At 56.6% G+C, this 54172-nt stretch carries 60 protein-coding genes and 2 pseudogenes (1 of these 62 cut by a window edge); 41 read left to right on the forward strand and 21 right to left on the reverse strand.

Translation table 11 applies throughout. The features are described 5' to 3' along the window. Positions 1-104: 104 nt before the first annotated feature. The 6 genes from SynA1544_RS15060 (at position 105) to SynA1544_RS08300 (ending at position 2686) form a co-directional block, all read left to right on the forward strand. Positions 105-215: a DUF2811 domain-containing protein gene (locus SynA1544_RS15060; protein ID WP_370594110.1), complete on the forward strand. Its 111-nt coding sequence runs from the start codon at positions 105-107 to the stop codon at positions 213-215. Further along, entirely contained in the window at positions 199-843 is a 645-nt protein-coding gene (locus tag SynA1544_RS14760) for a hypothetical protein (RefSeq protein WP_255477525.1), read from the forward strand. The genes SynA1544_RS15060 and SynA1544_RS14760 overlap by 17 nt, the downstream gene beginning before the upstream one ends. Before the next feature lie 240 nt (positions 844-1083). Then, complete coding sequence (locus SynA1544_RS08285) at positions 1084-1398, forward strand: Arc family DNA-binding protein (RefSeq protein WP_255477526.1); 315 nt, start codon at positions 1084-1086, stop codon at positions 1396-1398. An 18-nt stretch (positions 1399-1416) separates the two neighbouring features. After that, a complete protein-coding gene (locus tag SynA1544_RS08290) occupies positions 1417-1725 on the forward strand; it encodes a nucleotidyltransferase family protein (RefSeq protein ID WP_186512937.1) in 309 nt (102 codons plus the stop codon). Continuing rightward, entirely contained in the window at positions 1722-2021 is a 300-nt protein-coding gene (locus SynA1544_RS08295) for a DUF86 domain-containing protein (protein WP_186512939.1), read from the forward strand. The genes SynA1544_RS08290 and SynA1544_RS08295 overlap by 4 nt, the downstream gene beginning before the upstream one ends. Next, positions 2012-2686 (forward strand): DUF429 domain-containing protein, encoded by a 675-nt coding sequence (locus SynA1544_RS08300; protein WP_255477527.1) that lies wholly within the window; start codon positions 2012-2014, stop codon positions 2684-2686. The genes SynA1544_RS08295 and SynA1544_RS08300 overlap by 10 nt, the downstream gene beginning before the upstream one ends. Positions 2687-2763: 77 nt before the next feature. Here the strand turns inward: SynA1544_RS08300 and SynA1544_RS08305 are convergent, their stop codons facing one another. Next, a complete protein-coding gene (locus SynA1544_RS08305) occupies positions 2764-3522 on the reverse strand; it encodes a bifunctional 2-polyprenyl-6-hydroxyphenol methylase/3-demethylubiquinol 3-O-methyltransferase UbiG (protein ID WP_186512941.1) in 759 nt (252 codons plus the stop codon). A gap of 103 nt (positions 3523-3625) precedes the next feature. Here SynA1544_RS08305 and SynA1544_RS08310 point away from each other — a divergent pair, with 103 nt between their 5' ends. Continuing rightward, positions 3626-4420 (forward strand): SDR family oxidoreductase, encoded by a 795-nt coding sequence (locus SynA1544_RS08310; protein WP_186512943.1) that lies wholly within the window; start codon positions 3626-3628, stop codon positions 4418-4420. 220 nt (positions 4421-4640) lie between these two features. Here SynA1544_RS08310 and SynA1544_RS08315 read toward each other — a convergent pair whose 3' ends face one another. Together SynA1544_RS08315 and SynA1544_RS08320 are read right to left on the reverse strand one after the other, a co-directional pair. Continuing rightward, positions 4641-5714, reverse strand: a complete 1074-nt coding sequence (locus SynA1544_RS08315) for a phosphotransferase (protein ID WP_186512944.1) — start codon at positions 5712-5714, stop codon at positions 4641-4643. 488 nt (positions 5715-6202) lie between these two features. Next, positions 6203-8383: a mechanosensitive ion channel family protein gene (locus tag SynA1544_RS08320; protein ID WP_255477528.1), complete on the reverse strand. Its 2181-nt coding sequence runs from the start codon at positions 8381-8383 to the stop codon at positions 6203-6205. A gap of 135 nt (positions 8384-8518) precedes the next feature. On the opposite strand from SynA1544_RS08320, the gene SynA1544_RS08325 reads away from it, so the two are divergent. The 3 genes from SynA1544_RS08325 to SynA1544_RS08335 all read left to right on the forward strand — a co-directional run bounded on the left by SynA1544_RS08325 (position 8519) and on the right by SynA1544_RS08335 (position 12299). Beyond that, the gene (locus SynA1544_RS08325) at positions 8519-9886 is read left to right on the forward strand and encodes a cytochrome P450 (RefSeq protein ID WP_186512945.1); all 1368 of its coding nucleotides are present in this window, start codon (positions 8519-8521) and stop codon (positions 9884-9886) included. 272 nt (positions 9887-10158) lie between these two features. Further along, entirely contained in the window at positions 10159-11412 is a 1254-nt protein-coding gene (locus tag SynA1544_RS08330; RefSeq protein ID WP_255477529.1) for an iron-containing alcohol dehydrogenase, read from the forward strand. Then, the gene (locus SynA1544_RS08335) at positions 11412-12299 is read left to right on the forward strand and encodes an alpha/beta fold hydrolase (protein ID WP_186512947.1); all 888 of its coding nucleotides are present in this window, start codon (positions 11412-11414) and stop codon (positions 12297-12299) included. The genes SynA1544_RS08330 and SynA1544_RS08335 overlap by 1 nt, the downstream gene beginning before the upstream one ends. A gap of 509 nt (positions 12300-12808) precedes the next feature. Here SynA1544_RS08335 and SynA1544_RS15065 read toward each other — a convergent pair. Further along, entirely contained in the window at positions 12809-13120 is a 312-nt protein-coding gene (locus SynA1544_RS15065; RefSeq protein ID WP_186515511.1) for a cytochrome P450, read from the reverse strand. A gap of 31 nt (positions 13121-13151) precedes the next feature. Further along, positions 13152-13868: a cytochrome P450 gene (locus tag SynA1544_RS08345; protein ID WP_255477531.1), complete on the reverse strand. Its 717-nt coding sequence runs from the start codon at positions 13866-13868 to the stop codon at positions 13152-13154. Between the two features lie 36 nt (positions 13869-13904). Here SynA1544_RS08345 and SynA1544_RS14770 point away from each other — a divergent pair, with 36 nt between their 5' ends. From SynA1544_RS14770 to SynA1544_RS08365, 5 genes and pseudogenes are all read left to right on the forward strand, one after another. Further along, positions 13905-14015 (forward strand): hypothetical protein, encoded by a 111-nt coding sequence (locus SynA1544_RS14770; RefSeq protein ID WP_255477532.1) that lies wholly within the window; start codon positions 13905-13907, stop codon positions 14013-14015. Between the two features lie 176 nt (positions 14016-14191). Then, positions 14192-14530, forward strand: coding sequence for a hypothetical protein (locus SynA1544_RS08350; RefSeq protein ID WP_186512948.1), 339 nt, complete (start codon positions 14192-14194; stop codon positions 14528-14530). A gap of 148 nt (positions 14531-14678) precedes the next feature. After that, a complete protein-coding gene (locus SynA1544_RS08355; protein WP_186512949.1) occupies positions 14679-15230 on the forward strand; it encodes a hypothetical protein in 552 nt (183 codons plus the stop codon). Between the two features lie 212 nt (positions 15231-15442). After that, positions 15443-16654: pseudogene (locus SynA1544_RS08360) on the forward strand (transposase). A 436-nt stretch (positions 16655-17090) separates the two neighbouring features. Further along, positions 17091-17318: a hypothetical protein gene (locus SynA1544_RS08365; protein WP_186512950.1), complete on the forward strand. Its 228-nt coding sequence runs from the start codon at positions 17091-17093 to the stop codon at positions 17316-17318. 297 nt (positions 17319-17615) lie between these two features. Here the strand turns inward: SynA1544_RS08365 and SynA1544_RS08370 are convergent, their stop codons facing one another. Further along, positions 17616-17786 (reverse strand): hypothetical protein, encoded by a 171-nt coding sequence (locus SynA1544_RS08370; protein WP_186512951.1) that lies wholly within the window; start codon positions 17784-17786, stop codon positions 17616-17618. A gap of 197 nt (positions 17787-17983) precedes the next feature. On the opposite strand from SynA1544_RS08370, the gene SynA1544_RS08375 reads away from it, so the two are divergent. From SynA1544_RS08375 to SynA1544_RS08400, 6 genes are all read left to right on the forward strand, one after another. Further along, the gene (locus tag SynA1544_RS08375; protein WP_186512952.1) at positions 17984-18163 is read left to right on the forward strand and encodes a hypothetical protein; all 180 of its coding nucleotides are present in this window, start codon (positions 17984-17986) and stop codon (positions 18161-18163) included. A 2-nt stretch (positions 18164-18165) separates the two neighbouring features. Further along, positions 18166-18357 (forward strand): hypothetical protein, encoded by a 192-nt coding sequence (locus SynA1544_RS08380; RefSeq protein ID WP_186512954.1) that lies wholly within the window; start codon positions 18166-18168, stop codon positions 18355-18357. A gap of 100 nt (positions 18358-18457) precedes the next feature. Further along, entirely contained in the window at positions 18458-18613 is a 156-nt protein-coding gene (locus tag SynA1544_RS08385) for a hypothetical protein (RefSeq protein ID WP_186512955.1), read from the forward strand. A gap of 176 nt (positions 18614-18789) precedes the next feature. Next, entirely contained in the window at positions 18790-19746 is a 957-nt protein-coding gene (locus SynA1544_RS08390) for an orange carotenoid-binding protein (protein ID WP_186512956.1), read from the forward strand. Beyond that, positions 19736-20479 (forward strand): fatty acid desaturase, encoded by a 744-nt coding sequence (locus SynA1544_RS08395; protein WP_186512957.1) that lies wholly within the window; start codon positions 19736-19738, stop codon positions 20477-20479. Before SynA1544_RS08390 ends, SynA1544_RS08395 begins: the two co-directional genes overlap by 11 nt. Before the next feature lie 48 nt (positions 20480-20527). Further along, positions 20528-20848: a hypothetical protein gene (locus tag SynA1544_RS08400; protein WP_186512958.1), complete on the forward strand. Its 321-nt coding sequence runs from the start codon at positions 20528-20530 to the stop codon at positions 20846-20848. Here SynA1544_RS08400 and SynA1544_RS08405 read toward each other — a convergent pair whose 3' ends face one another. Both SynA1544_RS08405 and SynA1544_RS08410 read right to left on the reverse strand, forming a co-directional pair. Next, positions 20849-21733 (reverse strand): LOG family protein, encoded by an 885-nt coding sequence (locus SynA1544_RS08405; RefSeq protein WP_255477534.1) that lies wholly within the window; start codon positions 21731-21733, stop codon positions 20849-20851. A 57-nt stretch (positions 21734-21790) separates the two neighbouring features. Beyond that, entirely contained in the window at positions 21791-23179 is a 1389-nt protein-coding gene (locus SynA1544_RS08410) for a PhoH family protein (protein ID WP_186512960.1), read from the reverse strand. 927 nt (positions 23180-24106) lie between these two features. Here SynA1544_RS08410 and SynA1544_RS08415 point away from each other — a divergent pair. The 4 genes from SynA1544_RS08415 (at position 24107) to SynA1544_RS08430 (ending at position 27094) form a co-directional block, all read left to right on the forward strand. Beyond that, entirely contained in the window at positions 24107-24418 is a 312-nt protein-coding gene (locus SynA1544_RS08415) for a hypothetical protein (protein ID WP_186512961.1), read from the forward strand. 460 nt (positions 24419-24878) lie between these two features. Next, positions 24879-25055 (forward strand): hypothetical protein, encoded by a 177-nt coding sequence (locus tag SynA1544_RS08420; RefSeq protein WP_186512962.1) that lies wholly within the window; start codon positions 24879-24881, stop codon positions 25053-25055. 659 nt (positions 25056-25714) lie between these two features. Beyond that, complete coding sequence (locus SynA1544_RS08425; RefSeq protein WP_186512963.1) at positions 25715-25975, forward strand: hypothetical protein; 261 nt, start codon at positions 25715-25717, stop codon at positions 25973-25975. A gap of 654 nt (positions 25976-26629) precedes the next feature. Next, the gene (locus SynA1544_RS08430; RefSeq protein WP_186512965.1) at positions 26630-27094 is read left to right on the forward strand and encodes a hypothetical protein; all 465 of its coding nucleotides are present in this window, start codon (positions 26630-26632) and stop codon (positions 27092-27094) included. 2022 nt (positions 27095-29116) lie between these two features. Here the strand turns inward: SynA1544_RS08430 and SynA1544_RS08435 are convergent. Next, positions 29117-29353: pseudogene (locus SynA1544_RS08435) on the reverse strand (DUF3104 domain-containing protein); the annotation flags it as partial. Positions 29354-29855: 502 nt separating this feature from the next. On the opposite strand from SynA1544_RS08435, the gene SynA1544_RS08440 reads away from it, so the two are divergent. From SynA1544_RS08440 to SynA1544_RS08450, 3 genes are all read left to right on the forward strand, one after another. Then, positions 29856-30092 (forward strand): hypothetical protein, encoded by a 237-nt coding sequence (locus SynA1544_RS08440; RefSeq protein ID WP_186512969.1) that lies wholly within the window; start codon positions 29856-29858, stop codon positions 30090-30092. 1022 nt (positions 30093-31114) lie between these two features. Next, the gene (locus tag SynA1544_RS08445; protein WP_186512971.1) at positions 31115-31294 is read left to right on the forward strand and encodes a DUF4278 domain-containing protein; all 180 of its coding nucleotides are present in this window, start codon (positions 31115-31117) and stop codon (positions 31292-31294) included. A gap of 1040 nt (positions 31295-32334) precedes the next feature. Further along, positions 32335-32637: a hypothetical protein gene (locus tag SynA1544_RS08450; protein WP_186512972.1), complete on the forward strand. Its 303-nt coding sequence runs from the start codon at positions 32335-32337 to the stop codon at positions 32635-32637. Between the two features lie 215 nt (positions 32638-32852). Here SynA1544_RS08450 and SynA1544_RS08455 read toward each other — a convergent pair whose 3' ends face one another. From SynA1544_RS08455 to SynA1544_RS08470, 4 genes are all read right to left on the reverse strand, one after another. Further along, positions 32853-33332: a nucleoside deaminase gene (locus SynA1544_RS08455; protein ID WP_186512974.1), complete on the reverse strand. Its 480-nt coding sequence runs from the start codon at positions 33330-33332 to the stop codon at positions 32853-32855. A 1068-nt stretch (positions 33333-34400) separates the two neighbouring features. Then, entirely contained in the window at positions 34401-34652 is a 252-nt protein-coding gene (locus SynA1544_RS08460) for a hypothetical protein (RefSeq protein WP_186512976.1), read from the reverse strand. 323 nt (positions 34653-34975) lie between these two features. After that, on the reverse strand, positions 34976-35230 hold the full coding sequence (locus SynA1544_RS08465; protein WP_255477535.1) for a hypothetical protein: 255 nt from the start codon (positions 35228-35230) through the stop codon (positions 34976-34978). 931 nt (positions 35231-36161) lie between these two features. Beyond that, positions 36162-37094 (reverse strand): IS481 family transposase, encoded by a 933-nt coding sequence (locus SynA1544_RS08470; RefSeq protein WP_186512980.1) that lies wholly within the window; start codon positions 37092-37094, stop codon positions 36162-36164. 284 nt (positions 37095-37378) lie between these two features. On the opposite strand from SynA1544_RS08470, the gene SynA1544_RS14775 reads away from it, so the two are divergent. The 3 genes from SynA1544_RS14775 to SynA1544_RS08480 all read left to right on the forward strand — a co-directional run bounded on the left by SynA1544_RS14775 (position 37379) and on the right by SynA1544_RS08480 (position 38495). Beyond that, entirely contained in the window at positions 37379-37510 is a 132-nt protein-coding gene (locus SynA1544_RS14775) for a hypothetical protein (protein ID WP_255477536.1), read from the forward strand. 609 nt (positions 37511-38119) lie between these two features. Next, positions 38120-38272 carry a hypothetical protein gene (locus SynA1544_RS08475; protein WP_186512982.1) on the forward strand — a complete coding sequence of 51 codons (153 nt, stop codon included), beginning with the start codon at positions 38120-38122 and terminating at the stop codon, positions 38270-38272. A gap of 61 nt (positions 38273-38333) precedes the next feature. Further along, a complete protein-coding gene (locus SynA1544_RS08480; RefSeq protein WP_186512984.1) occupies positions 38334-38495 on the forward strand; it encodes a hypothetical protein in 162 nt (53 codons plus the stop codon). Between the two features lie 2169 nt (positions 38496-40664). On the opposite strand, the gene SynA1544_RS08485 is transcribed toward SynA1544_RS08480, so the two are convergent. Continuing rightward, positions 40665-41159, reverse strand: coding sequence for a hypothetical protein (locus SynA1544_RS08485; RefSeq protein ID WP_186512986.1), 495 nt, complete (start codon positions 41157-41159; stop codon positions 40665-40667). Between the two features lie 190 nt (positions 41160-41349). Between SynA1544_RS08485 and SynA1544_RS08490 the strand changes: the two genes are divergently transcribed. From SynA1544_RS08490 to SynA1544_RS08505, 4 genes are all read left to right on the forward strand, one after another. Next, positions 41350-41550 carry a hypothetical protein gene (locus SynA1544_RS08490; RefSeq protein WP_115009201.1) on the forward strand — a complete coding sequence of 67 codons (201 nt, stop codon included), beginning with the start codon at positions 41350-41352 and terminating at the stop codon, positions 41548-41550. 718 nt (positions 41551-42268) lie between these two features. Then, entirely contained in the window at positions 42269-42514 is a 246-nt protein-coding gene (locus tag SynA1544_RS08495; RefSeq protein ID WP_255477537.1) for a hypothetical protein, read from the forward strand. A 256-nt stretch (positions 42515-42770) separates the two neighbouring features. Then, positions 42771-43040, forward strand: a complete 270-nt coding sequence (locus SynA1544_RS08500) for a DUF1651 domain-containing protein (protein WP_186512988.1) — start codon at positions 42771-42773, stop codon at positions 43038-43040. Between the two features lie 347 nt (positions 43041-43387). Then, positions 43388-45199: a gamma-glutamyltransferase family protein gene (locus tag SynA1544_RS08505; protein WP_370594060.1), complete on the forward strand. Its 1812-nt coding sequence runs from the start codon at positions 43388-43390 to the stop codon at positions 45197-45199. Between the two features lie 1185 nt (positions 45200-46384). Here the strand turns inward: SynA1544_RS08505 and SynA1544_RS08510 are convergent. From SynA1544_RS08510 to SynA1544_RS08525, 4 genes are all read right to left on the reverse strand, one after another. Continuing rightward, complete coding sequence (locus tag SynA1544_RS08510) at positions 46385-47206, reverse strand: hypothetical protein (protein ID WP_186512991.1); 822 nt, start codon at positions 47204-47206, stop codon at positions 46385-46387. Positions 47207-47653: 447 nt separating this feature from the next. Further along, on the reverse strand, positions 47654-47863 hold the full coding sequence (locus SynA1544_RS08515) for a hypothetical protein (protein WP_186512993.1): 210 nt from the start codon (positions 47861-47863) through the stop codon (positions 47654-47656). Between the two features lie 186 nt (positions 47864-48049). Next, on the reverse strand, positions 48050-48400 hold the full coding sequence (locus SynA1544_RS08520; RefSeq protein ID WP_186512995.1) for a hypothetical protein: 351 nt from the start codon (positions 48398-48400) through the stop codon (positions 48050-48052). Positions 48401-49044: 644 nt separating this feature from the next. Continuing rightward, positions 49045-49449 (reverse strand): DoxX family protein, encoded by a 405-nt coding sequence (locus SynA1544_RS08525; protein ID WP_186512997.1) that lies wholly within the window; start codon positions 49447-49449, stop codon positions 49045-49047. A 423-nt stretch (positions 49450-49872) separates the two neighbouring features. Here SynA1544_RS08525 and SynA1544_RS08530 point away from each other — a divergent pair, with 423 nt between their 5' ends. Both SynA1544_RS08530 and SynA1544_RS08535 read left to right on the forward strand, forming a co-directional pair. Further along, positions 49873-50046 carry a hypothetical protein gene (locus SynA1544_RS08530; protein ID WP_006043228.1) on the forward strand — a complete coding sequence of 58 codons (174 nt, stop codon included), beginning with the start codon at positions 49873-49875 and terminating at the stop codon, positions 50044-50046. Positions 50047-50101: 55 nt separating this feature from the next. Further along, the gene (locus SynA1544_RS08535) at positions 50102-50983 is read left to right on the forward strand and encodes a GNAT family N-acetyltransferase (protein WP_186512999.1); all 882 of its coding nucleotides are present in this window, start codon (positions 50102-50104) and stop codon (positions 50981-50983) included. Between the two features lie 152 nt (positions 50984-51135). Here the strand turns inward: SynA1544_RS08535 and SynA1544_RS08540 are convergent, their stop codons facing one another. Then, positions 51136-51363: a DUF3136 domain-containing protein gene (locus SynA1544_RS08540; RefSeq protein ID WP_186513001.1), complete on the reverse strand. Its 228-nt coding sequence runs from the start codon at positions 51361-51363 to the stop codon at positions 51136-51138. Positions 51364-51507: 144 nt separating this feature from the next. Between SynA1544_RS08540 and SynA1544_RS08545 the strand changes: the two genes are divergently transcribed. The 4 genes from SynA1544_RS08545 (at position 51508) to SynA1544_RS08560 (ending at position 53086) form a co-directional block, all read left to right on the forward strand. After that, positions 51508-51726 (forward strand): CP12 domain-containing protein, encoded by a 219-nt coding sequence (locus tag SynA1544_RS08545; RefSeq protein ID WP_186513002.1) that lies wholly within the window; start codon positions 51508-51510, stop codon positions 51724-51726. A gap of 63 nt (positions 51727-51789) precedes the next feature. After that, the gene (locus tag SynA1544_RS08550; RefSeq protein WP_186513003.1) at positions 51790-52476 is read left to right on the forward strand and encodes a response regulator transcription factor; all 687 of its coding nucleotides are present in this window, start codon (positions 51790-51792) and stop codon (positions 52474-52476) included. A gap of 83 nt (positions 52477-52559) precedes the next feature. Continuing rightward, a complete protein-coding gene (locus SynA1544_RS08555; protein WP_186513004.1) occupies positions 52560-52799 on the forward strand; it encodes a DUF3136 domain-containing protein in 240 nt (79 codons plus the stop codon). Positions 52800-52822: 23 nt separating this feature from the next. After that, positions 52823-53086: a hypothetical protein gene (locus tag SynA1544_RS08560; protein ID WP_186513005.1), complete on the forward strand. Its 264-nt coding sequence runs from the start codon at positions 52823-52825 to the stop codon at positions 53084-53086. Between the two features lie 27 nt (positions 53087-53113). Here the strand turns inward: SynA1544_RS08560 and SynA1544_RS08565 are convergent, their stop codons facing one another. Together SynA1544_RS08565 and SynA1544_RS08570 are read right to left on the reverse strand one after the other, a co-directional pair. Beyond that, positions 53114-53278: a hypothetical protein gene (locus tag SynA1544_RS08565; RefSeq protein WP_186513006.1), complete on the reverse strand. Its 165-nt coding sequence runs from the start codon at positions 53276-53278 to the stop codon at positions 53114-53116. Between the two features lie 531 nt (positions 53279-53809). Further along, a protein-coding gene (locus SynA1544_RS08570) for a hypothetical protein (protein ID WP_115009208.1) crosses the window boundary here: on the reverse strand, positions 53810-54172 show its 3' portion. The gene runs 57 nt beyond the window's last position; 363 of the gene's 420 nt are visible here — the last part of the coding sequence; the start codon falls outside the window, past its right edge; its stop codon occupies positions 53810-53812.

Genomic DNA, 54172 nt, shown 5'->3' on the forward strand with positions numbered 1-54172 from the left:
CGTGAGTGTGGAAAACCAGTTGCCGGAGGATCTGTATCGCGCCATGGGGGGGGGTTATCGCTGAGCATCCGCAGTGGGACCAATACCGCGTCGTCCAGGCCGCCATTGCAGGTTTTCTCTTTCAGCAGGGCTGCAAGGAGCGTGCCGTTGTGCAGCACTACCTCGGAGGTCTGTTTCGCAAGCAGGCCTGCACCCCCGATGGTCTGCATTCGTAGGGCACTGCAGCACTTCCTTGGCAAACGGCTCACTCACCGTTTCTTTGGTGCTCTTGAGCAAGGCTTCGCGGGAGCCATCCAGCATCTGGCCGCTGAGGGAGCGGAACTGGGTGAGCAGATCTGTGCGGGCCTGCTCGAGGAACTGGGTCTGGCTTTCCTGGCTGCGCAGCTTCTCGGCCACCTCCGCCATCGTTGCCGTAAGCCTTTCTTTCTCGCGGCGCAGCTGATCCATCACGGCCAGTGCACTGTCATGACCGGCCTTGAGCGCATCGCGCTCCTGGCTCACGCCCTCCAGTTGCGTGCGGCTCACCGCCGCCTGCTCGCTCGCCTGTTGGGCTTGCTGCTGTGCCGCCCGGAGCTCCGAGCTTTGCGCCTCCAGTTGCTGGCTGAATTGCGCCAGGCCCTGATCGGCCTTCAGAAGGCGTTCCTCCAACAGCCGGACCTCAACAGAGCCATCACCGCTTCTGCTGCGGCCGAACACCCGGCTGAGGATGAAGCCAGCAATCAGCCCGGCCAGCACGCCGGTGATGAACAGAAGGGTGGGAGCCATCGCACGGAGGAGCCATTCCCTTCAGGTTGCATCGATGGGCAGGCTTTGGGATCCCTCATCCGGGGGAGACCTCAATGAGAAGTCCCGAAGAACTGCACAGGCCTTTTTCCATCTCCCTCGATTGAGGGATCCGCGTAATGAGCTTCATCCCTCACTTGAGGGAGAAAGAGATCATGCGAAGGCAATCCCACACCCGCTGTGGCGATGCTTTCCCATGGAACAGCCCGGGCATGAATCAAACAGACCCTCAGGCAAACCCCGCCCATGCCCATCGCTAGCGTTGACAGCAATGAATGCGCTGCTGGCAACTTCAGATCCATGGCCACCCTCACGATCCGCAACCTCGACGACGCCGTGCGCGATCGCCTGCGGCAGCGCGCTGCGGAACACGGCCACTCGATGGAAGAAGAGGTGCGCCAGATCCTTCGCCAGGTGGTGAAACCAGCTGATAAAGCAGCAACCAACGAGGGGCTGGGCTCTCAAATTCACAACCACTTCGCCCGGCTCGGTGGCGCCGAATTGGAGTTGCCATCACGGAGCGACACGCCTGCAGCGCCTGATCTCATGAACGCCCATCCACGCATCAGCCTTCAGCAGCCTGAACGACAAAACAGCCGATTCAACCGATACTGAGGTCAACGCCCTGGCGCAATGAACAGTGCTGCTGCCACGACAATTCGCCAGCGACTGGAAGCGCTGAAACCTCAGGTTCTTGAGGTGGCGAGACGTTATGGCGCCTCGAACTTGAGGATCTATGGCTCAATCGCCACAGGCAAAGAGCACCAGGCCAGCGATCTCGATCTGTTGATTGATCTCCCCAAAGGCCAGTCTTTATTGGGCTTGATCAGCCTTCGGCAGGAGCTTGAGGATCTCCTGGGCTGTCCAGTGGATGTGACGGAAGCGGAGAACCTTCACCCACTGATCCGCAGCCAGATCCTGGAGCAAGCTCTGGCCTTGTGACCAAGCGCATCGCTGAATACACCGCAGGAGTTGAGCAGGAATTCCTGGCTTCACGGCTGATCCAGGACGGTGTGGTCCGCAATCTTGAGGTGATCGGAGAAGCCACAAAAAACCTCAGCACTGAGTTGCGGGAGGCCAACCCTGCAATCCCCTGGAGGCAGATTGCAGGCATGCGTGATGTGCTCATTCACGACTACCTCAAAGTGAACCTTTCCCGTGTCTGGCTCACCGTCTCCATCGATCTTCCCGATCTGAGAACAACAGTCACACGGCTCCTTAATCAGGCTTGGGACTGATCAATTCCTGCGTCCTCGGCATCGACGCCGCCTGGACGGCCCATCAGCCCAGCGGCATTGCCCTGGTGCAGAACACAGCGACAGGGTGGAGCTGCATGGCCGTCGCCCCCAGCCACGAAGCGTTCATCGACCAGGCATCAGGACAAACCTGGGATCCAGAGCAGAAGGCCACCGGCAGCAGACCCGACCCAGCAGCACTGCTCGAGGCCTCCAAACAGCTCGCTGGTGCAGAGCTGAGCTGCGTGTCGGTCGACATGCCCCTGGCAACGACTCCCATCACCAGCCGTCGCGCCGCCGACACCGCCATCGCCAGCCTCTTCGGGCCGAAAGGCTGCGCCGTGCACAGCCCATCAGCTGAACGCCCAGGCACCATCGCCGACCAATTGCGGGAACGCTTCGCTGAACTCGGCGTTCTCCTGCAAACCACAACTCCAGCTCGCCAAGGGCCGGCCCTGATCGAGTGTTACCCCCATGTGGCCCTGCTGGCGCTGCTCAACCGCAACTACCGCGTGCCCTACAAGGTGAGCCGCTCGACTCAGTACCGGAAGGCGGAGCAGCCACCGTCCGCAACCAAGCCGATGAACGCAGGGCCGTTGTCGCTTCGGATGTTTCTCGGTGCCGGTCTTGCCGTGGGCGATCAACTGCTCAACGGTGTTGCACTTTGAATGATCTGCGCGGATGAGGGCTTTCTTATCAACCCGACGACTTCAATGCTGGCTTTGATTGAAATCAATGTGATCGGCTAATATGCAACGAAAGGCTTGCGGCAACAGCAATAATAAAAGTACGCCGCTTGGCCACTTCTTCGACTACTGACTTCTCTTTTCTTGTCAATTTTTATGTCGGCAAATCCAGTATCGAGCAATAGTTTCTTCAGCTCATCCTCTGAGAAATGATGGGTGGCATAAAGAGCCCTGCCCTGATCGTCTCGCGATAGATAGGTATACAACTCTTTGGTGATTTCCGTGTCGGATTTGTAGAGCTCTGCATACTGGGCATTGATATCATCAGATACACCCGAGGCCGAAAGATAGAGATAACCGCCGGGGCGAAGTGCTGTGTATAGGCTCGCAAGCAAAGCAGCTCGATCATGATCTGCTCCAATGATCGAAATAACAAGCTGGCAGACAACACCGCTGAATGCACCAGCTTGTATTCCCGAGGGAAACAGCGCAAGAATGTCGCCGTGAATAAAACGGAGACAACGTTCAGACAGACCCTCGGATAGCCCCTTCCGTGCTGAGATTGATTCGCGAGCAAAGTGCAATGCTGCCTCGTTAATATCGACCCCCACAACAGAAAAGCCCTTGGAGTAAATCAATCTGGTTACAACGCCAACTCCACAGCCAGCGTCGAGAATCAAGGGAGGATGCTCTTCCCCGAACGTCACCTTGATATCAGACAAGACGATCTCAAGAGGGCCAAAATTCGTTTTCGTTGGAATCGCCTCCGGCGCATAGGCTTTCCAATCAGATCGTGCATCTCTTGGGGACATGATCATGAAAGAACGACACGATGGGACATACCGCTGCAAGTCGAGACTGTGAAACCCTTAGAGCTCAGGCAACATCTTCAGAGTAGTTTCAGTCCCAACACCTTCCTTCATGGCTTTGGATCAGCTCAACCAGTTGCCCAACGGGGTTGTGGTGGTGAGCGGCGGTAGCCGTGGCATCGGTCGCGAGCTCGTGAATCTGTTGCTGGGATCCGGATTCCACGTCGTGACACTGTCACGACAAGTTTGCAACCCTGGCAACAATCTCATCACGCTGGACGTTGACCTCAGTGACGAGGCCGGGCTGGATAAGGCTGTCGAGATGCTTAAGGATGTTCTCGCTGGCCGACCGGTGGCTGCACTGGTGAATGGGGCTGGAACTGTTGAACCGCTGGGATCTCTGATCCACCAGTCCGCGCCTGGTTTGCTGCGGTCGTTGTGCCTGATGGCCGTGGCGCCGGCACAGCTGGCCGCCGCAATCGCGCCTTACATGCCCTCTGGCGGCAGGATCCTTAACCTGTCGACTCGATCAGCACACGAAACATTTCCAGGTCTTGGCGCTTATTGCATGAGCAAGCACGCTTTGCATGCAGTCACTGAAAGTCTGCGGCTGGAGCTCGGGCCAGTCGAAATCGGGGTCGCTGAATTGATTCCCGGTGAGGTTGATACAGACATGCAAGCCAACCTGCGAGATGCGGATCCGGCGGAGTTCCCCCTCGCATCGTTCTTCCGCGACAACCGCGCCAATCTGATTCCAGCGCATCTGGCGGCTCGGTTCTGCCACTGGGTGCTCACCCAGACCACAACAGAGGCGTTCAACCGTGCGGAACCCTGGTTCATCTATGACCGATCGCATCAGCCCTTCTGGATGGATCAGGGAGCCGACTTTCCCTACACAGCGCCGTGAAACGAGGATCGACCGATGCGGGATTGCGCTAGTGCATAAAAATGCTGGGGTTGGGGCTTGATCCTGAGCACGATCACGCCAAAACGCAGCGACGAACTGATCGCCAGGCAGCAAGTCAGGAGGTGGAGGCGCTCAGAGCCCGACAGGCCCAGCCCAAGGGCGACTGCAGCCTGGAGGAGGCTGCCTTGGCGAGTTGCCCTTAGCGAAGTTAAGGATGCACTCAGCCGAAGGTCTTCAGCACGTCGAGCGCATCCAGCTCCACAACCAGAGCGCAGCAGCGCTCAATCCATTCATCGTCGAGCAGCATGGCCCGGGAGGTGATGTTGGGATCCATCTGCCAGTTGTGCAGAAAAAGCACGGAACTTAGACAACGCAACGCGGCAAGTTGAACATCAGCCCAGGCATCGCTGAAGCTGTAGTCCTTCACGCCGTGAGTCTTCAGGCTCTGATGCCACTGCGAGCAGAGGTCGTGAAGCCGTCCTCGCCTGGCCGGCATCGGCACACTGCCGCCGATCAGGAAAGCGAGATCCATCGCGGCCATGGAGCGTGTGGGGGTGCCCCAGTCGAGGACAACAACGTCACGCTGCGTGGCGTTCCTGGCAAACAACACATTTTCAACCCGCAGATCCGCATGAACCAGGGTGAAGGGCCGTTGGGCGATGGCCGCATCAATGGCCTGGGAATGCTCGATCACCAAAGCGACCGCTTCAAGAGCCTCAGGTTCCACACGCAGCTCGTAATCCTCCAGGAAGCTGCGATGGAACGCCGATAACGTCTCGCTGCTGCCTTGAAACCAGAACTGGTGATCAGGCAACCAGTCGTGGTTCAGCAAGGCTGAGGACGTCCAGAATCGGGCATGCACACTGGCAATGGCCTCAAGAACCTGCCCGCAGGCCATGGCATTGATGCCGCGCACCTGGTTCCCCACCGCCATGGCCGAGAGGTCCTCCAGCAACAACCAACGCCCTGCATCGCTGGAGCCATTGCCCGTTGCGTAGGCATGAGGCACCAACGGCGCCAGCTGAGGAGCCAATGATTGATAGAAACCCACCTCCCTGCCAAAACAATTGAGATGGAGGGCGAGCTCCCGACCAACAGGATTTTCACTGTCGATCTTGAGAATCAATGAGTCCGGCAGAGCGCTGGAGGGTCCTTGCGGCTTAAGGCGCATCGTGTTGGATACAAATCCCTGAGGCACTCCCAGAGGTTCAATCTCCAGTGCCTCGACACCAAGATTCAATTGCGCGCTGAGCCACTCCGAATCAATCGCATCACCAGAAGGGAGAACCAGCATCGATGCTTCAGCTTGCGCAACACTGAACCATTCAACCCTCAAGGCCAGGGACACCCCGATGCAGCCCGACTGCCTTCCTTACAGTCTCTGCAAACGCCACACAGCCCATTCGTGATCCGCAAGCACAAAGAGATGCTCAATTGGATGATGCGAACGTTCGGGCTGGACACCTACGGGTGACCTGGGTGATCACCTGAGACGGCCAGCGATCGGGTCTGAAGCTCAGCATCGTGGATGAACAAGAACTGAACGCGGTTGAACGCTTTAGTTATCGGCTGAGTCAATACCCAATGGCAGAACCGTCATGTCAGATCAGCTGAGATCAGGTGAAGCTGATGGCTCCGAAAGATCGTGGCAAGAGAGAACTCCTCTGGATCCATGTCAGGCAGGTCGGCATCCATGCCGCAGGCATTGCGTGGTTGAGGATCTCCGCCTTGAGAGGCATCAGGGGCGCGATCTCGGCGGAATCATCTACGGCAACAACGGCGTCACCCCTTGATCTCGATTGCCGTGGGGAAGGGGATCACGATCTCCGCAACCGCCAGCTCCCGCAACAGCTCACGGTTGATCCAGTCGATCGAATCCTTGAACTGAATGAAGCTGAGCCCTTCAGAGAAGAGATGGCATTTGAAGTCGTAACTGAACTCTCCGATGACGAGCAGCCGGCAGGCCTTGAGCTCGAAACCCGGCGTGCGATCAATGATCCCCTGCACCAGAGCTGGGATCGCTGCCAGCTGCTGATCGGTGGTGTCGTACGACACCGAGAGCACGAAATGGGAGAGATCCACCCGATAGATCAGCTGATTCAACGCGAGCGTCAGCGACTCCTGCAGATCGATGTAGTCGCGCCAGTTCACGACGTGAATCAGGCCGATGCAGCGCAGCCGCTGCGGTGCACCCGGCTCCAGCTCAACGGTGAAGCATGGATTGATCAGGTCGGTCCGCTCATCGGCGTAGCGGCGGGCAAGCGCCAGCAGATCGGCGATCTGATCAGGGCTGAACGGCGACTCCGCATCCAGCTCCAGGTTCAGCTCCAGGCCCTGCAGCTGCGAAGCGCCGGGGACAGGTCCATGGCGCGAGAGGTTGTTGACGATGCAGTCCTCCGCCACTGCATTCGGGATCGTGATCCGGCCGGTGACCGTTTCGATCTCCACCGAACGCAGGCCGATCTTGGTGAGGAAGCCCCGCTTGTCGCCGATCTCGCAGAACTCCCCCACCCGCAGCGGCCGATCGGTCTGCAGCGACAGGCCGGCGAACAGGTTGCTGAGCAGCTTCGAGGCACCGAGGCCGATCGCCAGGCCGGGCACCGTGGAGAGGGCGAGCACCAGGGTGGGTGAGAGGCCCAGCTGCAGCAGCAGCTTGTAGATCAGGGCCACAGCCACCACTCCCGACACGATCCGGCAGGTGGGCATCACCCGGTTGCTGGTGCGCGAGAGACGCCAGACGTCCTCACTGCCCGAGAGCCGCACCAGACCTTCCGACACCGAACGCCCCAGAGCTTCAAAAAACAGAAACACCAGCAGCACGAACAGGCTGAAGTAGGCGACTTCGAACAGCACCGTGAGCACCACCAGGGGCATGCCGGTGTAGTTGAGGTAGTCGTCCACGAACAACTCAGCGGCCTTGATGGCGATCACCATCGGCAGCACCAGGCCGAACCGCGTCCAGGCCAGCGAATCACGCATCCAGACCAAAGCCGCATCCGTGGAGACATTGCGGAAGGAACGGATCAGCTGCCGGAACAGCAGCCCCAGCAACGCCAGCAGCAGGCCGATCGCCAGCACCGACAGCACCAGCCGGAACAGGGTCTGGCCGAACAGCACCTCCGTTTCCAGGCCGGCGCGAAGGCCAGCGGGAAGATTCAGGTACCACTTGGGCGGAAACAACCGGCCGGGAGTGTGGATGAAATCGGCGTAGAAAGTGCGGGTAAAAAAGGCCTGATCAGCGAGATCCTCCACCTGACGGCTCACCTGGGCGTACATGGCCGAGGCATTCGCCACCGTGGCCGCTGAAAAGTAGAAATTGCTGTTGCCCGGATCCTTCGCCAGCTGGCTGGTGAGCACGATCGAAGATCCCGGCAGCGTCCAGGCCTCGGTGTCTTTGGAGCGTTCATCATTCAGCTCCTTCATGGCACCGGCATCGGGGATGGTGATCACCTGCCGGCTGCTGTTGAAGATGAAGTCGAGAACGTGCTTGAGCTGAATCGCCGCTTCATCCTTGAGGTACGGGCGCACGCCGAGCGGGAAGAGCGATCCATCCAGCGACGCCACCGCCGCATCGAAGAGCACCTCCACCTCCGCCATCTCAGCTCGGGCCTGGCGGTTCCAGAACAGCCCGCGATCGTTGAGGTGCGACGCCTCCACATCCTCGATCAGCTGCCCCACATCGGCCATCACGGCGTAGAAGTTGAGCAGGGTGTTTTGCGGTGAGTCCCCCACCACCTGCCCCAGGGGGGTGTGGCGCCAGAGATCAGCGCGCCGCTCCAGCTCGGCATGGAACGGCTGCTGCGCCAGCGGAATCACCGGCTGGGCACTGGCATAGCGCTGATCCAGGAGTTGATGCTCCCGGTTTTGAGAACCGGCCCAGAGCGGCAACCCGGAGAGCAAACACACACTCAGCAGGCCGGCCAGAAAAGCAACGATCCGCTTGCCTCTGCGCACGCCCGCCATCGCCGTATCAATGGACTGACGCTAGCCAGAGCCTGCAGGACAAACCGCATCGACACCGCATCGACACCTCATCGACGCGGCCGCCGCACCGCTGCGAGCCACTCCATACAGTGATGACAAGCAGTGCCATGCGAGATGACGGCAGCTGACGGGCTCAGCCCACTCCCCGGCCGCACGGGACTGTTCATCGGCATCCGGGAATCCCTTGCCTACCTGAGGGACCCCGATCGCTTCATCGCCGAGCGCACCGAGCGCTATGGACCGGTGTTCGGAACCACGTTGTTCTTCAGGCCCACCGCCGTGGTCGGCGGCATTCAGGCCGTGGAGAACTTTCTCGAACAGGAGCGTTCCATCTCAGAGAGCTCCCTCCCGGCGGCCTTCACAGCCCTGCACACCCCCTACGGCGCCCTCAACCAGAACGGTTCGCGGCATCGCTCCACCCGCTCCGGCTATGCCCCGCTGTTCACCGGCAGCGCCTTCGCAGGCTTTCTGCCCCTGATCAATCAGCGGATCACCGCCTTCGTCGCCGCGACAGCACAACAGGGCAGCACCGCCATCGCCCGTGACTGCAAACGGCTCTGCCTGGATCTCTTCGCCGAGATCTTTGCCGGTGATTCACTCACCACCGAAGAGGCCGAGGCCTTCACCACCTACAACGACGCGCTTCTCAGTCTGAGCACTGCCCTTCCCTCGTTCAGACGCGGAGAAGCGGCCCTCGCCAGGTTGCAGAACGGAATGACCCAGCGGCTCGCGCGATTCCGCAGCGGAGCCCTGCAAGGCAGTGCCTTCGCCGTGTTCAGCAGGAATCGCGACGAAACCGGACAACGCTGGAGCGATGAGCGCATCGTCACCGCCACCGTGCTGCTGATCTGGGGTGCCTACATCGAGGTGGCCTCACTGATGAGCTGCAGCCTGATCCTCTGCCAGGAGCGCCCGGAGGTGCGGCAGCGGATCCTCACGGAGGCGGAGCGGCAGGGTCTAGATGGCCAAGACCTGCCTGGCGCCCTGGACGCCTGGGATCTGCCCTATGTGCAGGGCGTACTGCGGGAGTCCCTTCGCCTGATGCCTCCCGGCGGCGGCGGCTTCCGGCTGACCTCCACTGACATCGCGATTGCAGGATTCCGGATTCCCGCCGGCACCGTTGTCACCGCCGATCCCAGGATCGGCAACCGGCTGGCGTCGTTGTTCCCGGAGCCCGATCGCTTTGAACCCGAGCGCTGGGTTGCCCCCGCCGCCACGAGGCAAGAAAGCAGCCGTTGCCCCGTGGCGGGCACCGCCCTTCGTCTGCCCAGGGGCGCTTGGTTTCCGGGAGGCACCGGCAACCACGGCTGCCCTGGCCTACCCCTCGCAGAGCTATGCAGCAGGATCTTTCTGGTGCGCTGGATGCAGGCAATCAAGGGCTGGCATCCAGCGGACGGCACCCCTGCTGCGGTGCCCTATTCCCTGATCCCAATCCGGATTCCAACCGATGACTACCGGCTGAACGTCGAAGCGGTTGACTGATGACGACATGCGACCCCGGGAAGCAAGAACCCAACAGATTGATCCGCAGCCAACCGCTCCACGGCACAGCGGCATGCCGATGGATGCAGATCGGCGATCGGATCGAAGCAGAAAGATGTCTCAGCATCCGGTATCAGGTTCAGCTCCAGGCTCTGCAGCTGGGGTGAGCCGGCGGGTGGGCACGTCGGCCATTGCCCAATGGATGGGCTGGCGCTAGCCAGAGGTGGATGCCTCCCCAATGTGGCCACCGTGCACCGCACCCAAGCACTGCCGTGAGCATCCTCCCCCGGCTGCAACACCTGTGGATCCGAGGTCATCAGCGGCTGCTGCAGGGGCTGGCCCTGGTGCTGCCCTTTCCCCGATCCAAGCTGCTGGTCGGTGCCGGCAGCAGCCGGCAGCTGGCCACCGAGCTCCGCAGGCGGGGCTGGCGCCACCCGCTGCTGGTGACCGACCGAAACCTGATGCAGCTGGAGCTGCCTCGGCCCCTGCAGGACGCACTGGATGCAGCGGGGATGTCCTATGCCCTTTACGACCGGGTGCCCGAGAACCCATCCCTGACAAGCGTCGAGGCGGGTCTTCAGCACTTCCGCAGCCAGGGTTGCGACAGCCTGATCGCCGTCGGGGGCGGGTCCGTGATCGACTGCGCCAAGGGCATCGCCGCCCGGGCCGGCAATCCCTGGCTGCCCCTGCGTCGGATGGAGGGCCTGTTCCGGGTGCTGCTGCCGCCCCGCCCCCTGGCCTGCATTCCCACCACCGCCGGCTCCGGCTCCGAGGCCTCGATCGCTGCGGTGTTCACCGATCCGCACGCCAACCGCAAACTGGCGATCGCCGATCTCAAGCTGATCCCCCGGGTTGTTGCCATCGATCCGCTGCTGATGCTGGGGATGCCACCGGCCGTGACCGCCGCCGGCGGCATGGACGCCCTCACCCATGCGGTGGAGTCGTACATCGGCCGCGGCGGCACCCTCTTCAGCCGCCGCAAGGCCATTGCGGCTCTGCGGCGCATCGCCGTCTGGCTGCCCCATGCCTACCGCCGGGGAGACGATCAGGAAGCCCGGCTGCAGATGGCACTCGCCGCCCACGACGCCGGCCAGGCCTTCAGCCGCACCAACGTGGGCTACGCCCACGCCATCGCCCATGGGCTCGGCTGCCATTACGGCACCTCCCACGGTCTTGCCAATGCCATGGCTCTGCCCGTCGTGCTGCGCTGGTCGAAGCCGGCCTGCGAAGAGCAACTCGCCTCCCTCGCCAGGGCCCTTGAGCTGGGCGGCACTGCCGAGACCGCGCCATTGCTGGCGGAGCGGTTCATCGCCTGGATCGAGGCGCTCAACCGGCAGCTGGGCATCCCTGCCACCGTGGCATCGCTGCGCAGCGGCGACATCCCGGCGATCAGCCGTGGCGTGCTCCAGGAAGCCCATCCCGGCTATCCAGTGCCTCGCCTGCTGGATCAGGCCAGCTGCGAAGCCCTGCTGCGGCGCTTGCTGCCTGGAGCCGCCATCATCGAGGCCGCAACCGATCAGCACTGATGGCACCAGCCAGCGGCTCCAGGCCACCTCTGCTGCTGATTCACCCCATCGGCGTGGGGCTGTCTTCCCGCTTCTGGGACCGTTTCATCCGGCGCTGGCAGAACGATGACCCTGAAGCTGAACTGCTGGCACCGGATCTGATCGGCTGCGGTGAGGCCGCCTGCAGCCGCGATCCCCTCACCCCCCACGACTGGGCGAAGCCGCTTGCTGCCCTGCTGCAGAAGCGCAATGGCGGGCCCGCGGTGATCGTCACCCAGGGCACCTCCCTGCCGATCGCCCTGGCCCTGATCGAGCTGGTGCCCGATCTGGTGTGCGGCCTGGTGGCGGTCAGCCCACCGAGTTGGCGGGTGCTGCAGGAGGAGGTCCCGATCGAACGTTCACGCCGGCTCTGGCGCTGGCTGTTCCGCAGCCCGATCGGCAACCTCTTCTATCGCTATGCGCGGCGGCGCAGCTTCCTCCAGTCCTTTTCCCGCAAAAACCTGTTTGCCGAGGCCGAGGCCGTCGATGAGCAATGGCTGCAGACCCTGCGCGAGGGGTCGCGGTCCATGGACACCCGCTGGGCGGTGTACTCCTTCCTGGCAGGGTTCTGGCGGCGGGACTGGGAGCCCCGGCTCACCGGTCTGACCCTGCCGCTGCAGGTGGTGTTCGGGGGGTCAGCCACGGGGATCGGCCGCTCCCGCAGCTGGGATGATCTCGACGAGCGACTCGCCACCTACCGCCGCAAGCTGCCGGAAGCGGTGATCGACACCATCCCGGGACGAAATGTGCTCCCCTACGAGTCAACGGACGACTGCGTCAAATGCATCCGCCGCTGGCTCAACGACCAGCAACAAAAATGCACACAAATCTCAAACAAAGAGCCTTTAGGCCACAAGCAAACCTCCTAACCAGACAGCCTCAAAATTTCAGTTTTTGATCGTCGCACTACAAACCGCAATTCATGCAACAACACGACTATTGCTACAAATAACGACAACTCGAGATTAACAAATTAATCGACATTATTTTGACAATAAGAGACAGCAAAGAAAACGAAATTTCAAACGATCATCACCTTAATGAGGGTGAGTTCTTGAACGCAGCAAAGTCAGAACAATGGCAGCGATACTAAGCGGTAAATACCAACCCCCTGGTCCGAGCAGGCCACCAACCGGTCTCAGACCAAAATCAATCAAAACCGCACAGAGAACAGCCAGCGTGATAAACAATGACCACAATGCCAACGTTGGTTGATCACTCCGACAGGCAAGGTCCTGGAGACGAGGGAGAACGCTGCAGATCATCGGTAACGGCAAAAGCAACAGCGGCCACATCGAGTGATTCTCCGCAGCACCCACGAAAGGCGCCAACCACAGCACACAGAAAATGCCGCGGTGGAGGTTATTGATGATCCAGTTCATCGCTGTGCTGAGACAACCTGAAGACACACCGGAACGGTGGGCCCAAGGGTGAAGCCACGACGGCGTGGATGGTTTGGGCGATCACTCGCTGGGGTGAGCCTGAACTGGAATCCCCTCAACAGTCTGGCCAGGATCAACTTCATCTCATAAACAGCCAGAGCCGCGCCGATGCAACGCCTGGAACCGGCACCGAAACTCATGAATTCATGGGAGCCGTAGCTGCGCCCAAGGAAACGATCGGGGTTGAAGCGCAGCGGCTCGGGATAAAGGTCGGCCCGTTCGTGCAGGGCCTGGATGCAGACCAGCAGAACATCACCGGGTGAATGCGGAGCACTTCATTCACCACTGCCGGGAGATAGGGAAGCCTGGCGATCGCATCGGGATGGCCGGTTCAGGAAGGGTCTGGAGCTCCTCCAGCAGTCGGTCCCGAACCGCAGGAGTGCGGTGGAGCCAGTGGAAGGCCCAGGTGAGCGCGGTGGCCGTGGTCTCGTGGCCGGCGAACAGCAGGGTGAGCAGTTCATCGTGCAGCTCGTCATCGCTCAACCCCTGGCCCTGCTCATCGGTACAGGCCAGCAGCAGGCTGAGGATGTCGGCCGAGCCGTCGTGCTCGCCAGCCCGCTTCACCGCAGCACGGCACGCAACGATCTGAGCCAGCAGCTGCCGGCGGATGGAAGCTTCCGCGGCCCGGATCCGGCCACCCGGACTCCAGGGCCCCAGATCCTTTCGCAGGAAGGGGAAGAACAGCAGCAGCGACCCCAACCGGCTGGAGCGGATCCCCAGCCCCTCATGCAGCGTCCGCTCCAACCGGCGCATCGCCTCGCCCTCATGGAGGCCGAACACGGCGGTGAGAATCACCCGCATGGTGATCCGCTGCATCCGTGTGCGGGCGTCGAAGACATCCCCAGGCTGAAGATCGGCCATCGCCTCCGTCGCCAGGGATGTGATCAGGCTGCCGAACGCCTTGAGCCGTTCGCCGTGGAAAGGCGGCGTGAGCAACCTGCGGCGCTGCCGATGCTGGGCGGGCGCCAGCAGAATGATCGACTGCTGGCCAAGCATCTGCGACAGCGGATTGATCCGCTGATTCTCTTTAAGATGCTGATTCTTAAGCAGTTGTTCAATCTCAGCGATGACAATCTTGAAATTCTAATCAATGACAGGCGATCCTTTGAGAGGCAGGCGTCATCGAGGAGCTCTTCGAGATGATCGAGACTTCCCTGTGTTCGCAGGGCCTGCAAGCTGGCGGCGGTTAGAACATCGATCCAATTCTTGTTCCTGTTCCCAGGCAACGCAATACCCGCGAGGAGAACGCAGAGATCAAAGCAGGGAGACTGCCGAATGGTTGGGATAAATACCAGGATCGCTTGCTGCAGAGGGACTTGATGCGCGCTGGTTTAAAAAGAAGTGTGTTCATCATGTCTGATATAAGAACAGTCTCTGCATTGATGGTGGTCACGCTTTCATACGCAGAACCGCTTCAAGATCAACGTGCTGGCGGCAATGTCGTATCTGTAAAAATCACAATGGTGGTTACTTGCCGCAGGTTGAGATCTGGAATGGCGTATTTCAATGCCGCGATTCAGCCACAACAATCAGCCATTCATGGCTGCAAACCAGCTCAAAGAACCGTAAAACGTTCTCTGAATGGTTCATCGGGCCTAAAAGCGGCAATGCCAGTCTCGTCGTGCGATAAAATTACTGCTAACCTTGACATTCCTTAAGTAAATTCTTTATATCAACATCTGTGCACCTAGTGAATTCAATGTCAGAGATTCAACAAGACGGGATTAGAATAGTAATAGTCGTTACTTTTTGGTGTATCTATAAGGCATTAAGCTAGCGCTGGTTGGCTTTCGGTTCTATAATAAATTGGCTCCAAATCTTCATGAACTTACCAAATTTTTTTGCTTTTTTCCTGCTCAGCTCTTCACATTTTTTTTAGCACAACCAGTTGCTGTACGAGCTCAAACTGCTGAGGTTGAATTCCTTGGAACTTTTGACAGTGGCGTGACCGAATCTTGTCGCTTTTCTGGAGTAGCAGTTGGTGCTTTAGACTTTGAACCTACTTCAAAAAGGGTATCTTCAACTGAGGCAGCACAAATCAAAGCTGTTATACAACCAACGACCAAGTATCCTCTCAGTAAATTTTTCATCAAGGCTGGATCTCCTTCCCTTACTTATAAATCAGGAGATGATACATCAGGAGGTTATCGGAATGTTCAGACAAAAGACTTGGGTATTGGGCTTGGGCCTGATGATCAGAATGTAAATCCCAGCCTGGGAGTTAAGAGTGTTACCCTCAATCCTACATCCCAGACTTCAAATTTGTTAGTCGGTGTTATATTTGAAACTGAACTTGATGTGAGGGACGGTGATTATCGTGCTGCTTCAACATTGACATGTTTCATTGCGGCCAGCTGACCCAATTGGCTGTTGCGATGACTCCTGTAACGCCAATTTTTGAGATGCCCGCGTCCCAGGTGTTGGTGTAATTCCCTTGGGACATCAACCCCGGCGTCGCCGGGGTTGAGCGCACAGCTCAGGCACCCGGCTCACTGGCTGGCGTTGCAAGGGGTGGGCAGGCCCGTGACCCTGGTTCGAGTCCTACCTCAACCAGACGAACCATGCCCAAGATGGATTGTGGCGCCTCTGCACTGGCGCCGCTACTGGATGGCAGCAGCGCCGGGGAGCTGATCCCCGAACTGGTGCGTCACGGCCTGCAGCAGCTGATCGAGCTGGAGGTCGCCGCCGTGCTCGCTGCCGATCGCCATGAACGCAGCGAAGAGCGTCCTGGTTACCGCAACGGCTACCGCCCTCGCGTGCTCACCACCCAGGTGGGCGTCATCGATCTACGGATCCCCAAGCTGCGCAGCGGCAGCGTCCTGCCCTCGATCCTCGAGCCCCGCCGGCGTGTGGATCAGGCCCTCTACGCCGTGGTGATGGAGGCCTATGTCGCCGGCGTCTCCACCCGCAAGGTCGACGCCCTTGTGGCGGCTCTGGGCAGCCAAAGCGGGATCTCCAAATCCCAGGTCAGCCGCATCAGCGCCGACATCGACCTGCAGGTGCAGGCGTTCCTCAGCCGGCCGCTGCAGGTCTGCTCCAGAGCCGTCGTCGTCGCCATGGGCGTGAACGCCGATGGCCGGCGCGAGCTGCTCGGCCTCAAGGTGGGCGACAGCGCGAGCGAGCCCTTCTGGAGCCAGTTTCTTGGCTCCCTCTAGCCGAAGGCTTCTGCGAAGCAGTAGGAACGCGGTCTCAGCGGGGTCAAGCTCGTGATCAGCGATGCCCACCAGGGCCTCAGCAACGCCATTCGCCGGATGCTGCAGGGCAGCTGCTGGCGTCGCACCGCGAGGTGCGCTGCGTTGAGCAGCTTGTGCCGCGTGCACTTTGCCCGCAACCTGCTACAGACGGTGCCAAAAGCCCACCGGGAGATGGTCGCCGCCGCGTTGCGCTCGGTGTTCGCGCAGCAGAGCAAGGAGGCGGTGCTGGAGCAATGGGATCAGGTCAGCGCCATGCTCGCCGCCAAGTTCCCCCGGGCGGCTGAGCTGATGGCCAAGGCCAGCGAGGACGTGCTGGCATTCCGCCACTTCCCCTCCCAGCACTGGAAGAAGGTGTGGAGCACCAACCTGCTCGAGCGCGTCAATGAGGAAATTAAACGCCGCACCCGTGTGATGGGAATCTTCCCCAACGACGCTGCGATCGAGCGACTGGTGGGCGCAGTGCTGCTGGAGCAGGACGAGCACTGGCAGCTCGAGGGCCGGCGCATGGTCTCCGCCGAAAGCATGAGCGCCATCCCGTCGCTGGAGGACCTGCCGGCGCAGGTCTGCCTGCAGGAAGCAAGCGCCTAAACCAAGGCCCCAGCAGAGCGGTGGCGCAGCGCCCGGGGGCCGGCAGCTGAAACCGCACGACCGAGATCAACGCCATAGCCAACAAACAATCCGTCATCCAGGCGAACGACTTGACAAGTCAATCGGCTGGATTCACCTTGAAACAACGAGGTGCACATGCGCCTCGCGAATGACAGCCCGTCATTCATCCCTGTTCACCCTCAGATTAGGGCAATCGGGCCTCGGGATTGACACCTCGCAAAGGGACGCGGCCGATCCCATCCATACGCTGATGGGAAACCATGACCAGGTCGAGTTCAGGGCAGCTGAAACGCTCTAGCCGTTGAAGCCATGCTGGGTGGCCGAGCCGTTGGCGTGGGGGATGCCCCCCCTTCGTGTCATTTGGCACAACAGACTTAACAAGGAGCCAGCACATTGATGCTGTTGCTCTGAAGCTGTGGCCAGCCGGCTACGTCGATCCCTGCTTCAACTCGGTGACCGTGTTGGTCGCCGTGTGCCGCGCTGGCCAGAGGGATCCTGGCCCGATGCCATGCAACGCAGCCCCCGCCGGGTCCGCAGCACCGCCAAGGATGTGATCAAAAGCACCGCCCAGGCAGCGGTAGGCCTGGGGCGACGGGCAGCACGCCTGGGGATGGACTCGATCAAACGCGCCAGCAACCGATGAACAGTGGCTTGCTGGTGTTGTCTGTTCTGCTGTTTGTGGCCGGCGTCACCTTGATCAGCTTTGGCTGATTAGGCAAAAACACTCAACTCGATCAAACGGATCGATCGGCAACCAAATCGACAGAACACGACAGCGGTTGATACAGCTTCTGCTTGAAATCCACTGGATCGTGGCTTCAGCCAATTCCAAAGCCCATGGAATTCCTGATTGCCAGCTGCTTCATCTTTCCACTCTCAGCCCTCTGGATCCAGTCGCGGGAAGACGACACAAATGAAGATGACATGGATTTTCTCTGAATCAAGCCCTGGAGGAGGGCAACGCCGAAGCCGTCAACTCATGGGTCAGAAGATCTGTGGCCAGCATGGTGAGCGCAACACCCATCAGGGCAAGGGCCGTACCCTGATTTTCGTCTGAGGCAACAGCTACATTCCGGGACAATTCCAGATGTTTTTCCCAGGAGAAATGCATCAGCTCCAGGCCTATACAGGCTTTCTAAAGCCATAAGCCTTTGCGATCGCAGCAATTAGCGGCATTCAGAAATGTTCTGTAACGCCAGCAATGCATTGAGATGAGCAGTCTTTCCTCAAATCGGTTGCAACTACTACGTTATTGATTTGCAGCAAAAAAATTTCTCGGGTACGTTCCGCTCACCGATCCACAAGCCAATGGAACCGATCGCGTTGACTCTGGGCCAGAAGTTTGAGATTGAAAAATTTTCACGCGAGATCGACAATTCAGACGACCTCGCAGCTCTGCGCAGCATCGCCAAGGAGTTGTTGGTGGCCTGGAAGCAACAGCAAGCCGCCTCCGCCTGGATTGTGCGCCAGCAGTCCCAGGGCCTCTGAACTTGGAAGACAACCAACTCTTCACCACCATCTCAGTGGACGTTGAAGCCCTACGTCTCCTGCACCGTTCTGTTGCGGAGGCCTACGACAACTGGCCTGGAGGCGATGCCAACGAACAGGTTGGCCTGTTGAACATGAAGACTCAGCTCTATGCCGCCTTGATGGACCACCTGCTCGAACTGGGCTCCATCTGAGACGTTTTCGGTTGGAACCAGGTGTTTTTTCAACCAGTAGAAAAACTCATGCCGAGCCGGGAACAGCACAAACAGACTGAAACGTCTCCTGGAGCTCGACATGCAATTCGATCGCTCCCGCCTGCGAGAACTGGAGATTCGTGTCGCCAACCCGCAGCACTGGAGCGCCGGCGAACACCAGCTCAATGTTGAGAACCTGAGGCAGCTGCGCTTTCAGATCGAGGATCAACGCAAGAAACAGCGCCAGCAGACGTAAGCCTCTGCCTTAAACCGCCTCAGCAGGAACAGAGAAGAACCCCATCAGCAGGCGAGACACCAGGCAAGACCCTGCAGCAGCGAGTGTTCAGTAACGAGCAAAAAATCAGGCAGAGAGGCCTGTTTACATAACGAAACATAGTGTTACAGTCCGCAAATCCCCTCGATCCGTCCTGGATGTTCACGCTCGATAAAGCTCGCCAGATCTTCCCGGACACCCTCACTGCCGACGCCGTTCCGGCCATCACCGCTCGCTTCAAACTGCTCTCGGCAGAAGACCAGCTCGCCCTGATCTGGTTCGCCTACCTCGAGATGGGCCAGACCATCACCGTGGCGGCCCCCGGCGCTGCACGGATGCAACTGGCTCGCCCGATCCTCGAGCAGATCCTGGCGATGAGCTTCGACGAGCAGACCAAGGTTATGTGCGACCTGGCCGCCAAGATCAACACTCCCATCTCCAGCACCTACGCCTACTGGTCGGTGAACGTGAAGCTCTGCTTCTGGTACGAGCTGGGCGAATACATGCGCCAGGGCAAAGTCGCCCCCATCCCCCAGGGCTACAAGCTCTCCGCCAACGCCAACTCTGTGCTCGAAGCGGTGAAGAAGGTGGAGCAGGGCCAGCAGATCACCCTGCTGCGCAACTTCGTCGTCGACATGGGATTCGATCCCAACGTTGACGACAGCAAGATCGTGGCCGAGCCGATCGTCGCCCCCACCCCGGTGGAAGAGCGTGAGGAGATCTTCATCCCCGGCGTGCTCAACCAGACGATCCTCAGCTATATGCAGCTGTTGAACGCCAACGATTTTGATCAACTGATCGACCTGTTCCTCGACGACGGTGCGCTTCAGCCCCCCTTCCAGCGTCCGATCGTGGGCCGCGAAGCGATCCTCAAGTTCTTCAAGCGCGACTGCCAGAACCTGAAGTTGATGCCCCAGGGCGGATTCGGCGAACCGGCAGAAGGTGGCTTCAACCAGATCAAAGTCACCGGAAAGGTGCAGACCCCCTGGTTCGGCCGCGAAGTGGGCATGAACGTGGCCTGGCGCTTCCTGCTCGATGAAAACGACAAGATCTACTTCGTTGCCATCGACCTCCTCGCCTCGCCCGCTGAACTGCTCAAGCTTGGTGCCAAGTGACAACTTGAAGGGCAGCGCCTGGCGCGGTCTCCAGCTGGGAGCCCTGATCGGCATCTCCTGGCTGGTGACCCTGTTCATCGGCCTGCAGTTTGACCTGGATCAGCTGCATCCCCTGATGATCACCGCCTGGGTTCTGGTCCGCAGCTTCCTGCACACCGGCCTGTTCATCCTTGCCCACGACGCCATGCACAACAGCCTGGTGCCGGGTCATGCAGGGATCAACCAAGGAATCGGCCGGGTGTGTTTATGGCTCTACGCCGGCCTCAACTACGACGCCTGCAAACGGAACCACCATCGGCATCACCGGATGCCTGAATCGGAGGCTGACCCCGACTTCTGCCCCACCAACAACCGCTCGCTGCTGGCTTGGTTGGTTCGCTTTATGCGCAATTACCTCAACACAGCACAACTCAGCCGACTGGTCCTCGTTCTCACGGTTCTGCTGCTTGCAGCGCAAACGCATCAGAGCCAGCCGTTGATCACAGTTTCTGTGGTTTTTCTGCTTCCTTTGCTGATCAGCACCGCACAACTTTTCTTTGTTGGCACTTACCTGCCCCATCGAAAAGAACACACACAAACAGGCCACGAAGTTTCAATCAAAAGCTTGAATCTTCATCCGTTTGTATCACTGCTCGCTTGTTACCATTTTGGCTACCATCGCGAGCATCACAACCATCCCAAAGCGCCCTGGTTCCTGTTGCCGGAACTACGCACAGGTCGATTGGTTCACTGAGTTCTCACCAGAACCAGTTTCCCTACGCTCTCTCCCCCCTCACACTCCATGTCTGCAACCGATTGGACCTCTGAAGAAGAAGCGGTTGCCCGGCAGGCCTTTGACCTGGGAAAACAGCGATCCATCCTCACCTTGATTGATAACCTCAAAGATCTGAGCACCAAGCTGGATACGCCCGAATCCATCTGGCAATTTCACGACTATCTGAGCACGGAGCGCTATCAATACGAAGGGCGGATAGAGTTTGATTTCAGCAATATCCTGTTCACGTTGGCCGACATGATCAAGCAGAAGCTGATCAACTACGACGATCTGAATGGTCTCAATCAACTGAAGCTGAGCAAGATCAAGGCCATGTCGATGTTCTGATCAACTTGCCTCGGGCTCGGCCTGCGTTCGGCTGCGGATGAACTCCCAGGCCTCCTCGGCAGTGTCTGAGAAATGAATCAGATCAAGATCATCATCAGAGATCAGGCTCATTTCGGCGAGGTAGTCAAAGTCCACGAGTCTCCTCCAGAACTCCGTTCCAAACAGAACGATGGGCATGCTGCCTTTGGTGCCGACCTGCCGCAGGGTGAGCAGCTCAAACAGTTCATCAAGGGTGCCAAAGCCCCCCGGGAACAGGATGGCGCCAATCGAGCGCATCACAAAATGGAATTTGCGCAGTGAGAAGTAATTGAACTTGAAGCAGAGATCAGGAGTGATGTAGGGGTTGGGATGTTGTTCAAACGGAAGCGTGATATTCAGCCCGATGGAACGGCAGCCGGCGTCAAAGGCACCCCGGTTGGCGGCCTCCATGATTCCCGGCCCTCCACCGGTCACGATCACGTGGGATGAGCAATCGTGGGGTTGTTCCCTGTTGCACTGACCGTGCCGGGAGGCCAGACAAGCAAACTCCCGGGCAGCGTCATAAAAACGAGACAGCTCCACGAGCTGTTTGGCATGGACGACTTGTCTCTGCAACGCCGATGAGCCTGGAGTTGCGCTGAGGAGTTGCTCGGCTTGCGCCAGCTTCGCTGCTGCGGTGACTTGATCGACAATCCTGGCGCCACCAAAAACAATGATGGTCGATTCGATCCCGGCCGTTTCCAGGTGCAGATCCGGCTTGGTGATTTCAAGCAGCATGCGCACACCGCGCATGTCGTTGCTGTTCAGCAGGTCTGAATCTTCATGGGCAATTCGGTAGGTGGGGGAATTGAGAATGGCATCCAGGTTGGCTTGCTCAGGTGATGCAGTATTTGGGAATTGAGTCATCTGTTCAACAGTCATGGGTGTTAGCGATGTCGGCGGTATCGGCGATGTCGTCTTGCGTCAGAGGATGTTGGCGGCCAGTTCAGCCAGTTCACTGCGCTCTCCCTTGGTGAGGGTCATGTGGCCCACCAGGGGCTGACCTTTGAGCTTTTCCACCAGCCAGGTGAGTCCGTTGCTTTCGGCATCCACATAGGGATTGTCGATTTGATATGGATCACCGGTGAAGACAACCTTGGTTCCTTCACCCACCCTCGTCACGATCGTTTTCACTTCCAGCGGTGTGAGGTTCTGCGCCTCATCCACCACCAGGAACTGATGGGGGATCGATCGGCCGCGGATGGTGTTGATCGCTTCCACCTCCAGCAAGCCCATGCCTTGAAGGTCGGCCCAGGCGTTGCGTGGTTCGCGCTGCCGCTGTTTCTTCGACTGATCAGCGTCCTCGCCGGGAGACGAACCGGTGATGAAGTCGATGTTGTCGATGATCGGCTTCATCCATGGGCCGAGTTTCTCCTCAAGCGTGCCCGGCAGGTAGCCGATGTCTTTGCCGAGGGAGATCGGTGGGCGCGTCACCAACAGGCGGGCGTAGTGATGGGTGTCGGCCACCTGGTGCAGACCTGCAGCGATGGCCAGAAGCGTTTTGCCTGTGCCGGCCTTGCCCACCAAAGTCACCAGAGCAACGGAGGGATCGAGCAGCAGATCCAGAGCGAAGCTCTGTTCCCGGTTTCTGGCTTTGATCCGCCCCAAATGGGCGCGGTTCAACCAGTGCAGCGGCTTGATCGTGTTGCTGTTGCCTTGATGCCGGGCCAGCAGGGTGTGGCTGTCGTTGCGCTGATCCACCAGCACCACGCCTTCATTGGCCTGAAGATGCTGCCCCTCGGGATCGGCGACAGCTTCCACAGGGAGTTGATCCTCGTCATGCAGGGTCTGAATCGTCTCAGCATCGGTGCTGAGTTCACGGAACCCTGCGTAGAGATCGTCGATCGAGACGTTGTCGTTGACGTAGTCCTCGGCATGCAGGCCCACCGCATCCGCCTTGATTCGCAGGTTGATGTCTTTGCTGATCAACACAACCTCAGGCGCCTGTTTCAGCCCGCTGCATCGCATCTGCTCGAGGGCCACCGCAAGGATGTTGTTATCGCCGCCTCCTCCCTGCAGTTCTGCCGGCAAGTCTTGGAGGGCTTGGGCCTGACAGAACACCACCTGGAGCATGCCGTGGTTTGTTCCCTCAATCGGAACACCATCGGCAAGGCTTCCGCGGGCCCGGCAGGAATCCAAGAGCCTTGAAATCCGCCGGGCATTTCGGCCTTTTTCAGAGTGATCTTTCTTGAAGCGATCGATTTCTTCAACCACTTGCATGGGGATCACAACCCTGAAATCACCAAAGCGGTGCGGCGCCTCAGGATCGTGGAGCAGCACATTCGTGTCGAGAACGACAATTTTGTCTTTCATGGAATCTCACCATTGATGGATCAATTGGTGTTAAAAAGAGCATCAAGGTCTTACCCTGCAAAATCACCACAGCAGACTTCCTTCTCCCCGCATGTAAGACGCAGGGAGAAAGCAGAATTCAACAACAAAACCAGGCAGATCAGCCAGGGTTTGTTGTAGGAACCAAAGAGAATCGATTGCAATGCCTTGATGGCGTCAACTGAGACGTGCTGGGCTCAGTCCTCGTACATCTTGCAGCCAGGCGCAGTGGGGGACGTGTCGCAACGTTCTTCCCAGTACAGATCGTGCTGAGATTTCATCGCTTGCTTGGGTTCGTCAGCCTGCACTTGCTGCGTCTTGTCAAATGCATTGAGGGGAATGCATAGATCGAAAAAACCTGAACAGATCGTGACCATCTCTCTCCTTGTCGCTGACTTATCTCTACTCCTCTCCCCTCCAGAATCAATAGGTACTTAACCTATTCCTTTACACAAACAAAAAACCGCTCTTCCCAGAGAAAGAGCGGTTAATGGCCCACGCAGATGGATGGACTCATCCGCGCTCTGATCACTTGATCTAGTTGATCAAGCAGCCTGCTGGTTGCCTGAATCTTCTTCTTCCGATCGGATGAACCGCTTGCGTTGAGCCGATTCATTGCCGGTGAGATCGCTTTGCTTTGATGGCTCCTCGGTTTTTTGCGCGGTTTTGTCTAACCCCATCAAAAGGGGATGAATGCCTCTCCTGCTCATTGGAGTTTCCTCTTATTCAGATCTCGCGTCGTGGTCTCTCGGCCCTTACGCGTGGAGTAACTATCGCGCAGAACAGCCGCAGACGCGCCCTGCAATGCTTAAGAGAATCTTGCGAGTCACCCAACACCGCCGGCTTGGAAAGGATTGAGGCTGCAGAGTGAGGGCAAGAATCGAACGCAACGCACTGCGGGGTGCTCCGATGATTTGGATTCGAACCAGCCTTACCGCGGCATGCCTTGCCATCGCCACAGCCATTCCGGCAAGTGCTGAGATCGTTGCCTCAACCTGTCGACTGCTCAGCTACGACGGCCCCAACACCACCGTGGAGACCTTTCGCTGTGACTTCATGCAGCGCGCCGGCAACGTGATGGTGAACAGTGCTGAGCATGAGTTCAGCTTTCTGGCTGCCGAGCAGGGCGAGACCTACATCCGCATCAACTCGATCCCGCTGCGCTTCACCCGCACAGGGGAGTACACCCTGGAGGTGACGCAATCGCCTTGGTTGAGATGACCGTTGCGATGACCACCCCAAATGGGGGTATCGAGAAGCGAATGCACAGGAGTTGATTGATCACACCGGCTGCAGTTCATGCGATCTGTCGGCGGTCGTCGAGTGAATGCCCTGAGGACCTCCATGCTCTTGGGGTTTTCCTCCTCGAATCCGAGAGAGTTTTGAAACTGATTCTTTCGGGTGAATAAGGGAAGCCCTGGAGCCGTCACTCCGGGGTTTTCTTGTTTGCAGCAGCTTGCAGTGTGAAAACGTGGCAGGGGGGGGAAGGCACGGAGCAAGGAAGCCACCCTTCCCGATTGCCTGCCGCCACGAAGGCAGGATCGTGCGTGGACGAAAGCGTGACCAACCAATGAGTATCGAGGGGTTACTCAGTTCAGGATTTCTTTCGTGAATCTTCAGGGAGCATTGCCTCAGAAGGCATCTCGGTGCCCATAGCTTCCAAGCAGTATCACGCTCCCCTATGTGCCCACTTGACCTTGCCAGTCTCAAGTGGGGCGATGACGGCGAGTTGTCTCCCAACGACACCCTCAGCCTCGTGGAGCGATTGGCCCAAGTGGAAGAGTTGAGCCAAGGCGCCGACCCATCGAGTCTCAACTCCAGTGCCATTCCCCAGGAGGAACCAGCACAAGAGTCCTGACCTGAGCGGACGGAGCGAGCCACCCCAGCTGAACGGCTCATCCAACCAGCCGGTCATCGGAATTCAAAAGTGCCTTTCCTTTCGCAACCCTCAGCACTTCGCCTGAGAGACCAGGGCTTTGATAGATCACGCGATACACGTTTGTGAAAGCAAGAGATTTGGCTCGTGCATTCACGAACGCCTTGAACTCAGTCTTGAAGCACTGTTCTTGAACCCATTGGTCGGGCCCATCGCTTCGCTCAACGCAGTACATCATTTGGAGCACAGAGGTCCCGCAGCCTGATGAGGCTGCCGCCGCCTGCCCTCGATTGACAGGCCAGCTTCGGGATCACGTCTTCAGTTGGTGACGCGAAGCCTGGCGCCAACACTCTCAAAAGTTGTTCTTTCACCTTGAACGTCGATCAAAGTTGAAGCAAAAGTTGGAGCCACACGACGGAATCACATCGCGTCGAGCGATGAGGGATGCGATTCCGCCACCGGTGTGCCCTCGAACTCACAGCACGGCACTTCGGTTGTATCCCGCTCGACCGCTTGAAATCGAGTCACTGACTACCAAAACCCGTTCTTGCTCGAGCATTGAGGGTGTGATCGTCAGTGCCGTCGACGATTCCAATCCTGAGACCAAATCGTGTTAAGTTTCGATAAGGCGCACTCGGTTGATGCTCAAAGCTTTGTTCTCCCTGGTGTTTGCAGCAGTGATGTGGGTCCAGGTGCCTCAGTGGCAGCCGGACTGGTCGCAGTGCTCCGTTGATACGCCCGATGTGGATTGTCACTGGTACGTCACGGCACCCGACAACACTTTTGGTGAAGGCTTCAGCTGGGAGAACGCACCCTGGTTCAGCGCCGAAGGACTACGGGATGTGGGTGATCTGAACAACACGGTGACCACGATCCACAGCCAGGCCCTTTCGGGCAATTGACGCAGCCAGCAAAGCGTCAGCCCTAACCTTTCATTTTGGAGAGACTTCAGTGAACGACTACTCAGCAGCTATCACCGCTCTCATCGTGGTCACCGTGGTGATCTCTGCTGCCGTCGTTTACGTGCTGGCTCAGCCGACCGACCTGCCCCGATACAAAGAAAACAAGGATCAATAAAGGCCACCGCGTGGGTGAACACTGACCGTGCCACCCACATCGGCGCGCAGATCTGAATCCAGCACTAGGGTCACCAGACCTTCGGCACACACCTGGCGTGAAAGGTCCGAACCTTGCTTTAGTAGGCGGCTCTGTGATCGTCGCGATCATGTCAGTGGTTGTCTTTATTGGCGCGGCAAACGCTGGCGACTGCCCTCGCAGCAAATCAACTGAGGCCACCTCAGTTGAGGCCCACCACAACGCCGATGACAAGGCTGACGTTGAAGCCTGATCGGCTCCAACACTTCAGCGAAGCGGATCAACCTGAACTGGGGAGATGGTCTGAAGCGTGCTTAACGCCTCACCGATGGTCTGGCCAACAAAGATTCCTCCTGTGAGCACCGCAGCGAAACAAGCCAACCCGAGGATGAGCCCAGCTGCAATGCGAGTGGAGCTCGTGGTTTCTGTGTTGTGTTGCTCAGTGCTGGAAGCCATCTGAGTTGCTGCAACAAACCAGTTGTGGCTCAAACCACTCCGGGTTTCAACTGCGCATCGAATCTCTGGGCTTTTCAATGAGCCCTGTTCCCATGCGTTTCCTCACGAAGGATGCCGAGACATGGTTTCTGAGTGAAGAGATTTCTCTTGTTATTACAGCCAAACTGCGAGTACAGGTTGATACATATAAACGGTATCCGGTCGAACCCACATCAACATCCATCACGCATCTTGGGGTTTTTTACTTGTGCCAACTAGCGTCATGCGGCTTGAAAAGACTTGTGCCTCTCAAGATTTCTCCACTCTCAGGGCCCTTCCGTGTGACCAATCCCAAACCCAAACGGTGGAGAACCGCCATCAAAGCCCGAGAGAATCAGCTGCTGACTCTTGCCAAGGAAGCTTTGCAAGAGAAGAAGGAAAGAAGAGTGATTCATTTTCTGGACTATATCGATCAAGACATCGCTGCATAGCCAAAAGTTCGTGCAATAAATTGAACATACCTGACTGAACTAGCCCTTATCGATTGGGCTGTAGCCCTTGGCGGGAGATTCCCCACCAAGAGCCGAAAGGAACACAAAAAGGCCCCTGGAGATCTCACCTCCAGAGGCCCGTGTCCCTCGTTTGACGACCGCTTCAGTTTCGTCCAGATACCTGGTGAAAGGGAGTGGGAGAACCGTCGGCACAGGTCGTGGACACCGGCCATGGTTCGGTCGACCAGAGGCAAAAAAAAGGCGGCAGGGAATGCCGCCCATTAACAAGGGGACGAATGCGTCGAGGGGCTGGCGTCCCAGCCACATCACCCTCTTTTACCAGCCTGCGGTGCCGTGGGCATCGTTTACGAACTGCCAAAAAAAGGGGGTGTTCCCTAAGCACCCCCGCGTTCGACGCATCGCCCCTTCACCGAAGAAGCAACCGAATCATGACGTGAGGTTCAGCGACTGGTCGTCGCCATCACGACAAAACGAAGGGTGTGGCCAGCAAGCCAAGAAAAAGAAAGGGTTCCCTCGCCGCTTCGGGTAAAAGCGCTTATCAGGGCTCTCTGGTGCCGACCGCTACGACAGCTCTACTTCAACCCGAGGCATGACAGAAGCAGGCCACACCTCAACCTTCATGGAGTTCGCACTACTTGCGTTGTTTACCTGCTCGCTTGCTTCAGTGATCGCAACGGTTTTCCGCGGGACCTACTGATGAGGAGCACATCCCGTCGGTTGGCCTTAGAGCACCGCTTCGCAAGCACCGTACTTTGGTCGCTTTTTGCGGCTCTAATCTTCCAAGCCCTGGCGAGTCAATAGACAAGTTCATCCGCACAAGCCATCAACAACCCGTCCTGCGACGGGGACAACTCACTGCTTGAACGACAACCGCCTTAGGCAGACATGACGTTGAGCTCTTGCCTGTTCTTCAGAACTTGAGCATTAATGTGCAGTAAAACATTGTCTGCTTCCTGGATAAATTTTTCCCGACACCATTCATCCGTAACCCTTCCAGCCGCATCCATCAGAGTGATGTATTGCTCTTCAAGCGTCACTTACTTTGTGCAGTTAATCAATGATGACAGGGCTGACACTGGCCGCAGTAGTTGGTGATACCTGAAGCTCGACAACAAGAAAACCGCTCTCTTCACAACTGGGCAGTCAAGAAAAAGACCTCCGCCAAAGGCAGAGGCCTCAAAACAATCTCAGGGATGCGACCTTGTTTCCATCCTATGAGGTGTTTTCCTCACAACTTCATCGTGTCTAGAGGATGGGAAATGTGGAAGCAACCTATGGACAGCCTGTGGCTTGTCCCTCTGCCTGATCGCTCATCAGAAGGCGTTGTGGCAAAAGACGGTGGGACGGAAGACGGTGGGGCGGTATCCCTACGCCCTGGCCCATGTTCAAACCTTTTTGGACGAACCGTGGGTGATGCCCAAGAAAAAGTCCCGGTGTTCGATGCCGGGACCTCCGTCTCTCATGACGTACCCCAGTCCTAACAGAGCGACTAAGTATTTATGCGTACGGCTTACACGACCAGCGTGTAGCAGGTGGCACGTCTCAGCCTGGTTCGACAGGGCTACGTCTGGAGTGCCCCGGGACGGCCCGAACCACTCAGGGGCGGCGGAACCAACTTCGAGCGGTCACCTGACCGATGGTTTCGCCTGGGGAAGATCTACGGCTCGTCTCAGTTCCGTCCAACGGCCCTGGCAAGGGCCTGCTCCATACGGACAACCAAGGGAAGCAGCTTCGAGGGGACCTGCCTGAGGAACTCCCTTTCAGCCTTAACCGTGGCCAACGCATGGATCAGTTGCCCCTTCTGGTCTTCATAGCTGAAGACCTCAAGCCCTTCTGGTGAGACTTCAGCACCAACCTTGTTCCCGTCCCTGAGCAGAAATCGCGCCACGTTCATTTGAAGCTGGAGTTGATTGTCAGATGGTTTTTATCTGGCAGAGCTGCTGTCTGCATTCCGAAACCTGATCTGCCCCGTCCCGCACCAACAGGGGCTTCAGACCCTTGGACGATGTGGGTCACAAAATCCGCGTTGACCCAGTTGATGACTTCGGTGTCGACATCAGCCACCTGAAACAACGCCGGATCCTTGGGGTTCCTGGCACCACCATCGACCCAAATCACATCTGCCATGCGCCAGGCCCCATCCGTATGAGTGACGATCACGGTCATTCCCGATTTGTTGTGCAGGAAGACGAGATCCGACTTGGGCGCCGAAATGCCGCTCGCACGATCAACCGACACAACCCTCAGGCCAGTACAGCTGTGCTATCAAAGAAGTTGTTCAAGGGGTCAGAAGCAAAATCTGAAGACTCAAGCAACGGGCTGGTGCGGCGGCGAACGCCGGCGCAAGAGAAGGAGCCATGAAGTTATTCGGGATACCTCGTAAGTGAGAGGTTTAAAAAAAGGAGCCGCAAACAACGCTGGCCTGACTCCCCGCATCGCCAGAAGGGAGTCAGTGCAGTGACCAGCGCCCAATGGCCAACGGAACAACCATTGGAAAGAAGGCGCCTTCGTCTGCGCCCTCCGCTTCAACCATGGCTTAGGTGAAAAAGGCCAGGGAGCGCCAATGACACGTTGAGACGGCACAAATGACGTGCCGCAGTTGTGGCGCTAGAAAAACAGTAATAGCACCGCCGTCTCGGTCTCTTCCTCACCCAATGGCCTGCACAAACACCCAAGCTGCTGCAATCAGGATCACCTGCCAAGTGGCATGACTTCAGATCCACCAAGAGCTCTCCCCTTGTTGGCAAAGGCGCGCATTCACTGGCACCTTTTTGCATCTGGTCAAAAACCATCTTCATCAAAGAAGGAAGAGGTCACCGAGAAAAGGATCATTGGTACCCGCTTCGTCATTGCCGAGAACTGCCACGCGGATGGCTTCATCTGCCTTGAAATAGATGAGGTCATCTCGCTCAAGATCAACGCCGCGCATCTCTGGATGACCACCAACAAGCTGGCGCGCTTCCTGCCATTCGGATAATCGCTCATAGAAGAGCTTTCCGAGATAATCAAGCAACGCAAAACTAGCGAGCAAGTAGAAACAAACATTGAGGAAAGCTATCTCCCCTCCTGATCTCTATGAACAACTTATTCCTCAAGCTCGATTTCGAGAAGTGAAGTAATTACCACAGTATTTTTGCGGGTTGAGCCAAGTGAATAAAACAGAAAAGAGACGTTCATCCCATCCGCAACGAACGACTGGATCGAACGTCGCCTCAGGATGGCGAGCCAGGGTGAGCGCCCTTACAGCTCTGTCGCAACGGCGACAGGCAGGTGGGCAGGTGAACGGGAATGATTGCTCCAGTCAGTTCACAACCATGGGTTTTCTAGCTGTTGCAGGCTGCATGCTGTTGGCCACTGCCATGTCCGCAGCATTAAGCAGCAAGCCTTCGAAGGCCTGATGGTTGGGAGGGGGCGAGCTTGGCGGCGGCCCCCAACAGATCAGGTCAGCTTCAAAACGAGGCACTGAACAGACCTAGGCCTAGCCTAGGTTGTTTTAGTGCTTGAACGTACTAAGCATTAGGTCCCGCTTGGCGAATGGCTGAAGGGCTTTGGCTGCTCCGAAGATGGTTACCGCTCAGAATCAAGACTCCTTCTTCACCTACGGCAAAACCTTGGTGAGATAGAGATGAAAGGGGGTCTTTTTTTTGGAGATGTCCTCGGTGCAAATCCTTCCGCCACCCATGATGGTCCAGCATTGGCTTTTCATCGCTCTCCTATCGGCTAATCCAGGTCTAGCCACGCTGTGATCAGGGATGGGGCGGTAAACAACACCCTCCCCAATTGGGGGTAGCGAAGACGCATGACCACGAGTTGATTGGGTATGCCGATGAGGTTGCTGGTAACTCCATCAGCCGTCGAGCAAATGCCCTGTTTTTTACTGCGGGGCTTTTCTCTGCGAATGCCGAAGGAGGCTTCGGAACACCTCTCTCGGTTGCTGAGGGAGACCCTGAAGCCGTCCCGTCACGACCAGGGTTTCTTTCCTATTCGAGGAACATCCCCATGAATGATCTGCTCTATCGAGGCCACACCTACAAAGCACCCACACCCAAGCCAAAGACCTGTTTGGAGCTCACGTACAGGCAGGAGCACTACAACACATGCCGGCAGGTTGGGTCACGACCGATCGACCAGATTCACCTCACCTATCGAGGAGCCTGTTACATCAAGCACCGGGGATAACTCCGGATTGAACAGGAACCTGTTGCTTTGGTCAGAACGTTAACGCGTGGTTGGAAGATGCAACCAAGGAACAACTCGAAATCAGCCGAGCGCTGAACATCATAACTCGTTTGCCTTAGGTTCACTGATGATGCGTCCTGTCTTCTTGTTGATCGGCATCGTGGAGAACAATGAGAAGGAAAAGAATCAACCAGATGAAGGGCACAACAATAGGTTCAATCATGATCCCCTCCCATGTTGCCTGGATGCATCTTTTTTGGCAGCCTCAAGCATGACCATCAGGATGTAGAGACCAATGAGCAGCTGGACCGCAAGTGGTTCAAACATCTGCTCCCCCTCAAAGAGCTACTTCTGGTCAAGATCCGATGATTTTGAGATCCATTAAAAAGAGCAGGTTTGTTACATAAACTCGGCGGATCGACAAGCAATACTGTCGCTTTGCCGTGGCTGGATGCTCGCAGCAACTCCATTCCGTTGAAACAAGCTTTGTCATCATGGTGATCAGGCCAGGCATGCCCTCAACCAGAGGCGGGATTCCTGAAGGTGGTTAAGCGCGAATGCTCCTAAATGGGGGTAGTGCCGTGGAACGCCAAAGCCAGAGACTTCTTAAAGCATTGAAAATGCTTGACGTGGTTCGCTCAGTGTTCATGAGCGTGTGGGCTACGTGCACAGTGATGGGGTTTCAAAACGCCATGCCTCCCCGCCTCAAAGGGCGATTAGCCCTCTCAAGACAGGCAAACCATTCCCGCACCTTTCTGGATGGTCACACCAGCTGCCTCATACCACCCGTCGGGATGCGCTGCGCTCCTGAAGCTGGCTGAAGAGAGTTGCTGCAAACACTGGTCGAGAGAAAAAAGCGCCTCGACCCAACAAGCGCCTGAATCTCAGCTCAAACTCGATAACACATCAGCAAATTATCGATGCCAACCATGACCTCCGCTCGTATCAACGAGAAGAAGATAAATGACACAGATAATCAGCAAAAAAGAATAAACATCCATAGGCACCCATTGGCTAATTGAGTTCTAAGACAGTCGTCGATGACTGCATCGAGTGGTTACAAACAAAAATGCCTAGCAGGCCTCACTGGCAAAAAAAGACACTCTGAACGCAGCCAGGCTGAGGTGGGTGGGATGTTCTGTGTTCACAAGCAAGTTGCTCATGGTCAATGGGTCGATCAATGCTGTTTCAAGACTGAGTTCGACGCCTATGTCTCAGCCATGACGAAATCAACAGAGACCATGGGAACGTGCAGGGTCTATGACTCAACATTCCAAGAAGTGACCATGGCGTTCGAAATGGGAATGGAAATCGACGTCGGCGGAAAAGAAACTGCAGCATGATCATGAGGGTTGCTGTCCGGCAAGCCACTGCGGCAGGGCAGCTCAATCCCGTTGGTTGCGACGAGAGCCCAAGATGTGGGTATCGAGTTGTGCTTTACAGGAGTTGATTGGCAAGAGGGAGACGACTTGGACCCCGTCTCCCGTGTTCGAAGCCAAAGCAACCCTTGGAGAGTTCACTTCACGCCTGGGGTTTTCTTTCTGAGTGGATCGGTGATTCAGTAGCGAGCACCATCAGGCAACTGACGAAACTCAGCCCACACCGCCTGGGCTTCGCTCTGAAGGATCTGCTGCATTCGAATTTCCTTATCCGGCACCGGTCTGCGAATGTCGTCATTGATCGCCCGATCCGAGAAGAGATCCTCGTAATCGCTCCAAGATGCTGCATAGAAGACCTGGCGAATGTTGGCCCAGTAGGCGGTGGAATAACACATCGGACAACATTCACAGCTCGAATACATCACGCAACCACTGAGATCCCAGTTGTCGAGGGTGCGGCAGGCCTGGCGGATGGCATTGACCTCAGCATGGGCACTGGGGTCCTTGTCCTGAATCACGCTGTTGCCTGCGGCGGCGATCACTTGGCCGTTCTTGACGATCACCGCACCAAAGGGGCCACCGGTTTTGTACACCACACCGGCATCCCTCATCACCCGGATCGCCCGCCGCATGAAGGCTTCATCTTGATCCGATGCCATAGCGTCCCGGTTCAGAAACTCCTCCAAAGCTGGCAGCAGAAAAGCCTCGGAAACGGGAATGAAACGCTTTGGCTCTGCTTACGCACCCAAGCCAGTGAGGGATGGCTGCTCGCCCATCCCCCCTACCGCCAACTCAGGAAGACTGATTAAGCCGACCAGGTTGGAATTCCATCTGAGCAAAGACGACCTCGCTCAAAGAACAACTCTTTTGCAGAAATAGCGATTCCATTGAGGTTGCAGTACCAGGCAGCTTCAGTGGTGCTGGTTAATGCACGCAGCCCTTTGGCAAATTCGGCATCTCTACTAATCCGTCGCTTGAGCTGGTGTGCTGGAGTCAATCTTTTCATCGCTTCCTCGATGACTGTTTCCTGTCTACACAGGAAGATGATTTTTGGTATCAGCTTTTGTGCTTATCACGAGGGCGACGAATGGGGACAAGAACAGATAATTGAGGTTGGTTAAGTACCTATTTCTTTTTTTCCATTCTTGATGATAAATAGAGAGAAGAGGATAAGGATAAGTATGTCTTGTAGCCCTAAGCAGTGCTCGCTTGAACGCATCAAGCCAGTTTATTTGAGGCCAAACAATTTAAAGCCGTCCACCTCCTGGCAAATGGCCGAAAGGCACTTTCGCAACCCCAGAGAGGATTACTGGGAAAATCGCTGCTCAATAGATCCAGACGCTTCAGCTTGCAAGATTTTTGACGAGTAAAGGAGAACGATCATGTCAATTCATGTTTTGCCCCTCGCCCACGGTGATTGTCCAACCTTGATCTTCGAAAGCGCAGAAGTTTGCTATTTCGGGGACTTGAGAGTAGACATTGACCCTCCAAAACACACATGGATCAATTTGATCCCTGGGGTTGGTGATCTTCCCACGGAATCAGGCTACAGATTGGGATTGGATTACGGCTCTATCCCTTAACGACTCATCCGAGCCTGTTGAACAGCCTGGGGATTTCTGGATGTGCAAACTACAAGACGCCAAGTCTCCTGGCTTGCCATGAGGCTTAGGTCTCCTGTCCCTCTGCTCCCAAGAGTCTTTTAGGCAGCAGAGGGCTTCTAAAACTCAGAGCCCTGAGGATTTAAGGGCTCTCAGGCTCAGCATCAAATAGGTTCGAAATGATCCAAGAGCCATGAGCTGGTCGGCTGTTTTGTTCTGGGTGGAGTCGTCCAAAGAACTTTCAAACTCAAAAAGAATTTCGCTTAAGCGATCCTCCCAATCCAGAGCAACTTCTTGGGCGAAATCATCTTGCGATACCTTTGCCTTGAGAAAGCTGCAGAGCTGGCTGAAGCTAACGGAGTCTGGAATCGTGTTCATTACATCCCTCAGACATTATGAAAATACTAAAGGACAAGGTCCCACCCCCTTCCTTAGATTAATCAAACGCAAATGAGTAATGCCTGAGGATTAACTCCTGAATGATTATCATTCCCCAAGCAGTGCACTGACAGCAAATGAATGTTCTGCGAATGGGGCTTCAGCTATGCGTTCAAGGATGATTTGATGCCTTGAGTAACCGAGGTACGTTGGAGTCAGACAACAAGCGACAATAAAAAGGCCGTTCTCCATGAGAGGAAGACGGCCTGTTGATGTTGTTTTGGATGAGTTAAAGAACAGCTGAATCGAGCTGTATCCGACAATCAAACCACCTTGAGAGACAGGAACTGCTGGTCTGCTTCAAGCAACTCTTCATCGTCTTCAACATCCCAGCCGCCATAGAGCAGATGAAGAAACCTCGCTACATCCAACTCCCGGTCAGCGACATCTTGCCAAAGACGACAGCTCAACTCCGAGTCAGCAAGGACGAATTGTGCATGGGCCAACTCACGGGCCAAAGCGAAATAGCTTTGCCTGTCATTGCGGATGCGGCATTCCATCGCTTCACCCACAGACATCAGCAGGCGCTGTTGGCTTAGAGACTTCGATTGGGTCTGCATGGTTCTCCTGGAATGCATTGAGGCAGGGGCAGCCGCTCTCCCCCTGAAAAGACGGCACTGCTCGCTCGTTCGTTCATTCTTGACCCCGCGATGCGATCGGGGGATGAGAGGCCAGCCCATCTACGACAGGAATGGGGTGACCTCTCCTATGGCTCGCTTCCGACACCCCTGTGAATGCTGAACAGGGGCCATGCCGCATGCCATTGCTGGCGAGAGGCGAAGTGTCGGGCCTTTCAAGCTCCTGGGGCCAAGGTTCCAGGTGATGGACGTTCTGACTCAATGCTGAGCGCCCCCCGGCAGTGATGGTGCCGAGATTTAGGGCAAGCCCATGGGTGGTGAGAAAACTCGTGGAGCAGATGCTCGAAAGGTCAGGCGACTTCTAAAACCTGCTCGGTTGGACCGTCGTCTCTCATTGACGCCTCCGATCTCAGTGGACTCACTCTCGTCAGCGGAGACGCATAAGGCAATCGGTCTTAACGCTCATTGCCTTACGAGGCAAAATCGTCGAAATTAAAAATGATTTGCTGAGCGGAAAGCCGATAGCAGCTCAACCTATCCACAAAAAACCCTCCTGCATCAAAGAAAACAGGAGGGAAGTCTGATCTCCATCAATCCAATGCCCTGAAATGGCATCGGGAATGCTCAGACCTAATAATTCATAGACCTAGTAACCATGGCCCCTCTTCATCAGCTGATCTCGGTAAGGAGTCATGCCAATTGGGGGCGGCACATGGCTCTTCTCCTCTGCATCAATCGCACCCATGGCATGGGCGAAAGCGTCTCCAAACCAATTCAGAAAACCTTTCATAGAACCTCTCATTTGGAACTGACTTAGACCTAGGACGGAAGTCTCTTTTTTAGAACTAGGTGTTGTGTCTCACCACGTTGATCAGCGGAGCAGCTCGTTGAGCCGCTGCTGAGGTGATCGGTCGCCGAGTGCTGTGTGCTTCCTGAGACGGTTATAGATCGACAGGTAGCGAGGCAGCCACTGATTGCGTTCCTCTGAGTTCTGGAACGGCATCCCGTAGGCCCATTCCCGGCACAAGGTCTGGATGAACCGTTCGGCTTTGCCGTTGGTCCTCGGGGTGTAGGGCCTGGTGCGGATGTGCTTGAGGCCAAGGGCTTTGCAGGCCTTGGCAAAGCTGCGTGAGACATAGGCGGGGCCGTTGTCAGACATGACCTGCCTGCACTCGACGCCCTGACTGTTGAACCAAGCCAAAACTCGGCTCATAAAGCCAATGGCCGTTGCCTGCTGCTCGTCGGCGAGCACCTCGACGTAAGCAAGCCGTGTGGCGTCATCAATGGCGACGTGGACACGGTCGTAGCCGACGCCAGTAGAGCGGCACTGCTGGCGGTTGCCGGTGATGCGGTGGCCGACCTTTCGAAAGCGGGCGAGCTTTTTGACGTCGATATGGATCAGGTCTCCGGGATGCTCCCGCTCGTAGCGCTGGACTGATGGTTTGGGCTCGAGATTCCGCAGCCGCCCCAGTCCCAGGCGGTTGAGCACCCTGGCCACGGTGGAGAAAGGTGCTGCTAGAAGCCTCGCGATGTGGCGCAGGTGCAGCCGTTGATGACGGAGCTCCACGGCGTGCTGCAGTTGCTGCGGATCGAACGTCCGCCGCTGGGTGCGGCGAACACTGCGTCGGTCCGCCAGAGAAGGTGCACCGCCTGAGCGGTAGCGGGCCAGCCACTTGTAGGCACAGCGGAGGCTGATCCCTGCTTCTGCAGCCAGTTCAGCCAGGGGACGACGGTCTTGGAGGTGTTGATTGACGAGCCTGAGCCGGCTCTTCTGTGTCAGCCGGGCATTGGGATGGCTATGCATGGGGCGTGAGGTCTGGGTTGGTGGGTCGCACCTCAACCCGTAACGGCCTCACACCTTCTTGTCAGCTGACCAACCTGCTGAGACTGAACAACTAGGTACTTAACCCAAGTTTGGACAATGAGCTTGAGAGGATAAATACTTAGGTACTTTATCTTCATTCATAACAGGCTTGCCACTTGCAAGCCATCGTCGTATTTTCTCTCTTGAATGAACTGGAGGCGGGTATGTCTCTTGCCCCTTCACTTGTTCGAAGAACAACTCTAGGCGGGACCATTCACATGCTGGTGGGTGATAGCAACCCCCGCTACCTAGCCGAGTTGAACGGCAGCCGTGTTTACTGCGACGACATGGCCACCGCTGAGGCCCATCTTGACTACTGGAGCAAGGAGTTATTGCAGTGCTGGGGAAGGCGGTAACAAAAAATCTGGAAGCGGCTTCACTCCCAGATCAGTCTGCACGGCTGAGAGCTGCTTCCGGGTCAACTCTCTGCCCTGTCACTCAACGGCTGCGAGGCCGTCAACAGCTACCCCCAGATGGGAACAACACCGGACTTAGTACGTCGAGCCCTCTCCTGTCATCTCGGTGTTGAGAAAAAAACCCCGGAGTGACGGCTCCAGGGTTTACTTCGGATACGAGGGAAAAGCACTGGTCGTCTCAGGTCCAGAGCTTTTGCTCGAGGACCAGCGGAGCTTCTAACGACACCACCGGCTTATTCAGTCAAATCCTGTTTGCTATGCACCAATACCCCCGCATGGGGGTATCAGGCTTCTCATATAAGTGAGAAGTTCGTTTCACGCGGAAGGGCCGAAAGACCAAGACGCGAGATCTGCACAGGAGGTCTCAACAATGAGCAGAAGAGGAATGCATCCCCTGTTGATGGGGTTGGACAAGCCAGACCGCAAGGCAGAGGACAAACCTCTGGAAAGGCCGAGCACTCAGATGACTGGTCTTGAGTCACCTCAACACAAACGCTTCCTTCGTGCCGAGGCAGCATACAAAACACAGGCCAAAACTGGATGAATGAGATGAGTCCGACCAAGCTCACCAACGCGCCCGAAGGTTTTGAGTACTACAGGGTTTGCGACCAGGAAGGGGTCTGTCATGTGGTCAGGGGAATGCAGGAAGTTCGGCGACTTCTTGAGAAGACACCTGGTCTGAATGTCACCAAGATCCCCTGATTAAAGCCATCACGCTCTGGAGGGCTTGTCACGCATACCACTCACTTGCTTCGAGGGGGGAATGACCTTTTCCTCAGAACAAATCCAACGTGCCCGTGAGCTGGCACGAGAACGAAGAAAACATGGCGCGATTCAACGCCTGCTGATCGATGAATTCAACTTCCGACCCGCCCAGTGCCGTGCGCTCCTGATGACCGCTCTTGCAGACGAGAAAGCTGCTTGATCAATCCTAGATTATCGCCGCCAAGCTGTGTTAGCACCGATAGGAGTGAGTCAGGACGAGCCTTGTACTGCATCCAACAAGAGGACGCTCCTGATCATTGGATTAAGGATTTGTGCTTTAAAACGGAGGTGAGGGCCTATCTGCGGGCACGTGTCATGTCGAGGGTTAAAGCGTGCAGTTACAGAGTTGTTGACCAGACCACTAACGATGTGAAAGCAATCGTTCGCGACGGACAAGATTTGATTGGGTGATGGGAGTCCCAGTCAGCTCTTGCCATCTCTTGAACTGAGGGCTCACTGGCATTCGATGGACGCACGGTTCGTATGTCTACGTTGCGTGTATCGACCTCTTCCGGGACATGGGCTTCGACGGTGTCGACAAGACAGACCGCTTCATCATTGCTGCCAGGGGACGTGCCGAAGCTGCCTTGCATGAGACGTCTCCAGAGCTGACGGCGCTTGAGAAAGCGATGTGGCTCATGTTGAAGCGTGGTGAACGCCCCTGCAAAAAAACAAGTCGGCGTAGGCGAACAGTTGATCTGCTCTCAAGGTGGAAGGCCGCCCCTCCCAGCTGGAAGAAACGGCCTAGTTCGCTCGTTTGTGCATGCTTGAACCCGTGATGTGATCGGGTGTTGAGAGGCAAGCCCACCTACGACAGGAATGAGGTGGCCTCTCTTATTCCTCGCTTCCGACACCAACTGTCCCTTCCATCCCATCAGGAGCAGAGGTCAAGTCGTAGCGCCATCTCTGGCGAGGGGCGAAGCGTCTGGCGTGGTGGCACCTGGGGCCATTGGATCCAGGGGTGTGGCTGATGAAGCTCCGGGGCACCTGAGGCGGTGAAGCTTTGGCCTACGGGACGGTGCAAGTTGGAATGTCGATTGGCGTGGCGTTTCGCTCGCCTCGTCAAAGGACCAGCCTCACGGATGGGTGGAAACTGTTGGAGCAGGGGCCAGAAAGTCAGTCTGCTTCTGCTCTTTGCTCAGGTGGAGTGTCGGCCGTCATGGGCACCTCCGATCTCGATGGACATACTTTCCACCCATCAGCAGTTAATGGCTATCCGAATTAACGCTCATTGCCTTCTGGGGCAAAACCAGCAAATGTGTTGATGGCGTGCCTCACCCAGCTGTGGGTTATTCAGATCCACCCAGCGAAGCCACTGATGATCTGTGGTAGGTGCCGAGCTGCAGAACAACAGCTCATGTCTTCCAGCTCATCCCCTTGAGCCTGTTCCATGTCTCCAGGGGCTCCACAGAACAGAGCACAGGCCAAAAAAGCCGGGGCATCACACCCGGCTCATGCGCAGATAAGCCCTTTTATCGGCTTCCGATCAAAATGCAAGAGGCTGTGCCAACACAGTCCAAGCGATCACGCTGGTGATGCGGACAGGCGCTGCCAACTCACCGGACGGAAACAGCCGACAACGGAATCGATCTAAGGCTTACTTGACTTGATGGAGATAGCGCTCAGAGATAGCGCTCCAGCGTCGCTTGTTTGCCTCGACTTCTGCTTCCTTCGCTAGATGCAAGAACTGCGCTTTTGATAAGCGCTTTTGCTGGGCTTCTGGAGGGAAATACATGAGCTTCTCCAATAATCAAAAAGCTATGACGGCGCAGAAAACCACAAACACGAAATTAACCAAACTCAAATGAGTATTTACCGAGAACGATCATCAAAGAATGAGAATCGTTTCTATAGAGTCGCCGTTCCGTTGGCGTTAAACCGTCCCCACCTTTGGGGGGAGCGTCAAACATGGCGCACAGACCTCTGAAGGAGGACAAACTTCGGAGGTCTTTTCTTGACGGGTTCTGAGGCATCGACGCATGCGGCATGAAACCCCAGGCTTAGATCGCCAGCTCATACGCAAGTGTTGTTGTGAGCCGACCCATCGAGCCCCCGAAGATACTGGACGTCGCTAGGTGTTCTGCATCCACCGAACAGAGCCGTAGACGAGAACCATCACGCCAACGATTGCCGCGCAGGCTGCTGCTGTGAGGAAAAGGGTGTAAAGCATCTGAGCCTCGCTTCGTCTGATCTTTTTCTAAACGTGCCGCAGAGAAATAGATAGGGGACAACCGGCTTGTTTCGTTCGTTTTCCCCTCTAGATCAACAGGTCAGCTGCTGGTTGCTTCATCACTCACACCATTCACACCCCACACACAAGCAATTCCCCTTAACGGCTGAGGGGCATAACTTCTGATCCACCAAGGGCTTTCCCTTTGGTGGCCAAGTCGTACATCTCTTGGTGAATATTGTCCGATTCGTTGCTGAACCAATTGGTCAACTCTGGCTGCACAATTTTTTTGGGGCCCAGGTCAATGAAGGAATACTCAAGCGTGATGAAGTCACCACCTACCGTGCGATAACCAAGCTCAAGAAGCATCTGGCCGCTTGCAGATGGGGCTTCAATCTGTGCTTGCGTTGCCTTGAGGCTGAGTTCAACCAACTTGCTCGCAACCGTGCCATCACCAGATGCATCCCTGATTCTGATCATCAACGCAGATCCCTTGCTTTGCCTCAGCAAGAGCTGCGTTTGCTTCCTCAGAAGCCATTGACATGCAATGGCATTGGAGTGAACCGAGGTCTTAAAAAATGAGAGATCTTCCTTGAGATCTGGGGTATTTTTGTGCTGCTTAAGTAAACCGAGTTTCGAAAGCAGCCACTTCATCGCATCATTATCAAACGAGACCGTGAATAGCCCATTTTTGGGCTGACAGGAAAGATTCTTTTTATCGCTTAACCCGAGTGTCTGTTGTTACCAAGAAACTTGAGGGAATGACATTGTCGAAGTGTGTGCGTTGGTACGACCAAACGACAACGATAAAAGCCATGACAGGGGAGAGTTGCCAGAACGCTCCATGGCTCAAGCAGACTTGATCGCACAGACTCCGCGCGGCTCATCCATCCAAAAAATCGAAGCCGGCAAATTTCTGGTGTGCGACAGCGAGAACGTATGCTTCTTCACGCGCAGCCTCTACCTCGCCGAGGAGCAGCTGGAGGAAATGGAGCTTGGCTACCGGTTCCCGTATTCAACCAATTTCCGCAAAGCCCCCGCATGACATGTGGAGCAATTTGAGTAGCGGATTTCGCTGAATCAACTGGCTCCAATGGCTTATCTCTATCGCGTCCTGGTCTCATGCACCTAGCCCGGGACGCGGACCCATGTCAGCGGCAACTGCTGGGTCCGTTTGTCTAGCGAATCCAGCCGTTCTCCCGAGGCCAATCGAGCTTTTAGGCAGTCCGTATCAGTCGAAACCATCGCCGGGATCTACCGAAATTTTTGGCGGATCAGCACATCTTCAGAAATTTCCATACAAGCCTGCTGAATGACCTCATCATTGAGCCATCAGTCGACCGCATACCAGATGTGGTGCTGAGCAGCACGGGGAGAGCGACCCTGGGGCTGGCAGACGAGTTTCCCCGTTGAGAGCGATCAATGGGGGAACCTCTCTGTGTCCTAAAGCTGTAGAAATTCAGTGCATCAGGCGCAAATCAGTGTGACGTGACGAACGTGTTTATGCGGATACCGCATCGCTCGAGGAGGACTCGCTTCTCCTCGCGGTTCCGTGGCTCCACATCGTTAAGTCGCAGCTTGGTTGAAGGTCAGCCATCGCGGTAGAGGGAGCTGATCAAAAACCTCGGCCACGCCCCTGCACACCAATCGATTCAATGTGCACTTAATGAGCAAATAATGAAAAAAATATAATTACCTATTTGCGATATTTAAAGCTTTGAAATCAAACAAGCAATCAAGTGCTTAAGTCGTCCCGTTATTTCATGGAGGACAGTATGCACAGTCAGAAGAACTCCCCGGCCTGCTTTTTGCGCTGGTCTGTGAGCAAAGTTGCTGACAGGCTCTATGCGGTTGCAGCAACGGTTGATGGAAAGGAATACGACTTTGTCGGTAATTTCAAAAGTGTTCGAGAAGCGCAGCAAGCAGGCCGCCGCTACGCCGAAGACTTGGTTCACAACTCTATGGCTGGCGGTCGCTTGGCTCTTAAGCAACTTCCGTTAAGCGCATAACCGAGCGGCATTTGAGCTTGGATCCATCAGAAGCAGAACGTCTCCTGGGGGTGTCACTCCAGGTTTTTTCTTGTTTACACAGCAAGCCGGTGGATCGAGATTTACGGAGGGGGGAGCATCGATGCTGGTTCAGTCACACGCATTCGCGATCGATTCGTCCCACCAGCCAGGATCGGTGGAGCCATCGTGAGCCGGGGTATCGCTCCGGCGACAGGTGCTGTGCAGAGCTGTCTTCTGTTGCCGTCGCCCCACCCCCTTGCCCCGTTACCGCGCCACCAACGAACCGCCGGAACAGCCAGGCGGCGAAGGTTGGCTGGTGAGTGCAGAGCAGCAGAAGGTGGTGCAGTTCAAACCCGATACAGCGACTGTTCATGCCCAGTGGGTGGCAGTGCACACCTACCGCTGGACCCCACCACAACCACCGGTGCCGCAGACCCGGCGGCGGATGCTGCGGCACAACGCCATCGAAGCCTGGAAGACAATGCTGAACACAGGCTGGCGACGCTGCCTACCTCCCGTGCGCTGATTCACAGGATGTGTGGCCTGGTCTGAGCCCGTTCCATTGGACCCCTCAGTTAAGGCTCAGGAACTCGACTCAAATCATCAGCGGTTTGGCGCATTCGCGGAAGAACCATCAGGGTCTGCATCGATACAGGCTTGCTTGTCCACCTGGCACAACAGCTGCATCAAGTTCTGACGGTCGACAGCCGACAGCTCACCATTGATCTCCCACTTGAGGCATGTTCTGCGTTGGCAGCTATCGGTGTGCCCCTTAAGAACCTCGAACATGACAGCCTCCTTCGAGCTGATGATTCGATCTTTACGACGCCTTGATGGTGCACTGCCAGAGCATTCATACCCGCTTCCGTTCTGTTGAGCACCCGCACCAGCCGCAAGACTGAGAGCAGACGAATCCTTGCAGTGCACCCAGTGCTCAGCGCCTTTCTACTGAGCCTGGTGTTCTGGAGCTGCACCCAGACGACGGCAGCACCGATCAGCCGCAACGATCCGGAATCCACCGACCCCGGCCGCAAGGCCATCTCCACCGCCCGCGGATCCGCCATGGTGGTCACCGCCAATCCGCTCGCCAGCACGGCGGCGCTGGTTGCGTTGAAGAACGGCGGCAGCGCCATCGATGCTCTGGTCACAGCCCAGGCGGTGCTGGCGGTGGTGGAACCCCAGAGCTCCGGCCTGGCAGGTGGCGGTTTTCTGCTGCACTGGGAGGCCAAACAACGCCAGCTTTCAGTGCTGGATGGCCGTGAAGTGGCCCCCGAACGCAGCCGCCCCGGCGACCTGCTCAACGCCGCGGGGGATCCCCTCCCCTGGCGTCAGGCCACCAGCCAAGCCAACGCCATCGGCATTCCCGGCACCGTGGCTCTGCTCTGGGAGGCCCATCAAAACCACGGCCGTCTGCCCTGGGCACGAACCCTGCAACCGGCGATCCACCTGGCCAGCGCTGGCTTCCTGCCGAGCCCGCGACTGTTGCGCTCCATTCGCCTGGCCCAGCGTTTCGGCGTGGTCCACAGTCCTGAGTTTCAAGCGCTGTACCTGCCCGGCGGCCAGCCACCCGCAGCAGATCAACCCTTCCGCAACCTGGCCTTGGCACGCACCCTGAGGCTGCTGGCCAGGGATGGGGGCCCGGCCTTTTATCAAGGGCCTCTGGCGCAGCAGATCCTGGGCGGAATCAACGCCCTGCAGGCCAGCGAGCCGAACTTCCGCGGCTGGAGCTCCGCTGATCTGAGCAGCTATGCCGTGGTCCGGCGCACCCCCCTCTGCAGTCAGCAGCTCCAGCACCGGATCTGCACGATGCCGCCCCCCAGCAGCGGTGGCTTGGCGCTTCTGCAAACCCTGGCGCTGCTGAACCAGACCACCAACCTGGCCAGCTCCAACGCAGGTGAAGCGCAGGTTTGGCGGCAGTTGGGCCGCGCCCAGGCCTGGGCCGATGCCGACCGGCTCTACTGGGTGCACGACCCCATCGATGGAGCAGTGCCTAGTGCAGCCCTGCTGGATCCGGCCTACATCGCCAGCCGGGCCAGAGCCATGCAGGGCAGCAATGGCTCAAAGCCAATGCCGGGACTACCACCAGGCATCGATGGTTATCCCTATGGCCGGCCGGATCGGGGCATCGAACAGGGCACCAGCCAGATCACGATCGTGGATGCCAGCGGCAACATCGCCTCCTACACCTCTTCAGTGGAGACGATCTTTGGGAGTCGGCACCTGATAGGAGGCATGGTGATGAACAATCAGCTCACCGATTTCGCCTTCCAGCCCAGCCTTGGCGGCAAACCGGTCGCCAACCAGCGGCTGCCGGGACGGCGGCCGATGTCATCAATGGCACCAACGCTGGTGTTCCGCAACGGCGAGCCGGTGCTGGCCTTCGGCAGCCCAGGCGGCCGCAGCATCCCCCATCTGCTCAGCCGGGTGCTGCTGGCGTCTTTGGTCTGGAACGAACCGCCGGAGCGGGCGGTGGGCCTTCCGCATCTTTCGCGGCGTGGCACAACGCTTGTGCTGGAAAGCGATCCGCCGCTGCCCTGGCCGTTTCAGCTGCAGCAGCTCAAAAGCGAGGCAAGCCCGCGGCGTCAGAGCATCGGCAGCGGCACAGCTCTGATTCAAAAAATCGGTGCTGGCTGGCAGGGGGCCGCTGATCCGCGCCGCGAAGGAACGGCCCTGGCCCTGCCCTGATCCCAAGGCCAGACTGCTGCTTGGCCATCACAGCAAAAAACCGTTGTGGACAGTGCTGGCTGGCTCGTTCAAGGGCGCCCGCAAGCCGATTAAACGCACCTACGGAATTAGTGGCAGCTCCTTCTCCGACGGTCAAGCCGGGTACTGACGGGACAGGGGTAAAGCATCGGGAAAGACACTCCCGCAAAACACACCTCCCTCGTCTATCCAGCCTCATGAGCCCAGCCCATTTCCTTTTGCCACATCAATGCCCAGCGCTTGCAGGGCTTCTTTAGGCGGGTAATGGACAAAGGCTAGGCGACACTTCTCAGGAAATTCTCAGACTCCTTTAAGGAAGCCCCAAAAAAAGCTAAAAGAAGCTCAAAAGAATGGTAATCATTCTCACTCTTTAATCTGAAATCAGTTATGGACAACGCTTCCGTTCGAGAAATGGTCAACCTGGTTCATGCATACGCTAACTACAGAAAGCATCCTTGCTTAGAAAATCATTCATCATTGATGAACTGTTTGGAAAATTTTTCAGAACATATACAAGGTCTAGAAAGACCCAAATGGGCAGATTTTTCAAATCCAGGAATTTAGAAAATCATGCACCCTCTGGAGCCCAACCTACTTCCCACTGCGATGCTGACGCTCAGAACTTGCAGCTCACCGCTGTTTAGCAGGGCTGGTCAAAACCATAGGTGAACTTCTGGGAGGCCCTGCAGAAAAAGCCGCCCTCTCATCCCTGCAGCTCTCGGTTGTCGAAGAAACTCCATGGCTCCAGCACTGCAATACAAAAGAACGATTCATGGTCCAGCTTCTTTGACAATTATTCAGGGCATCAACTTACGCCGGAGTCGCATCTGGTCACCAGCCCCTTCTGTGCCGATCACAATAAGGTCACACAAGCGTATCAGTGCAAGGCCGGCGAGAAGAGCTAAGACCCTGGAATTGAGAGCTGCACCATAGACCTTTCCTGGCGTAGCGGATTGGAGGCCTCGGCTGCCTCCTTTCCCTGAATTTCTGTTAACACGCATGCCTATACAGGCAGACCAAGAAGTTCTTAGGCCTTCATGACAGGTTCTTCGATTGAGCGTAGGCTTCTAGATAGACCTGAATGGCACACTCGGCCAGTTAGCTTGTTCCGCTTGGCCTACACACTTTCCTCAAGCCAATGTCACGAAAAGGATGTATCCTCTTAATTTATTCTCTTGAACGCTTCAACCATTGATACGACGCATCCCTGGACAGAAGCTGATAAATCAATGTATGTAAAAATTTTGCGCTTGCAAAGGCACAGAAAGGATGCCAATTATCTGTTTTCTTGATATCCGCATGATCCACTACTCCTTTAACCACAAGCCAAGTCACTCTGCGAAGCGCAGAACTACATATCTCGGCGGCTGATGCAACACCATAAGACTCCATATCAATGCCGTATAACTTTGAAGTCTTCTCCAGCAAATTACTCACATAACCAGAATCCTTAACCACGAAACTACCAGTGGCCATTGTGCCAACATGAATATCTGGCTTCACAGATGTCTTTACAGGCATCGGATAACACCCAGCAATTTCATCAAATACAGCTTCATCCTCGAGTACTGATTGAACAAATTGAAGCACCCAATGCTCTTGCCTAATTGATTGCTGAAAGGGAATGATCAAGCCTTCCCTATACGTTCCCGCCGTATGATCGAAAACCTGACTTGCGACGACCAGGTCGCCTAGCCTGGTTAATCCTTTCACCCCAGCACATATTCCAGTCATGACAATTAATGATGGATTCCATTCGACGATTGATCGAGCAGCAATGACAGCCGCCGAGACTGGGCCCATATCAACAGGCTGAACAGCCGCTATGTTTATTTGCCTATCGCCATAATTCAAGGATCCAAGATAGTAATGAATACCATCTCTGCTCACCCTCTCAAAGTCTATTCCGAAACAATCTTTAAGTGCTTTCTTTTCTTCGGAAAGGGCAGTGATCACAACAAGATCGACCTTCGTCTCGATAAAGGGCATGAGTGGATACGCGCTTCCCAGCATTATGAACGGCCTCTTCAATCGCTACAGCGGCCCACAAATCACCCACTCAGCATCCGCCCACAAGATCACCTGCACAGGAAGCACGACATCAGTGCAAGACTTCTACGAATAGCGCGACGCAGATGAGGCGAGTCAGCCAAAAGGCTGCAACCTCGACAGGAGTTACACGTCCAGGCGTCTTACTGAAGTGTATTTGACACTGGTACAAATCACTAAGGATTAAGCACCCGAGATAGGGCTACAGCGCATGGGAGGAATGAAATTGCGTTCGGGAAGCAAAGAAAAAACCTCACCGCCGATGAGCAGGGCGATCATGACAATTGAAAGCTCATCAGTTAAATCATTGGCTTATGTTGGCGACTGAATTTCTCAGGCAAGAACTTCACTATCCACGCTGGAGGAATAGTTGGAACAGAACTGGTCTTACTGCTGCCAGCGAAGCGATGACCAGTGAACGACCTGATCTTTTTCCTTCTTGGATTGGATGCGATTCAACATCTCGCCGTAGCGCTGAACCAATGGGCAGAACTCTGCAAACTCAGGCTCGTTGTGCTCAAAAAAGGCAAACTGCTCTGCTCGGGCCATGCAACAGCCGAGGCCACAGGATTGCTCCATGTAATAAGCGCAGGTCATGGGTTGACTCCACAACGAATCCATCCTCTGCGCAACCCATGCTCCGGCGATGAGTTTCGGACGTAAAGCTCCTGAATTTCAGGTGAAGAATCGGCTATATCAGGGAGGTGATTTGCGCTCTCAGGCGGCACTAGCTGCATCCGGGCTTAAACCTGACGACGCTGTGCAAGAACTTGATTTACGTGCTCAGAAACCGCCTGGCTCGCTGGGCTTCTCGCCTGACTCAAACACCGTCAATGTGTATTGCCCTTCGCGGGTGAAGCGCTTGAAATCAACCGTGTCCTGGCGTTGATATGTCTTGCCGACTTCGGCATAGGGAAATTTGAAGGCCCATCGGTTGCTGTCGATGTAAACATTGCCCTGCATCTGCGTGAAAGAGCAGGTGAAATCCTCCATAGGGATCGACTCGTCGTGACGTGACAATTCACAGAGAGCGCCTCTGACGGTGTCGGCCATAGCCATTGGCGGATCCCACGGCTCACTGACGACTAGCAGTGCTGCAGCAGATGCCATTGCGGTGAATGTGATGCGAATCATTGGCCACAACCTCGCTCACGGACGAGAGCATATCCCTCCCACATTGCCTTGAAATCGTCAGTTGCGTTAGCTGGAAGAGGTCCCGCGAGGGGCCGTAAATCCTTGTCCTCATCCCATCCTTGACGCTTTGTGGCATGGACGGATTGTTGAACGCAGCGCACGCCCTGTCAGCAACAACAACAGGATCAATGACTGGTTGAGCCATCACGGGGGCGCCGAGGGCCAGAGCTGCAGCAGTGAGTGGGGTGCGAATCAAATTTTCAGAGCGCCGGCTCAGCAAGCAATAAATGCAGCTTGGCGGGTCGACTCCTACGCAGCAACAGGCTTCGAGGTTCTGAATATCCGTGGCAATCGTCCAGGCTTAGCAGGTGACGCTGATGGGTTCACGTCAAGCCGCCTGCAAACTGAGTGAATCAATGCAGGCCACGGCTTGCATGGTGTGCGGCGTGAAGTCGATCAGGTTGTCTGGCCCCAACAGACTGATCGTTGAAAATTACCGCCTGTTCCTCGCTGCTGACATCGACCTCACTGCGGGGCATCATCTTTAAACCGCCTGGAAGTGACACTCCCAACGCAAGCCGCCGGCGCAATACCGATTCAAACAGGCTGGACGTAGATCGACCGCGACCCTAAAGCCATTGATATCAGTTGATCTTCAGGCCCTTGGAGCGCAGGTGCGTGAAGCTGGGCACGCCATTGCCCCAGGAACGGGTGATGGCCAAGATCAACGCGCCGATCAGGGCCAGGTTCATCGCAAAGCCGCTGTCCACCGGGAAGGTGTGGAAGATCAGCGTGGTGGGCACCAGGAACAGCAGCAGCAGTGAGGCCCCCAGCACCGTGTTGCTGCCGAACACCAGCAGGATCGATCCGGCAATCAGCACCACAATCGCCGCCACCAACAGCACAGAAGCCAAGGGTTCGGGGATGCCCTTGGAGGCGATGAAGCCTGCGGTTTCAGCGAAGTTGGTGAACTTCGCTGGCAGGGCATTCACAAACACCGCCGCCATCAGCACGCGGCCAAGGAAATCGAACAGCTTCGAAGCAGTCATGGGGATCAGAAGCTCTTGGGGAAGAGGAGTCGTGATCCGCACCCTAGAGAGCAACTGTTCACTGGGAACAGACGTGAAGAACCCCCGAGAAGTGAGCCTCAGGGGTTGTTGCCCTCATGAACCTTCGTCTGCCATCACCATCGCGGGAAACCTGAACAGTGGGGAGAGGAGAACCGCCTTCATCGGTTCGGACCACCCATGGGCCGATGGATGCAAACAACGAATTGTCCCCAGATGGGGGATAGATCAGCGCGTTCAGAAGCAGTAAGACAGTTCCATTAGAGGCAAAGCCATGAAGCTCGACCTTGCTCAAGCACAACCCATGGGAAGCCTCATTGTTGAGGGAACCCACCGCCCATTCCATGCCCTTGCCTGCGCCCTGCGGCCAGCAACTGTGCGCATCGGACGGAAGGTCACAGAGCGATGACAACTGCACCACAACGCTTTGTCGTTCGATACAAGAAGAACGACGGCAGCCAACACACGCTCCAACTCCACGCGGCCAATCGCCAAGAAGCGCGCATCGTCGCCATGGAGACAGACGCCTACGTGCGTCGATATCCAACCAGTGTGGATTCGATTCTTCAGGCCGCCTGACGCCGCCTGACCATTGATCGAACGCTCAGGTTGCAGATCCCTCGCCTGACTGTCGATGCTGGAGATCAAACCGTTCACCCCAGCCGATCTCGACGTCATCACCGAGATGGCCCGTGAACAGGATTTCGCTCCAGGAGTGGGCGACATCGAGATCTACGCCAACACCGACCGTCAGGGGATCTGGTTGGCCTGGCAAGACGACGTGCCAGTGGGCTGCATCGCCGCCGTCACCTACAGCTCCAGCTACGCCTTCATCGGCCTGTTTGTGGTGAAGCCAGAGCATCGGGGTCAGGGAATTGGCCGTCGCCTCTGGCAACACGCCTTGAAGAACCTCAGCAGCGTGGAGTGCATCGGCCTTGAGGCGGCAGTCCAGATGGTGGGCTTCTACGAGAAAGCCGGATTTCAGAAGGACTGCGTCACCACACGCCGGCAGATGCTCTGCCGCAGCGATCAATCACAACACCCGAACACCACCCTGCTCCAGCGCAGCGACATCTCCGTTGTGCCACTGCGTGAGATCTCTCTCGAGGCGATTCAGCGCTACGACGAACGCCACGAAATCAGTCCACGGCCCCATTTCCTTGAACTGTGGTTACGCCACAGGGCAGGAGACGTGTTTGTGGCAAGAGATTCCCAGGGGACATGCCACGGCTACGTGCGCATTCGGCCTTGCCTGCTCCCCATCGGTGAAGGTTGGCGGGTGGGACCCTGGCTGGCGGAAGATCCCGTCATGGCATCACTGTTGCTGAACAACGCCATCGATCGCCACAAGGGAATCGTTCTGATCGACACCCCAGGGCATAACCCGACTGCCAAAACGATCACAACGGCGAAGGGCTTCAAACCCATGGACTCGACCGTGCGCATGTACAAAGGCCCAATGCCGAAGGGTCACGACCGCAATGTTTATGGCCTGGCCTGCCTCGAGCTCGGTTGAATCGGAGGTTCGAGCAACCACTCCCTGAATTCCTGGGTCAACGCATAGCTGTCTTCATAGCGCTGCTCTTGATCAAAGGCGGCAATCTTCTGCATCACATTGCTCACAATTTGAGCCCTGATGGCATTAGCTTGGGTTGACATCATCTCTCTTTAGGCATCAGTTACTGACGAAAATTCGGTCTGGATCATCAACATCAACCGCTCGGGAGATTTGTATTGCCTCGGCAAGGAGCGGTGCAACAAGCGCAAACGATCCCAACAGAGTGACCTCTCAAGTTCAGCGCTTGTTTTCCCCTGCTTGATCAGAAGTTTCAAGGCCTTGCAGTACAGCGGATATTTGGCTTCGAGCTCTCCGATGCTGAGGTTGGATGTGCTCATGGAACCTTCACGCTGCCAGGCAGAACTGTGCAATGAACGAGGCCGTCCCATCGCCTCCCAAATGGGGACAATCGCTCTGTCCCCGGATGGGGGTAGATCAACAATGCCGCCAGCGCTTTATATGGATAAGCATCAACTTTGAACGTGGAATCAATCGAAACCCACATCGCCAAAGACCGGGAGGAGCTGGCCAAAGCGGAGGCCAGCGGAGATCAGGCCAAGGCACGTCACTACGCCACCGAGCTTGAGGGGCTCGAGACCTATCGCAGCCACCATCCCGGAGAACACAAGGACCCCACATCCCTCGAAGTGCATTGCGACCTGAATCCCGACGCTCCGGAATGCCGCGTCTATGACGACTGACGACGGTGGCAACCAGATGGGCAGGTTGGCCCGCAAGGATGGATCAAAGACGCAGCGAAGCGTATGGATCTCACCCCATACCTGCAGAGCGAACCGAAATCTGCGAATGAAGAGCCCCTGCTTTCCGTTGCCATCAACGGAAGCATTGCTTTAGCAATGAAGGGGCGCTTCTTTCTGCGCTGTTTCTGCGAAAGCTTCAGCGAAAAAACTCGTATCGGATGTGCTGTTACAGATGAAGAGTCCTGCCTGAGTTATCTCAAACGGGATTCATTTGAGCTGCTTCTCTGCACAGACCTGCTTGAAAAAGGCAATGGCTTTGAGTTGGTGCGCAAAGCCCGAGAGCTTCAACCTGGCCTGAAAGTGGTGGTGCTGGCGTTGAGCGATGCTATTCCTGTGGAGTACGACAACGCACCCTGGCTGGAAGCCGTAGTCGCTGAAGCCGACATCATTGAAGACCGTAAACCCCTAGAAGCCGCTGTGTTGGCTGTGATGGGACATCACTCCTACCGCAGCCCATCACTCCGCTCCGATGAACTTCCCTATCTCAGCTGCCCGCGGCTCACACCACGCGAATATGAAGTTCTCGACCGCCTCGCCCGCGGCATGTCCGACAGAGAAATCGCCGAGGATCTCATCGTCACCGAAGAAACCGCACGCACCTACACCAAACGGCTGCTACGAACCCTCGAAGTGAACAACCGGGTTCAGGCGGTGTTGAAAGGAATGCGCTGCGGCATGGTTCAGATCTGAGGGAACGATTCACCCCAGATGGGGGTAGAGATCCAGACCCTGCCCGCGCGTCAATAAATGGTGACCAGTGAAATCGCGAAAAGATGACAGCAATCACCTTCACCCAAGAGCCCTCCCTCGCAGAACTGCGGGAAACGGAAGCGGTGTATACCCGCGCCATGGAATACCTGGTGGCGGATGGTGTGAAAGAAGGGGAAGCCCGTGAAAGTGTCTGCTGGCGGCGATTGAACCGACTGCATCAGGCCCTTCCAGACCGTTACGCGAATCCGCGCGCTCTATTCCTTTCGCTTCAGGCGCATCGCCGGGGCCAAAAGGCGGCGTAGTTGTACCAGCAACGCATCAGTCCATGGACAGTGAATATCAGCCGAGCAGTCGGGTGGAACGGGTGCTGAAAGCTCATCCCTGGTTGCTCGAGACCCAGGCCTGGAAACTACTGAGCATCAAATATGTGCTGCTGGGCCCGGAGCTCACCATCCACAATCCCGATCACCTGCAGCTGGTCATGCAGGAGTGGACCGATCATCTTGTGGAGATGGATGACACCGCACTAAGGCAAATGTGTGCCTGGATCGATCGAAACCGACCGGAGGGTGAACAAGGCGAGCTCTAGTCCCACCAAAGCTCCAGGCACCAACAATCACTCCACCAGAAATTCGCTGCGCAGGGCTCGCGCATCCTGAATGCGCTGCCCCATGGCGAGCTGACGGAGCCGGGTGTTCAACCAAGCGCGCAGTCGGGTGGACGACACCGACTTGTTCAGCAGACCGTCCGAAGGCTCAGGCGTGCCGAAGGGAATGGTCATCAACCACGCGCGGTGGTTCAGGCTAATCAGATCGCAGCCACGCCAGCCCCAGTTTCAGCCGGTTCTGGCCTGAAAGGCAATGCGTGTTCGTGCTGATTGCCAGGGCCTGGCCCAGCCCCAAGACTGTGTGCATCGAGATCGGAGGCGTCCATGCGAGACGACGGTCCAACCGAGCAGACGTCAGAAGCAAGCTGACTTTCAGGCCCCTGCTCCAACAGTTTTCACACCTCTTGTTGGGTGCGCCCTTCGACAGGCCTTGTGCGAAAGGCCAGGCCGATCGGCACTCAATCTGCACCGTGCCAGGTGCCCTAGGAGCTCCCATCACCCGACCCCTTGGAACATGGCCCCAGGCGCCATAAGCCAGACGCTTCGACCCTCCTTCAGCCCCATCTGATGGATTGCGTCATGCACAAACGAGCGAATTAGGCCGCCTGTTCAAGGGAACGGGACGGCCACACCAACCCTGAACACCACCGTTCAGACACAGACCCCCGGCCCCTCCATCACAGGGACAGGGGGTCTGCTGCTGAGTCAGGCCTTGCGCTTTTGATCGGCCTGCCGAAGTTGCTCACGAAGGATGATCGGATCATCACAGTGGGATCTGCGGTAAAGCGCTTTGATCTTGCGTGACTCCTCATCGAGCAACTCCAGCTCAACCGCGTCTGCCATTCCCACGGTGAAATCTTCGATCTGGCGGTCTTCAAACTGATTCTCCAGAGCCATCAACTCCTTCAACGAATCACTCATATACAGACAACTCGACGCCATCAATTTGAGGTTTTCCCGGATCTTGATGTCGGCCTGCTCGCGAACATCCCGCGCCTTTTCCAGCGTGGCAATCAGATCACCACTGGCCGCCTCCTCAATCGTTGCCGCAGACACCGTTGAGGTTGT

Origin of the sequence: Synechococcus sp. A15-44, from assembly GCF_014280115.1 — a bacterium.
Taxonomy (GTDB): Bacteria; Cyanobacteriota; Cyanobacteriia; order PCC-6307; family Cyanobiaceae; genus Parasynechococcus.

Excerpts from the sequence above, each read along its gene's own strand:
- SynA1544_RS14760 (WP_255477525.1), top strand. The coding sequence starts at position 199 with ATGGTCTGCATTCGTAGGGCACTGCAGCACTTCCTTGGCAAACGGCTC.
- SynA1544_RS08285 (WP_255477526.1), top strand. The coding sequence starts at position 1,084 with ATGGCCACCCTCACGATCCGCAACCTCGACGACGCCGTGCGCGATCGC.
- SynA1544_RS08290 (WP_186512937.1), top strand. The coding sequence starts at position 1,417 with ATGAACAGTGCTGCTGCCACGACAATTCGCCAGCGACTGGAAGCGCTG.
- SynA1544_RS08305 (WP_186512941.1), bottom strand. The coding sequence starts at position 3,522 with ATGATCATGTCCCCAAGAGATGCACGATCTGATTGGAAAGCCTATGCG.
- SynA1544_RS08310 (WP_186512943.1), top strand. The coding sequence starts at position 3,626 with ATGGCTTTGGATCAGCTCAACCAGTTGCCCAACGGGGTTGTGGTGGTG.
- SynA1544_RS08315 (WP_186512944.1), bottom strand. The coding sequence starts at position 5,714 with ATGCTGGTTCTCCCTTCTGGTGATGCGATTGATTCGGAGTGGCTCAGC.
- SynA1544_RS08320 (WP_255477528.1), bottom strand. The coding sequence starts at position 8,383 with ATGGCGGGCGTGCGCAGAGGCAAGCGGATCGTTGCTTTTCTGGCCGGC.
- SynA1544_RS08325 (WP_186512945.1), top strand. The coding sequence starts at position 8,519 with ATGACGGCAGCTGACGGGCTCAGCCCACTCCCCGGCCGCACGGGACTG.
- SynA1544_RS08335 (WP_186512947.1), top strand. The coding sequence starts at position 11,412 with ATGGCACCAGCCAGCGGCTCCAGGCCACCTCTGCTGCTGATTCACCCC.
- SynA1544_RS08345 (WP_255477531.1), bottom strand. The coding sequence starts at position 13,868 with ATGCTTGGCCAGCAGTCGATCATTCTGCTGGCGCCCGCCCAGCATCGG.
- SynA1544_RS14770 (WP_255477532.1), top strand. The coding sequence starts at position 13,905 with ATGCTGATTCTTAAGCAGTTGTTCAATCTCAGCGATGACAATCTTGAA.
- SynA1544_RS08350 (WP_186512948.1), top strand. The coding sequence starts at position 14,192 with ATGCGCGCTGGTTTAAAAAGAAGTGTGTTCATCATGTCTGATATAAGA.
- SynA1544_RS08370 (WP_186512951.1), bottom strand. The coding sequence starts at position 17,786 with ATGCATTTCTCCTGGGAAAAACATCTGGAATTGTCCCGGAATGTAGCT.
- SynA1544_RS08375 (WP_186512952.1), top strand. The coding sequence starts at position 17,984 with ATGGAACCGATCGCGTTGACTCTGGGCCAGAAGTTTGAGATTGAAAAA.
- SynA1544_RS08385 (WP_186512955.1), top strand. The coding sequence starts at position 18,458 with ATGCAATTCGATCGCTCCCGCCTGCGAGAACTGGAGATTCGTGTCGCC.
- SynA1544_RS08390 (WP_186512956.1), top strand. The coding sequence starts at position 18,790 with ATGTTCACGCTCGATAAAGCTCGCCAGATCTTCCCGGACACCCTCACT.
- SynA1544_RS08400 (WP_186512958.1), top strand. The coding sequence starts at position 20,528 with ATGTCTGCAACCGATTGGACCTCTGAAGAAGAAGCGGTTGCCCGGCAG.
- SynA1544_RS08405 (WP_255477534.1), bottom strand. The coding sequence starts at position 21,733 with ATGACTCAATTCCCAAATACTGCATCACCTGAGCAAGCCAACCTGGAT.
- SynA1544_RS08410 (WP_186512960.1), bottom strand. The coding sequence starts at position 23,179 with ATGAAAGACAAAATTGTCGTTCTCGACACGAATGTGCTGCTCCACGAT.
- SynA1544_RS08415 (WP_186512961.1), top strand. The coding sequence starts at position 24,107 with ATGATTTGGATTCGAACCAGCCTTACCGCGGCATGCCTTGCCATCGCC.
- SynA1544_RS08420 (WP_186512962.1), top strand. The coding sequence starts at position 24,879 with ATGTGCCCACTTGACCTTGCCAGTCTCAAGTGGGGCGATGACGGCGAG.
- SynA1544_RS08425 (WP_186512963.1), top strand. The coding sequence starts at position 25,715 with ATGCTCAAAGCTTTGTTCTCCCTGGTGTTTGCAGCAGTGATGTGGGTC.
- SynA1544_RS08445 (WP_186512971.1), top strand. The coding sequence starts at position 31,115 with ATGAATGATCTGCTCTATCGAGGCCACACCTACAAAGCACCCACACCC.
- SynA1544_RS08450 (WP_186512972.1), top strand. The coding sequence starts at position 32,335 with ATGACTGCATCGAGTGGTTACAAACAAAAATGCCTAGCAGGCCTCACT.
- SynA1544_RS08455 (WP_186512974.1), bottom strand. The coding sequence starts at position 33,332 with ATGGCATCGGATCAAGATGAAGCCTTCATGCGGCGGGCGATCCGGGTG.
- SynA1544_RS08460 (WP_186512976.1), bottom strand. The coding sequence starts at position 34,652 with ATGAACACGATTCCAGACTCCGTTAGCTTCAGCCAGCTCTGCAGCTTT.
- SynA1544_RS08465 (WP_255477535.1), bottom strand. The coding sequence starts at position 35,230 with ATGTCTGTGGGTGAAGCGATGGAATGCCGCATCCGCAATGACAGGCAA.
- SynA1544_RS08470 (WP_186512980.1), bottom strand. The coding sequence starts at position 37,094 with ATGCATAGCCATCCCAATGCCCGGCTGACACAGAAGAGCCGGCTCAGG.
- SynA1544_RS08475 (WP_186512982.1), top strand. The coding sequence starts at position 38,120 with ATGAGTCCGACCAAGCTCACCAACGCGCCCGAAGGTTTTGAGTACTAC.
- SynA1544_RS08480 (WP_186512984.1), top strand. The coding sequence starts at position 38,334 with ATGACCTTTTCCTCAGAACAAATCCAACGTGCCCGTGAGCTGGCACGA.
- SynA1544_RS08485 (WP_186512986.1), bottom strand. The coding sequence starts at position 41,159 with ATGAAGTGGCTGCTTTCGAAACTCGGTTTACTTAAGCAGCACAAAAAT.
- SynA1544_RS08490 (WP_115009201.1), top strand. The coding sequence starts at position 41,350 with ATGGCTCAAGCAGACTTGATCGCACAGACTCCGCGCGGCTCATCCATC.
- SynA1544_RS08495 (WP_255477537.1), top strand. The coding sequence starts at position 42,269 with ATGGAGGACAGTATGCACAGTCAGAAGAACTCCCCGGCCTGCTTTTTG.
- SynA1544_RS08510 (WP_186512991.1), bottom strand. The coding sequence starts at position 47,206 with ATGCCCTTTATCGAGACGAAGGTCGATCTTGTTGTGATCACTGCCCTT.
- SynA1544_RS08515 (WP_186512993.1), bottom strand. The coding sequence starts at position 47,863 with ATGACCTGCGCTTATTACATGGAGCAATCCTGTGGCCTCGGCTGTTGC.
- SynA1544_RS08520 (WP_186512995.1), bottom strand. The coding sequence starts at position 48,400 with ATGATTCGCATCACATTCACCGCAATGGCATCTGCTGCAGCACTGCTA.
- SynA1544_RS08525 (WP_186512997.1), bottom strand. The coding sequence starts at position 49,449 with ATGACTGCTTCGAAGCTGTTCGATTTCCTTGGCCGCGTGCTGATGGCG.
- SynA1544_RS08530 (WP_006043228.1), top strand. The coding sequence starts at position 49,873 with ATGACAACTGCACCACAACGCTTTGTCGTTCGATACAAGAAGAACGAC.
- SynA1544_RS08535 (WP_186512999.1), top strand. The coding sequence starts at position 50,102 with ATGCTGGAGATCAAACCGTTCACCCCAGCCGATCTCGACGTCATCACC.
- SynA1544_RS08540 (WP_186513001.1), bottom strand. The coding sequence starts at position 51,363 with ATGAGCACATCCAACCTCAGCATCGGAGAGCTCGAAGCCAAATATCCG.
- SynA1544_RS08550 (WP_186513003.1), top strand. The coding sequence starts at position 51,790 with ATGGATCTCACCCCATACCTGCAGAGCGAACCGAAATCTGCGAATGAA.
- SynA1544_RS08555 (WP_186513004.1), top strand. The coding sequence starts at position 52,560 with ATGACAGCAATCACCTTCACCCAAGAGCCCTCCCTCGCAGAACTGCGG.
- SynA1544_RS08560 (WP_186513005.1), top strand. The coding sequence starts at position 52,823 with ATGGACAGTGAATATCAGCCGAGCAGTCGGGTGGAACGGGTGCTGAAA.
- SynA1544_RS08565 (WP_186513006.1), bottom strand. The coding sequence starts at position 53,278 with ATGACCATTCCCTTCGGCACGCCTGAGCCTTCGGACGGTCTGCTGAAC.